This window comes from Leisingera sp. CC-HEC096 (assembly GCF_059429235.1).
This window is the reverse complement of the sequence record NZ_JCAIJS010000001.1, coordinates 113,869-169,309: the sequence shown is the minus strand read 5'-3', so window position 1 is coordinate 169,309 and position 55,441 is coordinate 113,869. Positions and strand designations below refer to the sequence as shown.

The window sequence follows — 55,441 nt, the reverse complement described above, 5'->3', positions numbered from 1 at the left end:
CGGTGGACCCAGCCCGACAGGCGGACGGTTTCACCCACGTTGGATTTGTTCAGTTCGGCGCAGGTATGGCTGCGGTAAGCGTGCATCGGTTGACCTTTCGTTATACCGGTCTTGTGCCCGGGCGGGCCGTCGTTCGGGAGATGCGCACGGAAACGGCGCGGAATTCGTCCGGGGTGGTACACAAGTTTGCGGCTCAGTTGTCAAGCAAACAGGGCCATTTCCGCCCCGGCAGAGGCCCGGTTTTTGCCGGTTCCGCCTGCTGACGGCGTCAAGGCTCCCGCCCCTTGCCCGCCCCGCCGCTGCGCGGCCCGGCGGCAAGCGTTGGGCCCGGCGCCCCGCCAGCGGCGGGGCGCCGGGGGCGTTTCGCGGCAACCGCAGCGCGCCGCAGGCGCGCTGCCGGGTCCAAGGGCAAGCGGCGCCTGGCGCCAGCCAGGCGCCGCGCGTCCGCGGGAGCGCTCCGCCGCTACACAATCCGGGCCGGGATCAGCCCGCGCAGGGAATTGCCCATGTGGAGGGCTTGCGCGTTCTGCAGGTCGTCGAGGCTAAGCACAGCTTCCACGCACCGGCCGCTTTCCAGCATCACCTGCCGCAGAACACCCGGCAGCAGGCCGCAGCTCAGCGGCGGTGTCACCATCTGCCCGTCCTGGCGGGTTACGAAAAGATTGGTGATGGTGCCCTCGCAGACCTCGCCGCGCTCGTTCAGGAACAGCAGCTCGTCCACCCCGTCAGGCAGGTTTGCCCGCGCCTCGTCGTATAGCGCGCGGCGGGTGGTCTTATGCTGCAGCCAGAGGTCCCCGGCCTCCAGCCGGGTATCCGCGATGCCCAGCCGCCATTCGGCAGGCGTGCCACCCAGCAGCGCCGTCGTCAGGTCAAGCCGGCCGTCCGCATCCAAGGTCAAGCGGCAGCGCAACGGCGCATCGCCTGCGGCTTCCGCCAGCATCACCCGCGCCTGCTCAGGATCAAACGGAATCCCGAAAACCCCAGCGCTGCGCCCCATCCGGGCCAGATGCAGCGGCAGATGCCGGAACCCCTCGCCCGGGTGCCAGCCCAGCGTTTCGATCAGGCGGAAAGCGGGATCGTTCTGGAGGGCGTCACGCGGGCGAACCGGGCTTTCCATAGCGCTTCCTCATATTCCGATTCCGCGGTGCTGTCCCAGACCACGCCGCCGCCCACGTTGAGCGTCGCGCGGCCCGCTTCCAGCATCAGCGTGCGGATGGCAACGTTGAACTCCGACGATCCGTCCGGCGCCGCCCAGCCGATGGTGCCGCAGTAGATGTCACGCGGCCAGGGTTCCAGCTCCGCCAGGATCTCCATCGACCGGATCTTGGGTGCGCCGGTGATGGAGCCGCAGGGGAACAATGCGGCAAAAATCTCTGCCAGCCCCGCATCGGGCCGCAGCTTCGCCCGCACCAGCGACACCATCTGATGCACGGTGGCATAGCTTTCGACCGCAAACAGCTCCGGCACATGCACCGAGCCGGTCTGCGCCACCCGGCTGATGTCGTTGCGCAGCAGATCGACGATCATCAGGTTCTCGGCGCGGTTCTTCTCATCCTGGCGCAGGAAGTCGCGGCGGCGGGCGTCCTCCACCGGATCGTCGCTGCGCGGTTGGGTGCCCTTCATCGGGCGGGTCTCGATGACGCCATCCGCACCGGTGCGGAAGAACAGCTCCGGCGAGCGCGACAGCAGGTCCGGCAGGCCGTCCTGCTGGACCAGCGCGCCGTGGCCCACAGCCTGCCGGGCCTGCAGCGCGGCATAGAGCTCCTCAGTGGTGCCATAGGCCGCGGCGTCAATCGGGAAGGTCAGGTTGGCCTGATAGATGTCGCCCTTGCCGATATTGCGGTTCACCTCGGTGAAGGCCTCGGCGTAGCGCTCATAGCTCCATCGGGGCGTGATGCTTTCCAATCCTGCATCGCCCGGCGGAACGCCGGGCAGCGCCCGTCCGCCCACCTGGGCGGGCGCTATCGCTTCCGCCCGCGGCCGGGCGCCGCCCTCAGTGGCAAACTGGGACGGCTCCGCATAAACCCCAAAGCAGATCAGCGGCAGCCGCCGCCCTTCGGGCATCCGCCCGGCCAGCTTCGTCTCCAGCGCATAGCCCAGCTCATAAGAGGCATAGCCCGCCAGCCAATGCCCGGCATCGCGCGCCGCATCCAGCGCGCCCAGTGCAGCGGGCACCTCTTCCGGGCCGTCCGCGCGGATCACGCGCAGCGGCTGGTCGAAACACGTGCCGGCCCCCTTGGGCCCCTGATCAAAGCGAATCCGCACCGCAATTGACTCCCCGAGGTCTTGGCCCCCACATATATCTGTTCGCTATGCGAACAAAAGGGGCGGATGCGGCATTTTCAAATCCGTTTCCGATCCCCCTTGAACCTTTCGGCGCGGTCCCTATAACGCAGGACAATTTGGGCGCACGATGGCGCCCCTGATTCAAAGCTGCCCGCGCGTCAACCAAAGGAATATGGCCATGCCCAAAAGAACCGACATCCAGTCGATCATGATCATCGGAGCCGGTCCGATCGTCATCGGGCAGGCCTGCGAGTTTGACTACTCCGGCGCCCAGGCCTGTAAAGCGCTGCGCGAAGAGGGCTACCGGGTGATCCTGGTCAACTCCAACCCGGCCACCATCATGACCGACCCGGGCCTGGCCGACGCCACCTATATCGAGCCGATCACCCCCGAAGTGGTTGCCAAGATCATCGAGAAAGAACGCCCCGACGCGCTGCTGCCGACCATGGGCGGGCAGACCGGCCTCAACACCTCGCTGGCGCTGGAAGAGATGGGCGTGCTGGAGAAATTCGGCGTTGAGATGATCGGCGCCAAGCGCGACGCCATTGAGATGGCCGAAGACCGCAAGCTGTTCCGGGAAGCGATGGACCGCCTGGGCATTGAGAACCCCAAGGCCACCATCGTCACTGCGCCCAAGCGGGAAAACGGCACCGCCGACCTGGAGGAAGGCGTCCGCATCGCACTGGAAGCGCTGGATGAAATCGGCCTGCCCGCGATCATCCGCCCCGCCTTCACCCTCGGCGGCACCGGCGGCGGCGTGGCGTACAACCGCGACGACTACATCCACTTCTGCCGCTCCGGCATGGATGCCTCGCCTGTGAACCAGATCCTGGTCGACGAGAGCCTGCTGGGCTGGAAGGAATACGAGATGGAAGTGGTCCGCGACAAGGCGGACAACGCGATCATCGTCTGCTCCATCGAAAACGTCGATCCGATGGGCGTCCACACCGGCGACTCGATCACCGTGGCCCCGGCGCTGACGCTGACCGACAAAGAATACCAGATCATGCGCACCCACTCGATCAACGTGCTGCGCGAGATCGGCGTGGAAACCGGCGGCTCCAACGTGCAATGGGCGGTGAACCCCGCCGACGGCCGCATGGTGGTGATCGAGATGAACCCGCGCGTCAGCCGCTCCTCCGCGCTGGCCTCAAAGGCGACCGGCTTCCCGATTGCCAAGATCGCGGCCAAGCTGGCGGTCGGCTACACGCTGGACGAGCTGGACAACGACATCACCAAGGTGACGCCCGCGTCGTTCGAGCCGACCATCGACTATGTTGTCACCAAGATCCCGAAATTCGCATTCGAGAAATTCCCGGGTTCCGAACCCTACCTGACCACCGCGATGAAATCGGTGGGTGAGGCGATGGCCATCGGCCGCACCATCCATGAATCGCTGCAAAAGGCGCTGGCCTCGATGGAATCGGGCCTCACCGGGTTTGACGAGGTGATGATCGACGGCGTCGGCGCCGGCCCGTGGGAACCCGCAGGCGACACCGCCGCGGTGATCAAGGCCATCGGCCAGCAAACCCCCGACCGGATGCGCACTATCGCCCAGGCGATGCGCCACGGCCTGTCTGATGACGAAATCCACGCGGTCACCAAGTTCGACCCCTGGTTCCTGGCCCGCATCCGCGAAATCGTCGAGGCCGAGGCTGAAATCCGCGAAAGCGGCCTGCCGTCTGATGAGGCCGGCCTGCGCGCGCTGAAAATGCTGGGCTTCACCGACGCCCGCCTCGCCAAGCTGACCGGCCAGAAAGAAGCTGACGTCCGCAAGGCCCGCCGCGCGGCCGGCGTCAACGCCGTGTTCAAGCGGATCGACACCTGCGCCGCCGAATTCGAGGCGCAGACCCCCTATATGTACTCGACCTACGAGACCCCGGCATTTGGCGACGTCGAATGCGAGGCGCGCCCCTCGGACAAGAAGAAAGTCGTCATCCTCGGCGGCGGCCCCAACCGGATCGGCCAGGGGATCGAGTTCGACTACTGCTGCTGCCACGCCTGCTTTGCGCTGACCGACGCGGGTTATGAAACCATCATGATCAACTGCAACCCGGAAACGGTGTCGACCGACTATGACACTTCGGACCGGCTGTATTTCGAACCGCTGACGTTCGAGCACGTGATGGAGATCCTGCGGGTCGAGCAGGACAACGGCACCCTGCACGGCGTCATCGTGCAGTTCGGCGGCCAGACCCCGCTGAAACTGGCGAACGCGCTGGAAGAGGAAGGCATCCCGATCCTGGGCACCTCCCCCGACGCCATCGACCTGGCCGAAGACCGCGAGCGCTTCCAGGCGCTGGTCAACAAGCTGGGCCTCAAGCAGCCCAAGAACGGCATCGCTTCCACCGACGAGCAGGCGCTGGAAATCGCAGGCGAAATCGGCTTCCCGCTTGTGATCCGCCCGTCCTATGTTCTGGGCGGCCGGGCGATGGAAATCGTCCGCGACATGGACCAGCTCAAGCGCTACATCGCCGAGGCGGTGGTGGTTTCCGGCGACAGCCCGGTTCTGCTGGACAGCTACCTGGCCGGCGCGGTGGAGCTGGACGTCGACGCACTATGCGACGGCAAGGACGTGCACGTCACCGGCATCATGCAGCACATCGAGGAAGCCGGTGTGCACTCCGGCGACTCTGCCTGCTCGCTGCCGCCCTACTCGCTTGAGAAGGACATGATCGAGCAGATCAAGGTCCAGACCAACGCCCTGGCGCTGGCGCTGAACGTGGTAGGCCTGATGAACGTCCAGTTCGCGATCAAGGACGGTGAGATCTACCTCATCGAGGTGAACCCGCGCGCCTCGCGCACCGTGCCGTTTGTCGCCAAGGCCACCGACAGCGCCATCGCCTCCATCGCCGCCCGCGTGATGGCAGGTGAGCCGTTGTCGAACTTCCCGCTGCGCCCGCCCTACGGACCGGACGCAGGCTATGACGTCAACACCCCGATCGCCGATCCGATGACCCTGGCCGACCCGGACATGCCCTGGTTCTCGGTCAAGGAAGCGGTGCTGCCGTTCGCCCGCTTCCCGGGCGTCGACACCATCCTCGGCCCGGAAATGCGCTCCACCGGCGAAGTCATGGGCTGGGACCGCTCCTTTGCCCGCGCCTTCCTCAAGGCGCAGATGGGCGCCGGCATGGTGCTGCCGTCCAAGGGCCGCGCCTTCATCTCGATCAAGGACGCCGACAAGGGCCAACTGATGCTGGAAGCGGCGCAGATCCTTGTGGAACAGGGCTTTACTCTGGTCGCAACCCGCGGCACCCAGACCTGGCTCGAAGACCAGGGCGTGGCCTGCGAGCTGGTGAACAAGGTCTATGAGGGCCGCCCGCACGTGGTCGACATGCTCAAGGACGGCGACGTCCAGCTGCTGATGAACACCACCGAGGGCGCGCAAGCTGTTGAGGACAGCAAGGAAATGCGCTCCGTCGCGCTCTATGACAAGATCCCCTATTTCACCACCGCGGCCGGCGCCAACGCGGCTGCCCGCGCGATCAAGGCCCAGGCCGAAGGGGACGTCGAGGTAAAGAGTCTGCAGGGCTGAGCAAGGCCCGACGGCTTATAAGACGAACACAGCAAAGCCCCGGGAACTCCCGGGGCTTTTTCTTGCGGCGCGGGTCTGGGAAGTTCACCCCGCCTGACGCATCAGCCTTTGCAGCGAGTGGTCCAGCGGGGCTGCCAGCGACACGCCTTTGCCGCCCAGCTGCGCCTTGGAGGAAATCACTGAGACCAGCCGCGGCGCACGGCCAGGGCGTGTCTGCAGCACCGGCGAGCCGGACGCCCCGAGACCAACCCGGCACGAGGTGATCAGCGAGCTTTGGCGTGCCACCAGCACCTGGCAGGCGGTCTGCAGCCGGGGCGATCTGGCGTTGCGGTGGGAATAGGACATCACGTCCACCCGTTCCCCCCGCTCCGGAGCGCCGGCCAGCGCCAGCGGGCGCACCACATCGGCGCTGATCGGCCGCTCCAGCCGCAGCACGGCAATATCGGTGCTGGTCTGGAACTGCCCGGTCCGCCCATGCTGGTATCCCGCGTGGATCGCCACCTTGGATACTCTGCGCGCGGCCTTCGACTGGCGGCCGTTGAGGCCCGCCTCAAACTCGACGCTCCGCGGATTGACCGCGCGGCCGGTGCGGATGTCGTACATGCAATGCGCAGCGGTCAGCACCATGTCCGGAGCAATCAGGCTCGCTGTGCACATGCTTCGCCCGCCGATGTTCAACCGGCCCACCGCCTCCCATCCGGGGACGGACTGCACCGGCGCCCGCTGCCCGTCTGCGGCGGCAGCTCCGGCACCAAAACTCATCAATACAGCGGCGGCAATTCCTAGAAATCGTCTCATGACCCACTCCATTTTCCCACACCGGCATGGTGCGTGAGTCCTGAGGCTTGAATGCGGCTTGCTGCGGTGCCGCGCGGGCAGAAACATGGGCAGAATGCGACAGGATTAACAGAAGGTTAAAACCCGCCCCGCGTGCATCGGCCACGGTGGGGAAACCCCTTATTTTCTTAACACCCCTCTCCGGTTTTCCTAAAATGCAGGTCAAATCACTGGAAAACCTTATGGTTTTCGTTAGGAAGACAGGCGGCAATTTCCCCTGATTTCGCGGGAAAACTGCGTTTAGCGGTAACTTCGCGGCCCAAATGCGGCACAAATGAGCCTTAACAAATGCCTAAATCCAAGGTCCGGCGCGGCCCGAGTCTTTAACAGCACAGCGCGCCGTGCCGGCAGCGCAATCCGCGCGTGTTCCCGCTTGTGAGAGACGTCGGCACTTGCCGCGGTTGCAGCGGCAGGGCAGTGTTCGCGGCAACTGTAATACACATAGAAGGAGCCCCCGGATGCGGCTACCCCTGCTTGTCACTGCGCTGCTGATGCTCGCCGCCTGCGATGTCCCGCTGATACCGCTGATCTGACACGCAATAAGCCCCGGCAGCAGCGCCGGGGCTTCTTTTTGACTTGGGGCCAATCCTGCCAGGGTTACTTCTGCGACACGCGCTTGTGCACCTCTTCGGCGCTTTCCACCCGTTCCGAGTAGCGGTCGACCAGATAGTCCTTGCGCCCCCGCACCAGCCAGGTGAATTTCACCAGCTCCTCCATCACGTCCACCAGACGGCGGTAGTACGGGCCTTCCGGCAGCCGCCCGCCCTCGCTGAATTCCAGCCAGGCCTTGGGGATCGAACTTTGGTTCGGGATCGTCACCATCCGCATCCAGCGGCCGAGGATGCGCATCTGATTGACCGCGTTGAAGCTTTGCGATCCGCCCGAGACCTGCATCACCGCCAGCGTCTTGCCTTGCGTGGTGCGGATGCCCCCCTGCAGCGACAGCGGCAGCCAGTCGATCTGCAGCTTCATGATGCCGGTCATCGCGCCGTGGCGCTCCGGGCTGGACCAGACCATACCCTCGGACCAGACCGCCAGATCGCGCAGCTCAGCCACCTTGGGATGCTCCGCCGCGCCCGCATCATCGGGCAAAGGCAGGCCGGAGGGGTCAAAGATCCGCGTCTCGCAGCCCAAGGCCTGCAGCACCCGCGCCGCCTCCTCCGCCGCCTTGCGGGAATAGCTCACCTCGCGCAGGCTGCCATACAGCAGCAGGATGCGCGGCGGATGGCGCGGATCGCCGGGCGCGGCCAGCGCGTCCACGTCAATCGGGTGCAATTCCCCTGCCGCAACCGCAGGCAGGCCGCTCAGATCAGGCGTGTCAGGCACTTTCTTCTTCCAGGTGCAGTTTCATGTCCAGCAGCACCTGCTGCAAAAGCACGGTTTCCCGCAAGAGCCGCTTGGCCTCATTGACGGTGATGATGCCGTCCTCGATCGCCGCCTGGTATTCGCTCATCAGCTGGGCAAACCGCTGGCTCAGCGCGATCACATCCGCATTCACCCCGCCGCTGCGGCCGGTCTCCTCGGCGGAGCCGTTGCCGTTGTAGGACAGCGTGATGTTCTTCAGGTCCGCCAGCGCAGAGGTCACATGCGGATAAGACGCCGCGCCTTCCAGCTTGGCCACCGCATCCACCGGCATGAACCGGTCCGTATGTTCGGCATTGTCCGAGTAATACCGTCCCAGCGTCGCCTTGGACTTGCCGGTAATCTGGCAGGCCGCTTCGATGCCGACATCCTTCACCAGCGCTTCGGTGTGCTTCTTCAGATACGTTCCGATTTCAGCCATATACATCCTACCTGGCTTGCCTGCCGCCCCCATGGGGAACGAACCGGTTAATTTCCCATTCCTGAGTTGTAGAGGAATTGCGATACCTTATCCATCCCTCAGGTTTTCAGGGATTTAGCGAGTGACATGGTGCGATTGGCATCTGTTGTCCGGTGCGAAGCGGGACGGGTGAGTGACGTCCCGCGGTAAGGGTAATTGGTCTGCCCGGAACTTGCGCCTTCCGGGGCTATTGGCGTTGGCCGTTACACGGGGTTTTGTTCCACCCCGGCCATGCCAGCCCCGGGGGGCCATCCCAGCTGATGCCGCTCTGCCGCTGCCGCGGAAAAACCTGCGCGAATCCGGTTTTCCCTCCGCCCCTGTGCGGGTAAACCCGCCGCCATGGCCAAGCTCTATTTCAATTACTCCACCATGAACGCGGGCAAGTCGACGGTGCTGCTGCAAGCCTCGCATAACTACCGCGAAAACCGCATGGACACCTACCTGCTGACAGCCCAGCTGGATGACCGGGCCGGCGCGGGCAGAATCGCCTCCCGCATCGGCATCGGCGAAGAGGCCGACATGTTCTCGGCCGGTGACGACCTGTACCAGCGCATCGAACAGCGTCTGGCCCGCGGCACGGTGGCGGCCATTTTCGTGGACGAGGCGCAATTCCTGGAGCCGGAGCAGGTCTGGCAGCTGGCCCGCGTTGTCGATGACCTGCGGGTGCCGGTGCTGGCTTACGGTCTGCGGGTGGATTTCCAGGGCAACCTGTTCCCCGGCTCCGCCACCCTGCTGGCGCTGGCGGACGAGATGCGCGAGGTGCGCACCATCTGCCACTGCGGCAAGAAGGCCACAATGGTGGTCCGCCAGGACGATCATGGCCGTGTCATGACCGAGGGCGACCAGGTACAGATCGGCGGCAACGAGACCTATGTCTCGCTGTGCCGCCGCCACTGGCGCGAGGCCGTCGGCAGCCGCTAGAGCACCACCGGTGCGGAACCCGGCCGGCACCGTCTGCGTTTTCCTCCTGTGCAACCTTTACTACAGGAGATCGTCATGACCGCACGGGATCCGCTCGCAGGCAAGCTGCGCTTTCACATGGCCAGCCTGGCAGGCGCCTGCATCGCAGGCGCCCTGATCATCGCTTCTTTCACCCTTGGCTACTACTCCTGGCAGTCCATTGCCGTCTGTGTCGCCGTCGCCGCCGTAACGGCCTGGCCCGCAGGCGCCTGGATGACCCGCAAGATCAAGAAGGACGACCCCGCCTGGGATCACCGCCGCGACGAGCCCCGCGATGATCCCAAGGACAGCTGACCGCCCGCGTCAGACCTGGTTCGGCAGCGCCTCTCCAGCCAAGTAAGCCGCGACATTATCCAGCGCCATATGGCCCATGTTGCTGCGCACTTCTTCTGTGGCGGTGCCCAGATGCGGCAGCAGGGTGGCGTTGTCCAGATCAATCAGCGCCTGCGGCACCTTCGGCTCGAACTCATAGACGTCCAGACCCGCCCCGCCGATGCGGCGGTTCTGCAGCGCCTCAATCAGCGCCGCCTCCTCCACCACTTCGCCGCGGGCAATGTTGATCAGATGCGCATGGGGCTGCATCGCGTTCAGCACCTCGGCATTGATCAGGTGATAGGTCTCCGCTCCGCCCGGAACCGCCACCACCAGGAAATCCACCTGCCCCGCCATCGCTGTCAGGCTTTCAGCGCGGTCGGCCGGGAAATCCAGATCCTTGGCGGAGCGCGCCACATAGGACACATCCATGCCGAACCCGAAGTGGCAGCGCCGCGCAATCGCCTGGCCGATGCGGCCCATGCCGGCGATGCCAACGCGTTTGCCGGTGGCGTGCAGCCCCAGCATCTGGGTCGGGTGCCAGCCCTCCCAACCGCCCTTGCGAAGCATTCGCTCGCCTTCCGAGGCACGGCGCGCCGACATCAGGATCAGCGTCATCGCTATATCGGCGGTGGCATCGGTCACCGCGCCCGGCGTGTTGGTCACCTCGACACCCGCGGCACGCGCGGCCTCCACGTCGATATGGTTGTAGCCGACCCCGAAGTTGGCCAAGAGCTTGCAGCGGGGCGTGCCCGCCTTGGCAAAGATCTCCGCCGTGAACTTGTCGCCCAGCGTCGGCACGACAATGTCGAACTCCTGCAGTGCGCGCAGCATCTCCGCCTCGCTCATCACCGCGTTGGTCTCACGGATTTCCAGATCGGCAAAGGCCTCCCGCGCCCGTGCCGTGACCGCTGCCGTCATCGGCCGCGCAATCCAGATTTTCATCTCAGTGCATCCTCCCGCCCAGCGGGACCTTTCCGTCGGGGCCCGCCAGGAATATCTCTCCGTTTTCATCCGGCAGGCCCAGAACCAGGATCTCTGACATGAACGTGCCGATCTGCCGCGGCGGGAAGTTTACGACGGCCAGAACCTGCTTGCCCACCAGCGTTTCCGGCATGTAATGCGCCGTAATCTGCGCTGAGCTCTTTTTTACGCCGATTTCGCCCCCGAAATCGACCCACAGCTTGATTGCCGGCTTGCGCGCCTCGGGAAACGGCTCCGCTCGGACCACTTCTCCGACGCGGACGTCGACCTTCAGGAAGTCGTCAAAAGTAATCTCAGCCACGCGACAGCTCCTGTGACCGCTCCGTTGCCGCCGCAACGGCGCGTTTCAGCAGCGGCGGGAAGCCGTCCCGCTCATCCATCAGCACTTCCAAGGCCGCCTGCGTGGTGCCATTGGGGCTGGTCACGTTGATGCGCAGCTGGCTGGGGCTTTCCTCAGCCGCCTCGGCCAGCGCACCGGCGCCGCCCACGGTTGCCTTGGCCAGTTTCATCGCCAGCTCCGCCGGCAGCCCCTGCGCCTCACCCGCGGCAGCCAGCGTCTCGATCAGGTGGAACACATAGGCCGGACCGGAGCCGCTGACGCCGGTCACCGCATCCATCTGGCCTTCGTTGTCCAGCCGCACGGTCTGGCCCACGGCCTGCAGCAGTCCTTCGGCCCGTTCCAAGTCCTTGGGCGCGGCGTGGGCATTGCCGATGATCGCGGTGATACCGCGGCCCACCGCGGCCGGCGTGTTCGGCATCGCCCGCACAATCGGGGTTTCGGCCCCCAGAATGTCCTGGAACGTTGCAATCGAGGTGCCCGCCGCCACCGAAATGAACAGCGTCTGGCCGTTGCCATAGCTTTGCAGCGTCGGCAGTGCCTCGCCCATCATCTGCGGCTTCACCGCAATCAGCACGATGCCCGGCGCCTTGGGCAGCTCCGCATTCAGGTGAACGCCGGTCCCCTTCAGCCAGTCCGAGGGGTTCGGCTCAATCACCCAGACCGAGGATGCGGGCAGACCGCCCTCCAGCCAGCCGGCCAGCATCGCCGATCCCATCTTGCCGCAGCCCAGCAGCACCAGCCCGCGCGCAGCGATTTCCTGCATATCCATCTTTCGCCCCTCCCCTAAATCTCAGGTTCAGGGAAAGGTTTACGCCCGCCCGTAAGCCTCTGCAATGGCGACCTGCATCGCCTCCTGCGGGCTGCGCTTGCCCCAGACCGCCAGTTGGATCGCCGGATAGTAGCGTTCCGCGTTGGCCACGGCTGCGTTCAGCATCGCGTCGATCTGCTGCGGGCTGGCCATCTGGCCGCCGGACAGCATCAGCCCATAACGGAACAGCATCAGCTTGTGATCCGCCCAATAGGTAAAGGAGCCTTCCCAGCACTGATCGTTCATCTGGTTGATCAGCTCATAGAGCCGCGGCAGCTCCGCCTCCGGCGGCTCCATCTCAAAGCTGCAGACCAGCCGCAGGCATTCCTCATAGCCCGACCAGGCCAGTGTCAGCGAATAGGTGCGCCACTGCCCTTCCACCGACATCGCGATCTGGTCATCGCCAACCCGGTCAAAGTCCCAGTCGTGGTGCGACGCCAGGGTCTCGACGATGTCGATGGGATGGATGTCTTCTTCCAGGTGAAGCTCGGATAGTGCCATGATGCCACCTCTCTATTTTGCCCGGCTTACGGGGCACAGAGGCGCCCAATAGCCAGGTTTTTGTGCTACGGGCCGGGGAGGCATCCCCGCTCCCATACTAAATATGGTGGGGCTGATTTCATAATCTGGCAACCCTTTATTTGGGGATATCTGCGATAACTTGTGGACGAACTATCCACAGCCCCCAAAATGCCGGCATTTTGCAGAGGGGTGCACTAAACGAGCGGGGCGCCAGAAAAGCCCCATATATTGCGTGGCCGTCAACCGCCTGCCGTGTCGCCGGCCACCGCCGGCAGCGCCGTACAGGCTGGCCCGCGGCGCAGCCTTCCAGCCGCAAGCCCGCAGGCCAGCCTGCTTCTCTCAGCGGAAGGCGGGACCGTGGGCCCAGACGGTCAGCGACCGGCGCGTGCCGCGGGTGACCGGCGTCACCTGGTGCAGCAGGAAGCTGGGAAACACCGTGCAGCTGCCCTGCACCCGGCTGGCGGCTACCACATGGGCGCCCGGCATGATTTCCAGTTCGCCGCCATCATAGGATCCCGGCTTGCTCAGCTGCACCACCAGGGTCAGCTTGCGCTTGCCCGCCACCGGCCCGTCTCCGATGTCGGAATGCCAGGTGAAATGACCGTTTTCCTCTCCCGCATAGCTGGCCACCTGCGGGCTTTCGGCAAATTCGCGCAGATCAAAGTTGAACTGCTCCCGGTTGGCCCGGCGCACCACAGAAATCAGCCGGTCCATCACCCATCCGGTGCCCGGCACGTCATCCAGCCACACCACGCTGGCCCGGCGCAGGTTGTGGTCGCGGGTCTGCCCCACCAGCCGCGCCTCGCTGTCCGGCTCCGCTTCTACTTTCCGTAAAATCTCCGCGCATTCCTGCGTGCTGAACGCATTGGGCACCGAATAGACCGCAACCATGCCACACTCCTCTTCAAGCAGCAGAGGCAGCATGTACTGGACAACACCTCCAGCGCTGGACGGTTTTCGACCCGGCGGGCAGAAAGCGACCTGAATATTTGCACGGCAGCCATGCACAGGACGCAAAACAAAGCCCGCCGCAGATCGCTCAGCGGCGGGCTTCAATTCAGCGCGGGGCGGACAGCCTGCCCCGGCCCAGGGCTCAGGCCTTGTCTTTCGCCTCCAGCGCGTCCAGCCGCGCCTTCAGCGCCTCGTTTTCCTCGCGCGCCTTCTGGGCCATCGCGCGCACCGCGTCGAACTCCTCGCGGGTCACGAAATCACGGTCGGCCAGCCAGCGGTCAATCATGCCTTTCAGCGCCGTGTCCGCCTCGTCCTTGGCGCCCTGGGCCACGCCCATCGCATTGGTCATCAGCTGCGAAATATCGTCCAGGATCTTGTTGCGGGTCTGCATGTTCTTCTCCGTCTCAAGGTTGTCCCCTATATGGGCAAGCAAAGCCGCGGCGGCAAGCCGTTGACTTCCCATAACCCGCAAAGGCATTCAGTCGCACATGCAGGCCTTGATCCAATTCCCCGACCTCTCGCCCGAGATTTTCTCGATCTCCCTCGGCTCGTTCGAGTTCGCCCTGCGCTGGTACGCGCTGGCCTATATCGCTGGCATCGTCATTGCCTGGCGCCTGGCGGTGGCCGCGCTGCGCCGCCCGGCGCTGTGGCCCGCCAGCCAGCCGCCGATGCGCCCCGAACAGGTCGAGGATCTGCTGACCTGGATCATTCTCGGGGTGATCCTGGGCGGGCGCCTGGGGTTCGTGCTGTTCTACCAGCCGGCCTATTACCTGGCGAACCCTGCGGAGATCCTGAAGATCTGGCAGGGCGGCATGGCCTTTCACGGCGGCCTGATCGGCGTGGTGCTGGCGACGCTGATCTTTGCCGCGCGGCACAATATCCCGAAACTGCAGATCTCCGATCTGGTCGCCCACACGGTGCCGCCGGGGCTGCTGCTGGGGCGGCTTGCGAATTTCATCAATGCTGAGCTGTGGGGCCGCCCGACGGACCTGCCCTGGGGTGTCGCCTTCCCCGGCCAGGCGGCGCAGGACTGCGGCCAGGCGCTGGGTGAGCTTTGCGCCCGCCACCCCTCCCAGCTCTATGAAGCCATTCTGGAGGGGCTGATCCTCGGCGCCGTGCTGCTGTACCTCGCCTGGCGCCGGGGCGCCTTTCACACCCCGGGACGCCTCTTGGGCGTGTTCCTGGCGGGCTATGGCCTCGCCCGGTTCATCGTCGAATTCTTCCGCCAGCCGGACGCGCAGTTCGTCACCCCCGGCAACCCGCTGGGGCTGGCCTGGCACACCGGGGGCATCGGCCTGACGCAAGGCCAGGCGCTGTCGCTGCCGATGATCGCGATCGGGCTCTACTTCCTGATCCGCGCCCGGCAATCCGCCCGGAGCCCGGCATGAGCCTGATGGATCACCTCACCGCCCGCATCAGGGAGGACGGCCCCATCTCGGTGGCGGACTACATGTCGGAGTGCCTGCTGCACCCGCAATTCGGCTATTACACCACCCGAGACCCGCTGGGGGTTCAGGGCGATTTCACCACCGCGCCGGAAATCAGCCAGATGTTCGGCGAACTGCTGGGCCTCGCCCTGGCCCAGGCCTGGCTCGATCAGGGATCGCCTGCCCCCTTCACGCTGGCGGAACCCGGCCCCGGCCGCGGCACCCTGATGGCGGACCTGCTGCGCGCCACCCGCGGCGTGCCGGGGTTTCATGCGGCGATGGAAATCCGCCTGATCGAGGCCTCGCCCGCCTTGCGTGCGGCGCAAGCCAAGGCGCTTGAGGGCTATGCCCTGGAATGGCTGGACAGTGTTACAGACCTGCCGGACCAGCCCCTGTTCCTGGTGGCAAACGAGTTCTTCGACGCCCTGCCCATCCGCCAGTTTGTCCGCAGCGGCGGGCACTGGAGCGAAAAACGCATCGGCCTCAGGGACGGCGCGCTCAGCTTCGGCCTTGAGGCCCCCGCGCCGCAGCCCGCGCTGGACCACCGGCTGGAAGATACGCAAGACGGCGATGTGGTCGAACTGTGCGAGGCCGCCGGCCCCGTCACCGCCGCCATCGCCGCGCGAATCGCCTCCCGCGGCGGCGCGGCGCTGATCGTGGATTACGGCGACTGGCGGGCGCTCGGGGACACCCTTCAAGCCCTGCGCGCGCATGAACCTGCCGATCCGCTGCAAACGCCGGGCAAGGCCGACCTTACCGCCCATGTGGACTTTGAAGCGCTGGCCATGGCCGCAAAAACCAATGGTTGCGGCTTCACCCGCCTCACCCCCCAAGGGGTATTCCTCGAACGGCTCGGCATCACCGGCCGCGCCCGCGCCCTCGCCGCGCCGCTGCAGGGCGAAGGTCTGGAAACCCTGATCGCCGCACATCGGCGGTTGACGCACCCGGAGGAAATGGGAAACCTGTTCAAAGTGCTCGGTCTCTACCCTTCGCAGGCCGCCCCTCCGCCAGGATTGAACCCATGACGCTTGAAATTCTGACGTCCGAACTGCTTGGCCCGGTGCGGCACGGGTTTTTCACCCGCAGGGGCGGTGCGTCTTCCGGCATATACAAGGGCCTCAACTGCGGGCTGGGTTCGACCGATCAGCGCGAGGCGGTGCAGATCAACCGCAACCGCGTCGCAGCCGCGATGGAGGTCCCGGCAGAGCATCTGAGCGCGGTGCACCAGGTCCACAGCGCAGATGTGGCCGTTATCACCGAACCCTCGCAGGACCGCCCGCGCGCCGATGCGATGGTCACCAATGTGCCGGGCCTGGCGCTGTCGATTCTGACCGCCGACTGCCAGCCGGTGCTGTTTTCCGACCCCGAAGCGGGGGTTATCGGCGCCGCCCATGCGGGCTGGCGCGGCACCCTCGACGGGGTGCTGGAAGCCACTCTGGACGCCATGGAATCCCTCGGCGCCCGGCGCGAAAACACCGCCGCGGTGATCGGCCCGACCATCTCCCAGCGCGCCTATGAAGTCGGCCCGGAGTTCTTTGACGACTTCATGATGCAGGACGACGCCTACGCCCGTTTCTTTGCCAACGGCGAGGGCGGCCGCTACCTGTTCGACCTGCCGGGCCTGGGCCTGCACAAACTGCGCGAGGCCGGCGCCGGCGCCGCGGAATGGACCCGCCACTGCACCTATTCCGATGCGGAGAAATTCTTTTCCTACCGCCGCGCGACCCACGCGAAAGAGGCCGACTACGGCCGCCTGATCTCCTGCATCCGGCTTTAAGCGCCCGTTAACCCGGCGAATTGTGGCGGATTTTAAGAAATTCCGCCGCAATTGCTGTCTTCCGCCGGGTAAGCCGCGCTCAAAGGGCAGAATTTTCCGTGCCAAATCAGCCGCCTAACCGTGCCCACCCTGCCCGCCTGCCAGTCCCAGGCGCGGACGCTCATGCAGTGAAAATGCCCCGGGCTGGTCATATTCGCGGCGCAAAGATTACCCATAACGAGGTCAGAACAACACAAAACAGCCGCCGCTCCGCAGAAGGGCGGCGCTGCCGGGCGAAGGACAGACCGACCATGAAAATGAACAAGCGTTTCATTGCCTCCATCATCCGCACCGCCAAGAGCGAAACCGTGACCCTGCCCTGGGCTGCTGCACGCCAGCCTGCCGGCCAGGCGCCCAAGCGGAAACTGAGTTAACGCCGGGGACGGGTGCCCGCGCGGCGGTCAGCACTGGTGCAGCTGCGCCAGCCCGTTGCCGCCGCCCGGGCACCCAACCGGACTGGCAAAGGCCGGACCGGTCTTGACGCTTCATTAGCAGAATCGCCTTAGCACCATCCCGGCCTGCCGCTGGGTCCCGCCCGCAGCGGCAAAGGGCCGGCCGTTAACCAGTTTGCTTCAGATTCTTTGACAATTCGAATTAAATCCCGCCTTTTGGGCACATATAGATCGTTCAAGCGCGTCTGTGTTGCCGGTGGGGGCCGATGCAAACGGGCAGTTTGAAAGGAGAGGTCCGCAAATGACCATCCCCCATTCGCTGCAGAGGGCTGCAGCCAATGCCGTCGAAGCCAATGCCTTCCTGCAGGACCCGGCAGTCCTGCGCGCGGCCAACAAACCGCAGCTGCGGCGGTTCGAGGTCAGCAGCCTGCTGCCAAGCGGTGCCATCTCGGAAACCCGCCACATCGCCCCGGCGCTGCCGCTGTTCGAGGACGCCTTCTGCGCGTTTTCGCGCGGCTCGCTGGTCGAAACCAGCGCTGGCCCGGTGGCGGTCGAGGATCTGCTGCCCGGCGACGAGCTGCTGACCAGCGGCGGCGGCAGCCAGCCGCTGGTCTGGATCGGCCGCACCAGCTTGCTGCCGGCCCGGCCCGGCAGCCGCGGCCGCAGCCACCGCCTCACCAGCTTCATGGCCGACAGCCTGGGCCTGCAGAAACCGGCCTCCAGCCTGATCGCCGGCCCCGCCGCCCGGCTGCTGCGCACACCGCCGCACATGCAGAGCAGCGGCAAGGGCCCGCTGCTGACCCCCGTTGCCGAGTTCCAGGACGGCATGAGCATTTTTGAAACCGCGCCGCCGACACCGGTGGACATGTACCACCTGTGCCTGCCCCGCCATGCGGTGATCATTGCCGGCGGGCTGGAGTTTGAAACCTACCACCCCGGCCCGGATGCGCTGAAGCTGGCAAGCTATGCGATCAAGACTTTGTTCCTGAACCTGTTTGCCCATGCCGACAGCATCCAGGACTTCGGTCCGCTGGCGTATCCGCGTGCCGACAGCCAAGGCCCCGCCGCCAGCGGCACGCTGCTGTAGGCGCCATCCGGCGGACCCGGCACTTGCATACGGCAGGAGGCACGGCCCGGCACCGCCGGACCGGCCCGCCGGCCGCCGCAGTGGCAAGGGTCAGTTCATGCCGCGCACATAACGCACCAGCTGGCTGGCGTTGAACTGCTCTTCGTCGATGATGCTTTTCATCAGGTCGCCGATCGAGACGATCCCGGCCAGCTGCGCGCCCTTCAGGACCGGCAGGTGCCGGACATGCTTTTCAACCATCAGCGCCATGCAGGCTTCGGCGCTCTGCCCCGGTTCGACGCTGGTGAAATCCGTTGCCATAACATCGGCAAGCGGCGTCTTCGGAGAGGTCTTGCCCGCCAGAAAGACTTTGCGGGTATAGTGCCGCTCGGTGAAAATCCCGGCCAGCCTGCCGCCGGACATCACCAGAACCGACCCCACGTCCTCCTCCGCCATCAGCTTCAGGGCATCGACCACCATGGCCTCCGGCGGAAGCGTGTGCAGCCTCTTGTCCTTGCCATCAAGTATTTGCTGAACAGTTGCCATCGTTACACCTCCAGTCGGCGGAACAACGACCGGGTCAAACCGACATACCGGCATGCCCCGCCCTTTCAGCATCCGGCGTTTCCGCCGCCGCGTCGATGATTTGGATCAAGAAACAGTGACTTGGATCAAGAACGGTGCACCGCACCTCGGATGCGGCGCCGCAGGGCCGACGCTGGCTCAGGCCTCGCGGGCCAGCCGCTCCTCCAGCACCTCGAACGGCACGCCCGGCTCATCCTTGGCGCCGCGGATCACCAGCGAAGTCTTGACGCTGGCCACATTCGGCGTGGTCAGCAGATCGGCGGTCAGAAAGCTTTGAAAGGTGCTGAGATCCGGGGAGACGCATTTCAGGATGAAATCCACCTCGCCGTTCAGCATGTGGCACTCGCGCACCAGCGGCCAGCTGCGGCATTTCTCCTCAAAGGCGCTCAGCTCCACCTCGGCCTGGCTCTCCAGCCCCACCATGGCAAAGACCTGCACCTCGAATCCCAGCTCGCGCGCGTTCACATCCGCATGATAGCCGTGGATCAGCCCGGCCTCCTCCAGCGCCCGAACCCGGCGCAGGCAGGGCGGTGCCGAAATGCCGACCCGCTTGGCCAGCTCGACGTTGGTCATCCGCCCATCGGCCTGAAGCTCCGACAAAATCTTGCGATCAATCGGATCTAGACGGGTTGTGACCATGCCGGAAACTCCTGTGAATTTTGCGTTTCTTATAGCACCGCCACTGGGCCGCGCAATAATGTTTCATCGCCGCGCAATATTCTTTGCACTCCGAAGGTGCAAGCCGCAATCCCGGGCGGCTTCCGCAAATCTGCATCCCGCGGCATGCAAAGGCTGGGGGGTTTAAGCCAGCGGGTCCTGCCGCTATATGCATTTCCTGACGGCGGCAAGCCCGCCATGCTGCTTACGTAAGGGACGAACATGAGCGAGACGCGCCACACCAAGGTTCTGATCATCGGCTCCGGGCCTGCCGGCTACACTGCAGGGGTCTATGCCTCCCGCGCCATGCTGGAACCGATCCTGGTTCAGGGCATCGAGCCCGGCGGCCAGCTGACCACCACCACCGAGGTCGAGAACTGGCCCGGCGACACCGAGGTGCAAGGCCCCGACCTGATGGTGCGGATGCAGGAGCACGCCAAGGCGATGGGCACCGAAATCATCGGCGACATCATCACCTCGCTCGACACCTCCTCCCGCCCGTTTGTGGCCAAGGGCGACAGCGGCACCACCTACACCGCTGATGCGGTGATCCTGGCGACCGGCGCCCGCGCCAAATGGCTGGGCCTGGAATCGGAAGAGAAGTTCAAGGGCTTCGGCGTCTCCGCTTGCGCCACCTGCGACGGCTTCTTCTACCGCGGCCAGGAGATCGTGGTGATCGGCGGCGGCAACACCGCCGTGGAAGAGGCGCTGTTCCTCACCAACTTCGCCTCCAAGGTGACCCTGATCCACCGCCGCGACGAGCTTCGCGCCGAAAAGATCCTGCAGGACCGCCTGCTCAAGAACGACAAGATCGAGACCCTGTGGTTCCACACCCTCGAAGAGGTTGTCGGCACCGACAACCCGCTGGGGGTCGAGGGCGTCGTGGTCAAGAACGTGCAGACCGGCGAGCTGAAGGAAATCCCCTGCAAGGGCGTCTTTGTCGCCATTGGCCACGCCCCGGCGACCGAGCTGGTCAAGGACGTGCTGGAGCTGCACAACGGCGGCTACGTCAAGGTGAAGCCCGGCTCCACCGAGACCTCGATCCCCGGCATCTATGCCGCGGGCGACCTGACCGACCACAAGTACCGCCAGGCGGTGACCTCGGCCGGCATGGGCTGCATGGCGGCACTGGACGCCGAACGCTTCCTGGCAGAGCAGGACTAAAAAATTCACAGGGCTTCCCGGTTTTGCCGGGGGCCCTGACACCGCCCGCAGCCGGGGCTTCTGCCTGCTTCCCGGCACGCCTTCGCGGCTTTCGCGCGCTCCGCAGACCGCAATAGAATCTGCCAGCCCTGCGCGCGCCTTACATGTTCAGGTTCAGCCGGCAGGCGCACTGCGCCGGAGTCGAACGCGCCTCGCCTGCCTCTGCGTAAAAATTGCGCAACCCTATGATTAAAATAGACTTATCAGCGCGGCCACCTTCGGCAGGCAATTGCTAAAATGCGGCTTACTTCCCGCGGCACCTTAACCCGGCGTTAGCGGTTGAGGCGCGAAACCTACTGAAAAACACCGCAACCAAATCCTTTTCTGCCGGGGGCTTTATGGCTATTCGCACCTTAAGCGCGTTCAACGCGAACGCATTCACTGTGGATGGCAGCTCCCCCTACATGTCCTCGGGCAGCTCGATCATCAACAACTCCGACACGCCCGTCGGCACGGTGTTCACCTACGATTCCAGCTACCCCATCGAACAGGTCACCCTGGAGGACACCGCAGGCAGCGCCGACATCATGGAGGATGACAAGGAATGGGGCCACAAGATCATTGATGGCGGCTCCATGGTGGCCAGCGGCACCCCGGTGGAGGCCGAATCGCACCACTACGTGCAGGAGGTCGATGCATACGGAACCCCGTTCGGCCCGGTCATCACCATCACGGTATTCTCGCAGAACGGCTACACCTCCGATGTCTGGGGCTTCTCGACCGACACGCCGCTGAAGGATGGCGCCCGCTACGAGAAAATCTCCGGCAGCAACTACGGGTCTTCGGAATACTCCAGCTTTGTGCCCTGCTTCGTCTCCGGCACCACGATCTGCACCGATCAGGGCCTGCGCCCGGTGGAGCGGCTGCGCCCCGGCGACATGGTGCTGACCCGGGACAACGGGTTCCAGCCGGTGCTCTGGGCCGGCATCCGCCAGGTCGGGCGCAGCTGGATGCAGGCCTGCCCGCACCTGCAGCCGGTGCGGATCGCCGCCAACGCCTTTGGCCCCGGCCAGCCCTCGCAGGATCTGTGGGTATCGCCGCAGCACCGGCTGCTGCTCAAGGGCGCAAACTGCCAGATGCTGTTCGGCGAGCCGGAGGTGTTCGCCGCCGCCAGCCACCTGCAGGCGCATCCCAATGTCAGCCAGCCGCAGGTGGACCGCACCACTTACGTCCACCTGCTGTTCAGCCGCCATCAGGCGGTGTTTTCCAACGGCATGTGGACCGAGAGCTTCCAGCCGGGCGCCCGCGCCCTGGGCAAGGACGCAGGCGCCACCCGGCAGGAAATCCTGGAGCTGTTCCCGGATCTGGCCCGCGATGCGGGCAGCAGCTACCCGGCCGCCCGCATGGTTCTGAAACAAAACGAAAGCCGCCTGCTGGCCGCACTGCCGCACGCCTGACCCGCCTGCCGCCTTGACCGGCGCGCGCGCGGCCCGCAGTCTGCCCCGGACACCCCAAAGCAGGAGGACCGGATTGGCGAGCGCGCTCTGGCAGGGCAACTGGATCACCCGCACCCGGATCATCACCGGCCTGGTGCTGTTCACCTATGTCTTCTTTCATTTCATCAATATCGGCCTGGGGCTGCTGTCCCCGGTCTGGATGGAGGAGTTCCAGGACGCCCGCCAGCTGATCACCCGCAGCTTTCCCGGCGGGCTCATCCTCTACGCCTCCCTGATCCTGCACGCCGGTCTGGCGCTGTGGAACCTGGCCCGCCGCCGCAGCCTCAGGATGCGGCCCGGCGAGGCGCTGCAAACCCTGCTGGGCTTTCTGATCCCGCTGCAATTGCTCAGCCATCTGCTTTTCACCCGCTATTCGCATGAAATCCACGGCGTCAACGACGAGATGGCCTATGTGATCGTGCTGATGTGGGCCTCGCCGGAGGCCTGGCAGCAAAGCGCGCTCTTGCTGGCGGTCTGGATCCACGGCTGCATCGGCCTGCATTACTGGCTGCGCCTGACCCGCTGGTGGCGGCAGCTCATCCCCTGGATGGCGGGGCTGGCCGTGTTCATCCCCGGCTTCGCCCTGGCCGGCTTCCTGACCGAGGGCCGCCGCATCCATGGCCTGTTCGTGGAGGGCAGCCAGCGCCCGGCGCTGATGGAAGACTTCAACTGGCCCAGCCGCGAGGTCTTTGCCGAGCTGTTCCAGACGGACAACCGCTGGTTCGCCGCATTCCTGATCCTGCTCGCCCTGGCAGCGGCGGCGCATGTTATCAACCGGCTGCTGCGGCGGCGCCGGGCGGTGCGCATCCGCTATGCCTTCGGCCCCGAGATCCGCGCCGAACGCGGCCTGACCCTGCTGGAGATGTCCCAGGCAAATGGCGTCCACCACACCTCTCTCTGCGGCGGCAAGGGGCGCTGCACCACCTGCCGGGTTGTGGTGGAGGAAGGCAGCGAGGCGCTGCCGCCGCCCGCCCCGCCCGAGGCCCGCAGCCTGGCCGCGGTCAAGGCGCCTGCCAATATGCGCCTGGCCTGCCAGATCCGGCCTGAGACGCCGCTTACCGTCACCCGCATGTTCCGCCCCGACGGGCGCAAGGGGCGCGCCCATGCCAGCCAGGGCAGCGAGCAGCAGCTCGCCGTCCTGTTCCTCGACATGCGCGGCTTCACCGCCCGTACCTCCGGCCAGCTGCCCTATGACGTTGTGTTCCTGCTCAACCGGTTCTTCGACGCCATCGTCCCCGCCATCATCGCGGCAGGCGGCACCGTCGACAAATACCTCGGCGACGGCCTGCTGGCGCTGTTCGAGGCCCCAAGCCCGGCCCGTTCCGCCCAGGCCGCGCTGGACGCCGCCGCCGCCATCGGCACCGCGCTGCAGGACTTCAACGCCCGGCTGGCAGCGGATGGCGAGCCGCAGATCCGAATCGGCATCGGTGTCCACTTGGGTCAGCTGGTGCTGGGCGAGATCGGCAGCGCCGGCCATGCCCCGCGCACCATCATCGGCGGCAGCGTCAACACCGCCAGCCGCCTGGAAGCCAAGACCAAGGAGCTGGGAATCGAATTGCTGGTTTCCGCCCGCGTGCTGCAGGCCGCAGGCTATGCGCCGGACCGGTTTGCCCTGCAGGAGTTCCAGCTCAGAGGCGTCTCCGCGCCGCTGGCCGCTCTGCCGGTGGAACACGCGGCCGCCCTGCCCCGCCTGCTTGGCAAGGAACAGGGTTGAGCCTGCCGCCCGCCAGCGGGAACACCTGTTTGCGGCCCCGCAGCTGCCCTGGACGATACCGTCCGCCAGACACGCCGCCGGGGAATATTCTGCCGCACACACGGATGCGTTGCACCAAAACAACTTGGCAAAAAATCGCCAATCCGGCCTAAATTGCGCTTTGCTTCCCGGCCGAACCATGCAATGCGTTCACGCGTGAACACACTTTTAACCCGTTGAGCCTACTGCTGCCCGCCGTGACCGACATTGCGACAATATCCACCCCGGACGAGGAAGACCTGCTCTTCCGCCTCCTGCGCCAGCTCGATACGGCGCCGGATGCGTCGCAGCGTGTGACCGCTGCGGCGCTGGGGATTTCGCTCGGGCGGCTGAACACCCAGCTTCGGCTGGCGGCAGAGGGCGGCCTGATCACCGTCAGCGCCCGCCCCGGCCCCGACAAACGGCAGCGGTTCGCCTATTCGCTCACCACCCGGGGCGCTGCGGAAAAAGTGCGCCTCACCGATCGTTTCCTCGCCCGCAAGCTCGCAGAATACAACGCGCTGCATGCGGAACTCACCGGCTCCGCAAGCGGCCTTCCCCCTCTCAAACACAGGACCCATCCGATGCAAAGCAACCTGGCTCCCATCCCTGAGCTTTATGTCTCCTACGAAAGCGCGCAGAAACTGAAGGTCGAAGCAGCCGACCTGGTCAGCTGGGACCTGACCCCGCGCCAGATCTGCGACCTGGAACTGCTGATGAACGGCGGTTTCAACCCGCTCAAGGGCTTCCTGTCCGAGGCCGACTATGACGGCGTTGTCGAAAACATGCGCCTGGCGGACGGCACCCTGTGGCCGATGCCGATCACCCTGGATGTGTCCGAAGACTTCGCCGCCAAGCTGGAAGCGGGCCAGGACATCGCGCTGCGCGACCAGGAAGGCGTGATCCTCGCCACCATGACCGTCACCGACAACTGGGTGCCGAACAAGGCGCGCGAAGCGGAGAAGGTCTTTGGCGCCGATGACGACGCTCACCCGGCGGTGAACTACCTGCACAACACCGCGGGCAAGGTCTACCTGGGCGGTCCCGTGACCGGCATCCAGCAGCCCGTCCACTATGACTTCCGCGGCCGCCGCGACACCCCGAACGAGCTGCGCGCCTACTTCCGCAAGCTGGGCTGGAACAAGGTCGTGGCCTTCCAGACCCGCAACCCGCTGCACCGCGCCCACCAGGAGCTGACCTTCCGCGCCGCGCGCGAAGCCCAGGCCAACCTGCTGATCCACCCGGTTGTCGGCATGACCAAGCCGGGCGACGTCGACCACTTCACCCGTGTGCGCTGCTATGAGGCGGTTCTGGACAAATACCCGGCAGCCACCACCACCATGTCGCTGCTGAACCTGGCGATGCGCATGGCCGGCCCGCGCGAGGCGGTCTGGCACGGCCTGATCCGCAAGAACCACGGCTGCACCCACTTCATCGTCGGCCGCGACCACGCGGGCCCCGGCAAGAACTCCGCAGGCGAAGACTTCTACGGCCCCTACGACGCGCAGGAGCTGTTCCGCGCCTATGAAGAGGAAATCGGCCTGAAAATGGTGGACTTCAAGCACATGGTCTATGTGCAAGAGCGCGCCCAGTACGAGCCGAACGACGAAATCGCGGACCGCGACAACGTCACCATCCTCAACATCTCGGGCACCGAACTGCGCCGCCGCCTGGCCGAGGGCCTGGAAATCCCGGAATGGTTCTCCTTCCCCGAGGTGGTCGCCGAGCTGCGCAAGACCAAGCCGCCGCGCGCCGAGCAGGGCTTCACCGTGTTCTTCACCGGCTTCTCCGGCTCCGGCAAATCCACCATCGCCAACGCGCTGATGGTCAAGCTGATGGAAATGGGCGGCCGCCCCGTGACCCTGCTGGACGGCGACATCGTTCGTAAGAACCTGTCGAGCGAGCTGGGCTTCTCGAAAGAGCACCGTGACCTCAACATCCGCCGCATCGGCTATGTCGCGTCGGAGATCACCAAGAACGGCGGTATCGCCATCTGCGCCCCGATCGCGCCCTACGCCACCACCCGCCGCGCCGTGCGCGAGGACATCGAACAGTTCGGCGCCTTTGTCGAAGTGCACGTTGCCACCTCGATCGAGGAATGCGAGCGCCGCGACCGCAAGGGCCTGTATAAACTGGCCCGCGAAGGCAAGATCAAAGAGTTCACCGGCATCTCCGACCCCTACGACGTGCCGCAGAACCCGGAACTGTCGGTCGAGACCGAGAACGTCGACGTCGACAACTGCGCCCACCAGGTGCTGCTCAAGCTGGAAAGCATGGGCCTGATCAAAGCCTGAGCCTGACAGCAGCGAGATATTGGAACGGCCCGCCATTCGGCGGGCCGTTTTCCGTTCAGTGCCTCAAGGCCCCTGAACCGGTGCAGCGCCCCATTCTTTGCCGTGGTCAAAAAGGCAACGGTCCCCCGCTGATGCGCACGGCCCTGCGCCGGAACGCTTTCCGCGTCGGCGGAAATCCGCTAATCCTGTGGCAAATATATAGAATTACAGGCGGATTTCAGGTGCGAGCAGTTTCTCTTTGGATCGGTGAAGAGCTGCCTTTGCTGACACAGCTGGCCCTCCTGTCCTGGCAGCGCCACACCTGCGGCGTGGATCTCTACGTTCCCGACCCCGCCTGCCCGCCCCTTGGCGTGCCGCCCGGCGTCTGCCTGAAACCGGCAGGGGAGATCCTGCCGCTGGACACGCTGGAGCGCCTGAAACCTTTGATCCGCACCCGGTACAGCCCGCGCCAGGAACGGCTCAGCTACTCCGACATCTTCCGGATCGCGCTTCAGAAACAGGGCCTTGGGTTCTGGCTCGATACCGACGTCATCCTGTTCCAGGACTTCCAGCCGGACCCGGATCAAGCCTGGTTCGCCTTCGACGGCGCTTCAACCGTGGGCTATTCCGCGCTGTACTTTCCGCCGGACGATCCCTTCGTCTGCGATTTCCTCAAGGTGCTGGACCACCCGGACCTCTGGCCGGACTGGCTGGGCTTCAAGCGGCGGGTGGTCAAGCCCGCGCTGCTGCGCGCGCTCGGCCGCAAGTTCCGCGCAACCGACCTCGGCATGACCGTCTACGGCAACGAGGCAATGGTGCGGATTCTCAAGCGGCAGAACCGGTTCGGGGAGGCCAAGCCAATGAAATCAATGTACTATCTCCCCGGCGCCAGCTGCGATTTTTATGACCCGGCGCACACGGCCTCATTGCTGGGGCAGCCCGATATCATCGGCCTGCACGTGCATCAGAAAGGCCCCTCCACTCAGCCGCCCCGCAGCGGCAGCGCGTTTGACCTGACGCTGCGCGAATACGGGCTGGCGGCGGCAGAACCCGCCTGACGCCGCCGCCTGCACTCACAAGGCCGCTGGCAGGTCCACCGTGCCGCGCATCAGCACGAACCCTTCACCCGCAACGCGCACACCCTCAATCGCCTCCGCACTGCCAACGCGGACCACCCGCGCCTGGCCGGGGCGGCCCAGGCCGTGGCCCTGCTCCGCCGTGAATTCCGTCTTCTCCATCAGGCCGTGATGCCACAGATAAGACGCCATCGCCCCGGTGGCGGACCCGGTGAACGGATCCTCCGGCGGGCTGGGCGGCGCCATCAGCAGGCGCGAGAATGTGTCGCCCGCCTCCGTCGCCCCCTCCAGCGTCACCAGGAACGGCTCCATCATGTCGATGCCATCGGCCCCCAGCGATTGGCCCAAGGCCGCCAGCGCCTCCAGATTCAGCTTTGCTGCCTCCAGCGCCGCCCGGTCGCGCAGCAAGGTGACGCAGAACGGCAGCCCGGTGGAGACCTTCTGCGGCTGCCCCACGATCGCCTCAACCGGCAGGCTCACCGCCTCTGCCACCAGCCCGGGATCGGCAAAGGGGCCGAACTCCGGCGCCACTTGCGTCATTTCGATCAGACCGCCGTCCAGCCTGACCGGCACGATCCCCGCCCCGGTTTCCAGCGTGATGCTGTCACCCTCAATCAGCCCGCGGTCCCGCATCGCCGCCACCGTGGCAACGGTCGGGTGGCCGGCAAAGGGGATCTCGCGGCTGGCCAGGAAATAACGCACCTTCACGTCCGCCACCTCCGACGGGCCGGTGAAGGTGCATTCCACCAGCGAGGTCTCCCGCACGTAAGCCGTGCAGACCGCCTCCGGCAGATCCGCGCCGCCATGCACCACTGCACAGCCGTTGCCGCCGAAAGCATGGGCAGAGAACGCATCCACCCAGTCGAAGTCATAGCGTGCCATTGCCGCCCCCCGGTTTCAGAAAATCAAAAAGGCGGGCCCCTGCCCGCCTTTCGCATCTTGAAAGCCTGTTAGCGGAAGTCAATCCGCTGGCCTTACACTTGGACGCCCGCTGGACTTAGTGCACGGGCACCGGCGTCATGTCGTTCTGGCGCGCCAGCACAAAGGCCAGGCTGCGGTCCGCCACCAGCGCCAGCTGGCCGCCCTCGGCATCGTGCACCGCATAAAGCTGCTCGCGGCCGCCCGCGTTCTGCTGCACGTCCGCGGGAAGATCTGCCACCGCGACCGCCTTCACATAGACGGTCCGGTCAGCGCCTTGTTTGAAGTCAAACGGTGTATGCATAGCTCTTACCCCTTCTTGATGTTGATCGTCTGGACAACGGTTTCCGGCCGCGAGCGGGTCAGATCCACATGCAGCAGCCCGTTTTCCATCACCGCCTCGCCCACTTCGACGCCATCGGCCAGCACGAACATGCGCTGGAACTGGCGCGCCGCGATGCCGCGGTGCAGGAATACCCGCCCTTCGCTGTCGTCGCGCTGGCGGCCGCGGATCACCAGCTGCCGGTCCTCGACGGTGATCGCGAGGTCCTCCTCGGCGAAACCGGCCACGGCCAGGGTGATGCGGTAGGAAAAATCGGAAGTCTGTTCGATATTATACGGCGGATAGCCCTCGTTGCCCGATTTTGCCGAGCGTTCGAGGAGGCGTTCCAGCTGCTCGAACCCCAGCATATGCGGGTAGGAGCCCAAGGTAAGTTTCGACACTTTAATCGTCCTTTATGCCAAAGCGACGGATGCTTACGGCCCCTCACACGGCAGCCGCCTGCGAAAGAATATGGGAAGTTCCTGCTGGTTTCACAAGAGCATGTGCTCATAGGTCTAGCGGAAAAGCCGTTAACGAAGTATCTTCAGCCTCACTTCATTCATCAGCTTTGCAGAGTCGCCCATGAATGCACCCACAGATGTGTCGATGAAGACGGATGAGGTCCTCAAGGTTGAGCTGGAGGTTTTCCGCAGGCAGCACCGCGATCTGGACGAAGCGATTTCCGCGCTGGAAGAGCGCGGCACCGCCGACCAGCTGACCATCCGCCGTCTGAAGAAACAAAAGCTCATCCTCAAGGACAAGATCGCCTTGATCGAAGACCGGCTGACCCCGGACATTATCGCCTGACGCCGCGCCGGCCGGACCGGCCGCGCACAGTGCCTGTTGCCCGGAGCCCAAGCTGCCCGGGATCCCGCTGCAGAACGCAGCATTTTTTCCAAAAGCCAAGCTCTCCCGCCCCCTGGCGGTGCAGCCGGGCTGCCCAGCCTGGCGTTGGGCAAGGCAGCGCGCCTGAAGGCGCGCTGCGGTCCCGCCCGCCTGCCCCGCTGCCGGCTGGCGTTCCGGCCCGGATTATCCGCCTTAACGGATGGTCAAACAGCCATGAACCCGCTAGGAGCAGCCCGATTGTCTCCGGCGGTTTCACCGCGAAGCCTTCGGAAACAAGCCTCTGAACAAAAAACGAGCGAGACAATGACCGCTGCGAGGGAACAGATCCCGGCGCCTGAGACGCAGGCTGCTGATTACAACTTCACACCGAAACAAGCGCTGATCGGCGCCCAGATGCTGTTTGTCGCCTTTGGCGCGCTGGTGCTGGTGCCGCTGCTGACCGGCCTCGACCCCAGCGTGGCGCTGTTCACTGCGGGGCTTGGCACGCTGATCTTCCAGATCGTGACCCGCGGCCAGGTGCCGGTGTTCCTGGCGTCGTCTTTCGCCTTCATCGCGCCGATCATCTACAGCGTGCAGACCTGGGGCATGGCCGCCACCACCGGCGGCCTCGCTGCGGCGGGCCTGCTCTATGTGGCGCTCAGCTTCGCCATCCGCGCCTTTGGCTCCGGCTTCCTGCACCGGCTGCTGCCGCCGGTGGTGGTCGGCCCCGTGATCATGGTGATCGGCTTGTCGCTGGCGCCGGTTGCGGTCAACATGGCCACCGGCCTGGCAGGCGACACCCAGGTTATGCCGCGCGACACCGCGCTGCTGCTCGCCGCCATCTCGCTCGGCACCACGATGCTGACCGCCATCCTCGGCCGCGGCATCATGCGCATCGTGCCGATCCTGGCCGGTGTCGCCGCAGGCTATATCGCGGCCCTGATCCTCGGCGCTGTGACCGGCGAAACCCTGGTCAGCACCGCCGCCGTCGCGGACGCCCCCTGGTTCAAGGTCCCCGGCTTTGTCGCGCCGGAATTCAACCTGGCCGCCATCCTGTTCATCCTGCCGGTCGCCATCGCCCCCGCGATTGAGCATTTCGGCGACATCCTGGCGATCTCCAACGTGACCAAGCGCGACTACATGGAGAAGCCCGGCATCCAGAACACCATGCTGGGCGACGGCCTCGCCACCGCCGCCGCGGGCCTCTTGGGCGGGCCGCCCAACACCACCTATTCCGAGGTGACCGGCGCCGTGACCCTCACCCGCGCCTTCAACCCGGCGATCATGACCTGGGCGGCGCTGTTCGCGATTGCGCTATCCTTTGTCGGCAAGCTCTCGGGCGCTCTGTCCACCATCCCGATGCCGGTGATGGGCGGGATCATGATCCTGCTCTTCGGCATGGTCACCGTGGTCGGCCTGTCGGTTCTGGCCAAACTGGGCGAGGCGCTGACCGAGGCCCGCAACATGGTGATCATCTCCACCGTTCTGATCATCGGCCTCGGCGGCCTGACACTGCAATTCGGCGAAGGCTTCACCCTGGCAGGCATCGGCCTCTCCGGCGTTGCGGGCCTGCTGCTGAACCTGATCCTGCCGAAACAGCGGGACTGATCCTGCGCTGCGCCCGCCTGCTCCGGCGGGCGCAGCCCTCCGCGGCCCAACCTGTGGCCCCTCCCCGGAAATGACGATAAAACCGTTGCGTGCACTCAATTGTCGGGTGCGTGTCAGGGTCCTGTCGTGGCCAAATTTCCCGGCCCGGTTAGACCGTCCGCATGTGAACAGCAGGATTGCTCAAAGTGATTGTCAGAAAGCTACGCCTCGAAAAAGGCTTGTCGCAAGAGCAGCTCGCCGGCATGGCCGGGATCAGCACCCGCACGCTGCAGCGGATCGAACGCGGCGCCAAGGCAAGCCCGGAAACCCTGAAATGCATTGCCGCTGTTCTGGAAACGGAATTCTCCAGCCTTCGAAGGGAACAGGACATGCAGACCACCCCAGCAGCAGCCGCGCCGGAACCGAGTGAAGAAAAACAGGACGCCATGCGGTATGCGCGCGACATCCGGGCCTTCTACACTCATGCCATCCAATACGCCGTGGTGATGGCCGCGCTGCTGATCCTGAATCTCCTGACCAGCCCCGGGCACTTCTGGGTTGTCTGGCCCGCTCTCGGCTGGGGCATCGGCCTCGCGATACACGGGTTCAGCGTCTTCGAAGTGATCGGCCTATTTGGCCAGGATTGGGAAGACCGCCAGATCGCACGGCGCCTGAAGTCCCGCCGCAACCGGGGATAGCGCCCGGCCAGCCCTTCTGCCGGCCATAAGAAGCGCCCGCGCCGCGCGCCCGCGCGGCGCCACGCCCAACCGCGGGGGCGGTGCAGCTCCGCTGCATCCCCGCGCGGGCGGGAGCCCCCCTGCGGCATAGCGCCAGCCCCCGGAAAACAGGGCAAATCCACCCGTATTCCCATCCAACCCGCATTGCGTAAAACCCAGGTTTCCCTATAGTGCGCGCTCCACAAGCCGCGACAGGAGCCACCAGCCATGGCCGACATCAAAGTGGGCATCATCATGGGCAGCCAATCCGACTGGCCCACCATGAAGGAAGCCGCCAATATCCTCGATGAACTGGGCGTTGAATACGAGGCCAGGATCGTCTCTGCCCACCGCACCCCGGACCGGCTGTGGAGCTACGGAAAATCCGCAGCGGACCGCGGCCTGCAGGTGATCATCGCAGGCGCCGGCGGTGCGGCCCACCTGCCCGGCATGGTCGCCTCCAAGACCCGCGTGCCGGTGGTCGGCGTGCCGGTCCAGACCCGGGCCCTATCCGGTGTCGACTCGCTTTATTCCATCGTGCAGATGCCCAAGGGCTTCCCCGTCGCCACCATGGCGATCGGCGCCGCCGGCGCCGCCAACGCGGGCCTGATGGCCGCGGGCATCCTGGCGCTGCAGGACGCGGACCTCGCCCAGCGCCTCAACGACTGGCGCGACGCCCTCTCCGCCTCCATCCCCGAGGAACCCTCCGATGACTGACGTGCTCGCACCCGGTTCCACCATCGGCATCCTCGGCGGCGGCCAGCTCGGCCGGATGCTCTCGGTTGCGGCCTCCCGCCTCGGCTTCAAGACCCATATCTTTGAACCTGGCGCCAACCCGCCCGCAGGCCATGTCGCCGACCAGGTGACCACCGCAGGCTACGAGGATGCGGAGGCACTGGCCGCCTTCGCCGCCTCCGTCGACGTCATCACCTATGAGTTCGAGAACATCCCGACCTCCGCGCTGGATCTCCTGGAATCGCAAAAACCGATCCGCCCGGGCCGCGAGGCGCTGCGGATCAGCCAGGACCGGCTGACGGAAAAGACCTTCCTGCAGGACCTCGGCCTGCAAACAGCCCCCTTCGCCGACATCACTGACCAGGCCAGCCTCGACGCCGCCCTGGCAGAGATCGGCGCCCCGTCGATCCTGAAAACCCGCCGCTTCGGTTATGACGGCAAGGGCCAGGCCCGCATCAAGGCGGCTGAGGACGCAGGCGAAGCGCTCGCCGCCATGGCCGGCGCGCCCTCGATCCTCGAAGGCTTCGTCAATTTCACCCACGAGGTCTCCGTGATCGCTGCCCGCGGCACGACGGGTGAGATCGCCTGTTTCGACCCAGGCGAAAACGTTCACCGCGACGGCATCCTGCACACCACCACCGTGCCTACCAAGCTGACCACCGGGCAGCGCATGGACGCGGTGCTTATGGCCGGCAAGATCCTGAACGCGCTGGAGTATGTCGGCGTCCTCGGCGTCGAACTCTTCGTCACGCCGCAGGGCCTGATCGTCAACGAGATCGCCCCGCGCGTCCACAATTCCGGCCACTGGACCCAGAACGGCTGCACCGTCGACCAGTTCGAACAGCACATCCGCGCGGTGGCCGGCTGGCCGCTCGGCGACGGCCAGCGCCACTCCGACGTGGTGATGGAAAACCTGATCGGCGGCGACGTGGAGCGCTTGCCCGAATTGGCCAAGGAAGCCGATTGCGCCATCCACCTCTACGGCAAGGCCGAGGCCAAACCGGGCCGCAAGATGGGCCATGTGAACCGGGTGCAAAAGCCGCAAGGCTAAGGCTGGGGGCACCGCCCCCGGACAAGCCCCCAACTTGGGGCTCTGCCCCAAACCCCGGGATATTTCCGGCAAGAGGAAGTCACGCAAGGTGAAACCGGCCCCGCCGGTTTCACGCGCCGCAAAGAGGGCCATCCGGCCTGATGCGCGGCGCTTCCCCCTCAGGCTATGAAACGGCCCGCAATCTCCCCCGACATATAGCTGACCCGCCCGCCGGCAATTGTCGCAGCGACCCGCTGGGTTGCCTTGTCCAGCACCAGAATGTCGGCGCGCTTGCCGGTCTCCAATGTCCCGCGGTCGGTCAGCCCCAACAGCTGCGCAGGCCCGTGTGAGACCAGCCGCCAGGCTCCCTCCAGATCCAGCAGGCCGGAGCGCTCCAGCATCAAGGCCGCGCGGCGCGGACTGGGATAGTGGTAGTCAGAGGCCAGCGCATCGCACAGCCCCATGGCGATCAGCTCCACAGCCGAGGCATTGCCCTTGTGCGAGCCGCCCCGCACCACGTTGGGCGAACCCAGGATCACCGGATCTCCGGCGCCCCGCGCGGCCTCCGCCGCCTCAAGTGTCTCGGGAAACTCGGCAATCCGCGCCCCGCGCTCGCGCCAGACGGCACGGTCCTCAGCGGTCTGGTCGTCATGGCTGCCAAGGCGCACATCCAGCGCCGCCAGTTCGCGGCACAGCGCATCCAGCCTGCCCGGCACCTCATCCCGGCGCGCGTGCATGTCCTTCAGCATCTGCCAGTGCACTTCCGGGTTGCGCCCCGCCTTCAGCGCCTGACCGGTCAGCCGCGGCGGCTTCTTGCCCGCCGCCAGCCGCTCATGCGGCAGGTGGTCGTTGAACACCACATAGGGCACCTGCCACTGCGCCACCTTGGCGGCGAGTGCGGCATACTCCTCCAGCATGTGAATCTCGAACCGCAGCTGCGGCAGCAGATCGGTCACGAGCGACCCGCGCACCGCTTTGATGCCCTCGAACACCTGCGCCGCAAACTCCGGCCCGCGCAGGCCGCCCTCCCAGGAGTAGAACTGCGCCAGCACCGCAGAGGTGATGCCGTTGGCGGCCAGCTCCGCCTCGGCCGCCACCACGCCCTCGGCCATCTGCTTCATCGCCCCGCGGCGCGGTGCCAGATGGCGCTCGAACCCGTCGCCATGCGCGTCCACGATCCCCGGCAGCACCAGATAGCCGGACAAATCCACGGCTCGCCCGGCAGGCGCATCCGCCACCAGCCCGCCCGCGATCGCAATCTCACCGCCGCGCTGCAGCCCGCCGGGGCGCAGCACATCACCGCCCTGCAGGGTCAGTTCCAACGTCATTCTTCCGCCTCTTCACAGCCGCCATTCAGCTGGCAAGCCTCGCTGATAATCTCTTCCACCGCCGCCAGCCAGGTGAGCGAAGGCTCAAACCGCCCTTCCTCCAGGAAGTGCAGAGTCTGCGCCATCACCTGCGGGTTGTTCATCATGTAGGTATGGGTCACCGGCAGGGTCAGATGCGCGGCCATTCCGTCAACCTTGGTGCTCTCGACCGAAACCTTGCCGTCATCCGCACCCGGGATCAGCGAGGAGAACACCGGGTTCAGCGTCTCATTCCCGGCAATCACCCCCAGTTCGAACGCCACCGGCGGCAGGCGCCTTGGCAGGCTCTCCGCCCCGGTGCCCAGCTGCAGGCCGGCGGGACCGTTCAACAGGCCGAACACCTCCCAGTCCCCCAGCTCATCCACCAGCTCGCTGCCCTGGTTGGGCGGCCCCATCATCACCACCCGGCCCAGGTTTGCAGGGCTGTTTCCCTGCAGCCAGTGGCGCAGCAGGATCCCCCCCATCGAGTGGCTGACCACATGGGTTTGCTGCGCCCCGCAGGCTGCAAAAGCCTTCGGCAGGGTTTCCTCTGCCAGCACCTGAATGGTCTCCTCCGTCGAGGCATAGCCGGGCCGCACCACATCATACCCGCGCGACTGCAGCACCTCCTCCATCACCGCAAAAGACGTCTCGGAGCGCGCCAGCCCGTGCAGCAGGATCACGCAATCGGCTGCCGCAGGCAGCGGCAGCAGCGCCGCAGCCGCGGCAAGCAAAGGTTTGGTAAACTCACGCATGACGCCCAGATAAGCGCAAGCGGCGGCACAGGGAAGACCTTGCGGCTACTTGGCGGCCTGTTCGGCTGCCTGCGCCTTGCGCGCGGGCGCCCGCCGCACCACCAGCGCGATGCCGCCCAGCACCGCAACGGAGCCGAAAACCAGCCGCAGCCCGATCGCCTCCCCCAGCAGAACGGCCCCTGCAACAATTGCAATCACCGGCACGCTCAGCTGCACCGTTGCGGCCACCGCAGGCAGGATCTGCGGCAGCAGCCGGTACCACAGCGCATAGCCCATGCCAGAGGTCACCGCCCCCGACACAACCGCCAGCACCGCGCCGTAAAGGCTCACCGTGCTGCCGCCCAGCCACAGGGCAACGGGCAGAAACATCGCCGTGGACCACAGGAAATTCACCGCCGTGGCTGCCAGCGGCTGCACCGCCCCGCGGCCCAGGATGCTGTAGATCCCCCAGCCCAGCCCCGCCGCCGCCATCAACAGCGACGCGCCAAGGGGCGCCGTGCCGGAGCCATCGGGCCAGACCACATAAGCCAGCCCCAGAAAGGCCAGAACCGCGCCCGCCACCTGGCCGCCGCTGACCGGATTGCCCCGCAGCGCGCCCCACAGGAACATCGACACCTGCACCACCCCGAACAGCACCAGCGCGCCAAGGCCCGCATCAAGCTGCTGATAGGCAAGCGAAAACCCGGCGATATAAAGCGTCAGCGCCGCCCCGCCCCCCAGGCTCGCCCGCAGGTCCTGCCGCACCGCCTGCCCCTGCGCCAGGCACAGAACGACCAGCATCGCCGCGCCGGAGGCCAGCCGCAGCAGGCCAAAGCTGCCCGCATCCATATACCCGCCCCCGATGGCCAGCCGGCTGAGGATGGAGTTCGCGGCAAAGGCGATCATGGTCAGGGAGACAAGAAGAAACAGGCGCATACGGAACCGCTACCGCGCAAACCCCGCGCGGGCCAGTGATAAATTCGTGTTAGCTCTTGATCCCCAACTGAACATTTGCCGCCGCCAAACTACTTTAGCCCTTGAACACATTTTCCCGATGCCAACGGAGGTATGACCTGTGTGGTTTGAATGCCGGGTTCACAGGTTCGATCAAACGCCGGTCAGGCAGCAACAAACGATCCAGTGTCGCCCCATCCACCGCCTTTTTCGCAACAAGCACCTCATTGTCATCGCTGATCGACAGCAGCCCCCGGTCGAACATCCAATGCACGGTGCCGGACAAGGCCAGCCCGTTGCGCACCGTATCCGGGCCGCACTCGGAAACCGGAACGATATGCGCGGCCTCCACCTCCGGCCGCCCGCCGCCATTGCGCAACTCCAGCCCCGACATGGAACAGCGGCCGCCATAAGCATGCTTGACCTGCCTGGCAAAACTGCGGTCCCGAAAGGCCCGCTGAGACAGCAGCATCTCGCGCGGCTGATCCTCGGGTTCGAAGGGGGACTGCGCCTCGGCAAAACCAGGCTTTGCGGTGAAATCTCCGGTTCGCGGAATGGCATTCGGCTCTTCTCGCGCCGCCAGACCGGCGTTGATAATTCGCGCAAAATCCGCATCAGAGATCAGCCGGACTGCACTGGTGTTGCTGCCGCGCGACCTGGGCAAACCAGTTTCATACGGCCCCTGACCCTCCACCCATCGGGGAACAAAGTTCTCAAAAGACAGTTCACTGCCTGTGTCTAGCAAAGCATAAGCCAGTGCAGGATCTTTGGGATCATCCTGCACCTGAAGCACACGCTGAACAGCATGGTAGCCTTTACCGCCGCCGCGTCTGCCTTCATAGAAAATGACCCAGTCGCCGACGGTCTGCTCAACCCGGCTCAGGTAGTGTTTTTTGGGAAAATGATACGCTTTGCCCGGTTGGTCATCATAACCAGAATGCGAAGACTGAATGAAAACCGCTTTGACCATGGCAGTGACTTTAGGCCGTTGTTTCGAAAACGAAAAGAGGGGAGAGGACCCCCCCCCGCATTCACCTATGCCTAAATACTCCCGCCGGAGGCAGGCCCGCACCGCGGGCCTTCTGCACCCTCCGAAACGGAAAGGGGCCGCCCGAAGGCAGCCCCAAAGTCATCCGGATGGATGGCTGATGCTTACATCATGCCGCCCATGCCGCCCATGCCGCCCATGTCGGGCATGCCGCCGCCGGCGCCTGCGCCTTCTTTGGCGGGCTTGTCGGCAACCATGGCTTCGGTGGTGATCAGCAGACCAGCAACCGAGGATGCGTCTTCCAGAGCGGTACGGGTCACTTTGGCCGGGTCGATCACGCCGAAGGAGAACATGTCGCCATATTCACCGGTCTGCGCGTTGTAGCCGAATGCGCTGTCCACGGATTCGCGGATCTTGCCGGCAACCACGGCACCGTCGACGCCTGCGTTCTCGGCGATCTGGCGCAGCGGCGCCTCGATGGCCTTGCGGACGATGTTGATGCCTGCGTTCTGGTCGGCGTTGGCGCCTTCCAGGCCTTCCAGGCCCTTGCCGGCCTGCACCAGGGCAACACCGCCGCCGACGATCACGCCTTCCTGCACGGCTGCGCGGGTCGCGTTCAGAGCGTCGTCCACACGGTCCTTGCGCTCTTTCACTTCCACTTCGGTCATGCCGCCGACGCGGATCACGGCAACACCGCCTGCCAGTTTGGCAACGCGTTCCTGCAGCTTCTCGCGGTCGTAGTCAGAGGTGGTTTCCTCGATCTGGGTGCGGATCTGGGCAACACGTGCTTCGATCTCGGCCTTCTCGCCGGCGCCGTCGACGATGGTGGTTTCGTCTTTGGTGATGGTGACTTTCTTGGCGGTGCCCAGCATGTCCATGGTCACGGACTCGAGCTTCATGCCCAGATCTTCGGAGATCACCTGGCCGCCGGTCAGGATCGCGATGTCCTGCAGCATGGCCTTGCGGCGGTCGCCGAAGCCCGGTGCCTTGACGGCTGCGATTTTCAGGCCGCCGCGCAGCTTGTTGACAACCAGGGTTGCCAGCGCTTCGCCTTCGACGTCCTCAGCAATGATCAGCAGCGGCTTCTGCGACTGGATCACCTGCTCCAGCAGCGGAACCATCGGCTGCAGCGAAGACAGTTTCTTCTCGTGCAGCAGGATCATGCAGTCTTCCAGATCCGCGACCATCTTGTCGGGGTTGGTGACGAAGTAGGGCGACAGGTAGCCGCGGTCGAACTGCATGCCCTCGACCACGTCGGTCTCGGTTTCCATGCCTTTGTTCTCTTCGACGGTGATGACGCCTTCGTTGCCGACTTTCTGCATCGCGTCAGCGATCTGGCGGCCGATTTCAGCTTCGCCGTTGGCGGAGATGGTGCCAACCTGCGCAACCTCGTCGGAGTCTTTCACTTCGCGGGCCATGTCCTTGATGCCCTGCACGACTTTGGCGGTTGCCAGGTCGATGCCGCGCTTCAGGTCCATCGGGTTCAGGCCGGCAGCAACCTGCTTCAGGCCTTCTTTGACGATCGCCTGGGCCAGAACGGTTGCGGTGGTGGTGCCGTCGCCGGCTTCATCGTTGGTGCGGGAAGCAACTTCCTTCACCATCTGGGCGCCCATGTTCTCGAACTTGTCTTCCAGTTCGATTTCCTTCGCCACGGACACACCGTCCTTGGTGATGCGCGGTGCGCCGAAGGATTTGTCCAGAACCACGTTGCGGCCTTTCGGGCCCAGGGTCACTTTCACGGCGTCAGCCAGAATGTTGACGCCTTTCAGCATGCGGTTGCGGGCATCGGTGTCGAATTTGACGTCCTTAGCAGCCATTTTTCACTCTCCTAGAGAAATTCTGTGTGTTTCAGCGATCAGGGATCAGAGAAGCCGGACGGCTTACTCGATGATGCCCATGATGTCGCTTTCCTTCATCATCAGCAGCTCTTCGCCGTCGACGGTCACTTCGGTGCCGGACCACTTGCCGAACATGATGCGGTCGCCAGCGGACACGGCCATCTCGATCAGCTCGCCGCTGTCCTTGCGGGCGCCTGCGCCGCAAGCAACCACAACGCCTTCGCTCGGCTTTTCCTTGGCGGAATCGGGGATGATCAGGCCGCCCGCGGTTTTTTCTTCGCTTTCGGTGCGGCGCACCAGCACGCGGTCATGAAGCGGTTTCAATGCCATCTTTGCAGCTCCTTGAAAGGCTCAAAGGTTGTTATCTGTTGGACCTCCGCCTCCCCGGCGGGGCCGTTATCACTCACACGGGGTGAGTGCTAACGACGGGGAAGCTAGGAATGCCCCCGCATGTTGTCAACATGGAATCAGCAAAAAAATGAGGGCGCCGGAGCGCCCTCTGTTCTGCCTTTTTCGCGGCCTTATGCGGCCTTGTCTTTCAGGTGCGGAAAGCTGTCCTTAAAGCGGCCGAACTTGTGCGCGCCGCAGGTGACCGGTTCATAGCGCGCCGGGTTTTCCGCACTGACGCAACTGTCCAGCGGCTGGAACACCGCGTCCGCATCCGCATCAATGAAAAACGGGATAGAATAGCGTTCCCGGCCCGAAGCATTCACCACCCGGTGCAGGTTGGCCAGATACAGATCATTAGTCAGCCGCTGAATCAGATCGCCGATGTTGATGACAAAAGTTCCGGCAACGGGCGGCCCCTCGACCCATTGGCCGTCGCGGTTCATCACCTGCAAACCGCCCACATCATCCTGCGCCAGGATGGTCAGGCTGCCGTAATCCGTATGGGCGCCGATCCCCATCACGCTCTCATCAATTCGGCCCTCCTGCGGCGGGTAATGCAGCAGCCGCTGGATGGTGATCGGGTTCTGCATCCTGGGCTGAAAGAAATCCGCCTCCAGATCCAGGCTGACCGCAATCGCCCGCATCAGCCGCTGCGCCAGGCCCTTCATCTCCTGATGATAGCCATAGACCGCGCGTTGAAATTCCGGCTGCGCCGCGGGCCACAGGTTGGGGCCAAAGAACGGCGCATCCCCGGCCGGGCCTTCCGGCCCGATGTCGAAACATTCCTTCAGGTCCTTGGTCTTCGCGGGGTCGGTGTTCTCGCCGAAAATCTCGATATAGCCGCGCAGGGCAAGGCCCGATTTGGAGATATGCAGGTCCATCTTGTCCTGCAGCGGCAGGTCAAAGAACGCCCGGGTCTCATCAAAGGCGCCGTTCACAACCGCCTCCGGCACCCCGTGGTTCTTCACGTAGAAGAAGCCAACGTTGGTCAGCGCCCAGCGGATTTCCTTGGCCACCTCAAACAGGCTGCCGCCCGTGTTCAGCGCGCTGACGTCGATCACCGGGATCTTGTCGAAGGAAACCCGCTGCGCCCGCAGCCGGTCCTGAAGCCGGTCGATGTCCTGATCTGCCATTGCTCTCTCCCCTTGTGCAAAGCTGCGCCCGTCATCGGCGCAGACCGGCTCTTGCTCAACAGGGAAAAAATGCAACTCACATGAGTTGAATTAAACCGAGCTTCGGAAACTGATATGAAAATAAGCCGCATAGGCAACCGAACACATTAGATTGGAGAAAGCCAAGCTTACAGCTTCACTCCCCCTCCCAGCTTTCCGCCCAATGCACCAGGCCTGCGCGGCCCGCCTCGGTCAGCTGATAAATGCCGGTTTCCACCCGTTCGAACCAGCCATAGTGGTTCCTGGCCATCAACTGGGTGGCGCGGGCCACGCCGGTGGCCTTGGCGACCTCACTGCCCTTGCAGGCGCCGGTTCCGGCCAGATGCGCGGCGCAGGCCAGCGCGTCCTGGCGGTAGGCGGTGACAATGCCGTGCCGGGTGGCGCCGCCCGCGTTGGGGTCGCCGCGCAAGGCCTGGAACTCGCGCAGCAGCCGTGCCTGTTTCTTCTTGGACTTGCGCGGCGCATATGGCCCGGGATCGCAATGCACCTCCGCCCGGCCGTCCGCCAGCACCGTGATGAGGCCCAGACCCAGCCGCCGGCACATCGCCAGATTGTCCTTCAGCATCCGCCGCGCCTGCCGCCCCTTGGGTCGCGGCACCGCGATATAGACATGGTCGGTGATGGCCAGACGGGCCACCGCCTGGTGAAACAGCGACAGCGAAAACTTCAGCTTCAGCTCGACAATCACCGGCGGCTCCGCACCGCGGACCGCCACCACATCGGCGGCCCCCACTTCGCCCTTGACCGCGTAGCCCTGCCCTTCCAGCAGCGCCTTCACCGGCGCATAAAGCTGATCTTCCCGTTCCATGCCCCATGACTGGCATCAAGCGCCGCCCTTGGCAATCCGCCGCCCGAATTTGCGCCCCGGCGCCGGGTTTGCCATTGCCGCGCCCCCTGCTCCGCCCTAGGGTCAAATGCTCAGGCCACAGTTCCGGAACCCCGGGGAAAGGGCGCTTGATGAAACGGATTGCACTTGCCTTGGCCCTGGCGCTGCAGGCCACTGCCGGCTTTGCCGCCTGCCGCGGCATCGACTACCGCGACCACCTGCCGCCCGCCACCGAAGCGCGGCTGGAGCGCGAAATGGCCGCCACCCCGTTTTCCCGCGGCAATCATTGGGTCGCGACCAAGGGCAACCGCACCATCCACGTGATCGGCACCATGCATGGTGGCGATTCCCGCATGGCGCGGGTGATGCGCAACCTGCGCCCGGCGCTGGCCTCGGCCCAGGCCATTTACCTGGAGACAGTGCAGGCCGAAATGGGCGACGTTGACGCCATGCCCGCCGCCCTCGCCCGCAGCTTTTTGCTGCCGCAGGGGCAGGAGCTGCGGCACCTGCTGGGTAAGGAGGCCTGGCAGCATTTCGAGCTGACGGCGCGGGTTTCCGGCGCCAATGTGGAAACCATGAACCGGATGCAGCCCTGGGCGATTTCCATGTTCCTGGTGCAAAGCGGCTGCCGCCCCTATGGCTTCGGCCTGAAGCGCGGCCTGGACGACCGGATCTCGGATTTTGCCAGCCGCAAACGCATCCCCATCGGCGCGCTGGAAACCCCGGCGCAGGCGCTGACGGCCATCGCCAGCCTGCCGCTGCGCGATCAGGCGCGGATGCTGGAACTGGAACTGGAGCTGGTGCAATCGGACAAACCTGAGGATGCCACCCCGGTCGAAGCCTATTTCGACCAAAGCGTCTGGTCCGCCTTCGTGCTCGCGCCATGGATCAGCGCCCAGTACAGCAGCTTCTCCGGCGCCGAGACCGCGCGGCTGTGGCGCCAGTACAATGACCGCCTGCTGGACCAGCGCAACAAACGCTGGATGAAGGTGATCCTGGCTGCCCGGCAGGAGCGGATCGTGGTTGCGGTCGGCGCGGCCCATTTGCCTGGCAGGAACGGCGTGCTGAACCTGTTGAATGCCAAGGGCTTCAGCCTCAGCCGCGCCCCGTGGTAGGGGTGGGGCGCATCCATTTCCGCCACCCGTTTCAGGACCTGTCTTTCATGCGGCTTTTCCTCTCCGTTCTCTTCCTGCTGCTGCCCGCCGCGCTGTGGGCCGCATGCACCGGCACCGATCTGCGCACCACCCTTCCGGCGGACGATCTGGCCCGCCTGCAGGCACGGACCGCGGCGGCCCCCTTTGCCGAAGGCAACCACTGGATTGCCCGCCGCGGCGCCCGCACTGTTCACGTGATCGGCACCCTGCACATCAACGACCCGCGGATGGACCGGATCACCAGCGCTCTGGCCCCGGTGGTCCGCCAGGCCGATCTCTTGCTGATGGAGGCCAGCCCTGCCGACAAGGCCGCGTTTGAAAATGAACTCGGCCGCACCCCGTCGCTGATGCTGATCACCGAAGGCCCGACGCTGATCGACCGCCTGCCGCAGGAGGAGTGGGAGAGCCTCTCCGCCAAGGCCCGCGCGCACGGGGTCGCGCCCTGGATGGCCGCCAAGATGCGGCCCTGGTTCCTGGCCCTGTCGATGGCGGTTCCGCCCTGTGTGCTGCGGCAGCCGGAGTTCAAGAACGGCCTCGACCTGCGCCTGGCCGCCGCTGCCGAAAAGGCCGGCGTGCCAATCCGGTCGCTGGAAGACCCGATGTCCGTGATCCGGATGCTGGACGGCGACCCGCTGGAGGAACAGGTCCGCCAGTTGCGCGCCTTTACCGCTCTGCTGGGCGGCGGCCAGGACAATTTCTTCACCATCGCTGAGGCCTATTTCGACCAGCAGGCGCTGCACGCCCTGTACCTGAGCGAGCAGGAGTTTCTGGAGAGCGGCGCCCTGACGCAGGAAGAGCGGGAGGCCATGTGGACCGACGCGATGCAAGAGCTGCTGGACCAGCGCAACCAGGCCTGGATCCCGGTGATTGAAGCGGCTGAGGACGGCGTGATCGTGGTGGCCGCAGGCGCGCTGCACCTGCCGGGGGAGAACGGCGTGCTGAACCTGCTGCAGCAGCAGGGCTATAGCCTCGAACGCGCGCCCTTCTGAGCACATCGCCGCATTGCAGCAGCAGCGGGGTGACAAGCGTGCGCGCCGGTCCTATAAGGCGCGCAAATCTCCCCTTTACTGACCTCATGAGTGAACAGGACAGCCCCATGACCATTCAAGTTTTCGGCCATAAATCCCCCGACACCGACTCCACCGGCTCCCCGATCGTCTGGGCCTGGTACCTGAACGAGGTAAAAGGCGTTGCCGCCGAGCCCAAGCTGCTGGGCGAGCCGAACACCGAAGCGGCCTTCATGCTGCAGCGCTGGGGCCTGGATAAGCCCGCGATCATCGAAGACGTGGCTGATGACGCGGCTGTTGTGATTGTCGACACCAACAACCCGGCCGAGCTGCCCGCCAACATCAACGGCGCCGACGTGCAGGCGATCATCGACCACCACAAGCTGGTCGGCGGCCTGGAAACCAAAGGCCCGATCGACATCACCATCCGCCCGCTGGCCTGCACCGCCACCATCATGCACGACCTCATGGGCGACGATGCCGCCAAGATGCCCGAGGCGGTCAAGGGCGCGGCGCTGACCTGCATCCTGTCCGACACCCTGGAATTCCGCTCGCCGACCACCACCGCGCATGACAAGGCCGTGGCCGAGAAGCTGGCTGCCGACCTGGGCATCAATATCGCCGACTACGCGGCTGAGATGTTTGCTGCCAAGTCCGACGTCTCCTCCTTCTCCGATGCCGAACTGCTGCGCATGGACTCCAAGGAATATGAGGTCGACGGCACCAAGTTCCGCGTCTCCGTGCTGGAAACCACCGCGCCGGCCGTGGTGCTGGACCGCAAGGCGTCGCTGATGGACACCATGACCACCGTCGCGTCTGAGGACGGCGTCGATCAGGTGCTGCTGTTCGTGGTCGACATCCTGAACGAGGAAGCCACCCTGCTGGTGCCGAACGACCTGGTCAAGACCGTGGCAAGCAAGTCCTTCGGCGCCGATGCCTCTGGCGACACCGTGGTGCTGCCGGGCATCATGTCCCGCAAGAAACAGATCATTCCGAACCTGAAAGTGTAATCCGCTTCAGGTTTGCAGAACCGCAAAAGGCGCCCCGCGGGGCGCCTTTTTTCGTGGCGGGATGCTGTGGCGGCCTGTGTCCGCGGGCTTGGAGCCCCCTGTCTTTGCTGATCATGCGGAGACCGCGGTGCGGCGCCCAGCAGGCATCTGCGCGCTTGTTCCGGTTCGGGTTCCGGCCCCCAAAAAAAAGCAAAGCCGCTTCCGGCGAAGCTGCCTTGATCCGCTTGGCTGGCCGGAGTGCCCGGACAGAAGCATCAACGGCCATCTTGACACCCTGAGTCCGCACCAACCCGCTGAAACGGCGTTAGGAAATCCAGCAAACGGTGCCGTGGGCAAAGGCATCTGGCTGGCGCCGCCAATCACCGGCCGGCTTTGCCCCCCGGCGTACCTGACGCCCCTCGCTCGCAAAGGCCGCCGTTACTCACTACACGCGTGCGCCTGCCAGACACCGCGGCCCCGCCAGCTGGCCGGACCGCGCAACAATGTTGCCCAACCGCCGGCCCCGCGCCAATCTATCGATATTGATAGGGTTGGAATTCTGCCAGGATGGAGTGCGGCCCGGCCCGGCCGCGCCGCGGGACCGTCCCGGTCAGGCCGAACGCGGCAGGGCTGCGCCACCCCGGTCCGGCCAGGCTTCGCTGCCGTCGTTGAAATCCTCCCAGGCGGCATCAGCGAGCGGCTCTCCTTCCGCCTCAGCCACGGGCCGGGGCGGCTGCGCCGGCACCGGAGCCGCGCGTGTCTCTGCGGCTGCGGCCTCCACGGCGTTCCCGCCGCCGCGCAGGACAAACTGGCGCACCAGCCGGTTGAGCCCCACGGTCTCGGCATTCATCGCGCGGATGGCAGAGCCGGCCTGGACGACCATGGACGCATTCTGCTGGGTCACCTGATCCAGCTGGGACACACCCGAATTGATCTCATTCAGCCCCTGCGCCTGCTCGCCGGATTCGCTGGAGATGCCGGACACCAGCTCGGCGATGGTGCCGACCTGGCTGACAACCCCGGTCAGCGCCTGGCCGGCGCCATCCACCTTGCGCACACCGTCTTCCACATGGGAGGTGCTGGCACTGATCAGGGTCTTGATTTCATTGGCCGCCTCCGAAGAGCGCTGCGCCAGCGCCCGCACCTCCGAGGCCACCACGGCAAAGCCGCGCCCGACCTCGCCGGCCCGGGCCGCCTCGACCCCGGCATTGAGCGCCAGCAGGTTGGTCTGGAAGGCGATGTCGTCGATCACGCCGATGATTTGCGAAATCTGATGCGAGGACTGCTCGATCTCGTTCATTGCGGCAATGGCGCCTTCGACCACTTCGCCGCTGCGCTCCACCTCCTTGCGGGCGGTGTTCACCACGTCCTGCACCTGCTGGGCGTTGTGCGCCGAGGAGTTGACGCTGGCGGTCATCTGCTCCAGCGCGGCGGCGGTTTCCTCCAGCGTCGCTGCCTGGCTTTCGGTGCGCGACGACAGATCGTCCGACGCGGCTTGGATTTCAGCCGATTGCTGCTGAATGCGGGCGCCGGCCTGAACCACGTCGGACATCAGCTCATTCAGCTTGTCGACGGTTTCATTGTAATTCACGCGCAAAGCGTCGTAATCGCTATTGAATTTCTCACCGATCCGGTCGCTCAGGTCGCCATTGGACAGCCGCTGGAGACCGCTGCGCAAGCGCTCGATCACCTGCTCGCTTTCCTCGCGCAGCGCGTTCTGTTCTTCCAGAGCGTCGATCACCCGGGCCGACACCCTATCAATGTCCTTGGCGATTTCGCCGAAATCGTCGCTCCGCATCCTGTCGGAAACCCTGATGCCGAATTCACCCTCGGCCACTTCCTGAAGGGCATCGCGCAGCCGCCCGACCGGGCGCACGATGTTGAGCATCATTTTGCGGGCATTGTAGATTGACAGGAGGATCAGGGCAGCGGAGACCGCGAGCAGCGAATAGAGCAGCATCATGTCATGGGCGCGGGCGGACACGGCTGTCGCGCGCGCGTTGCTGACGATCCTGTCCCCAAGCGGGCCGAGGACGGCCCCAAGCTGCTCAGACTGCAGCTGGAAGGACGCCAACGCCGCATCCAGCCCGGCGCCGCCGCTGAGCGCGGCATCCGTGGTCCCGCCGGCCGAAAGCAGAAACTGGTCCACTTGCGGCAGTGCCGTTTCCAGCAGGCCGCGCACATCGTCTTCCAGATCCATGGCCTGAAGCGCCGACAGCTCCTGACGGAAGACCGCATCTCTCTCTGCCACTTCGGCCCGTGCGTCTGCCCTTGCCGTTTGCGCGCCATCCCGCCCGGCCAGTACGGCGGCAAACACCGAAGCCTCCACCGCGTCATGCATCATGTCTGCCCGCAGCACATGACGGGAGGCCTGCGTCGCGCTGATCTGCCGTTCCAGTTCCAGCTCGCTTTGCCAGAGGCTGTAAACCGCGAAGGAGGACAGAATCAAAATCGCGGCGACCGAAATGATACCGGAGATAAGAAACCGGGACTTCATGGACATCGTACGGAACATGGGCAACACACCTTAGAGCTGATTGTGGCGCCTATTATTTCCGCTTAGATTTAACCACTCCTGAAGCCGCAGAGGCCCTGACACGTTTTTGCGCGCTTTTTTTGGTGCCGCGCCCGCCGCCGCTGCACTGGCCTTCGCCAGGAGGCTCTGCCATAGGTGAGACCAAAGGACCTTTGCGCGAAAGTAGACCCCATGACCCAGATCATTACCTCCCTTTCCGAAGTCTCCAGCCGTTACAAGGCACTGTTTGTCGACCTTTGGGGCTGCGTGCACAACGGGATCACTGCCTTTCCGGACGCGGTGGCGGCGCTTCAGGCGTACCGGGCGCAGGGCGGTATTGTGGTGCTGGTCACCAATTCGCCGAAACCGCGCGCGGGCGTGGCGGCGCAGCTGGGGCAGTTCAACGTGCCGGACGACGCCTATGACACCATCTCGACCTCCGGCGATTCCGCGCGGGCGGCGATGTTCACCGGGGCGGTCGGCAACAAGGTGTATTTCATGGGTGAATGGGAACGCGACGCTGGCTTTTTCGAGCCGCTGCATGTGATCCACAACCCGGTGGAGATCACCCGGGTGCCGCTGAAGGAAGCCGAGGGCATCGTCTGCTGCGGCCCGTTCGACCCGCATGCGGACCCGGCGGTGAACCGGCCCGATTTCCTTTATGCCAAGCAGATGGGGATGAAACTGCTGTGCGCCAACCCCGATATCGTGGTCGACCGCGGCGAGACGCGGGAGTGGTGCGCGGGCGCGCTGGCGCGGCTTTATACCGAGATGGGCGGCGAGAGCCTGTATTTCGGCAAGCCGCACCCGCCGATCTATGATCTGGCGCGCCGCCGGCTGGCGGAGCTGGGCCATGACATTCAGGATGCGGAGATCCTGGCGATCGGCGACGGGCCGCACACCGATATTGCCGGTGCCATGGGGGAAGGCATCGATTCCCTGTTCATCACCGGCGGCCTTGCGGCCAGAGAGACAAAAACATCGGTCCAGCCGGACCCCGAAGCGCTGGAGGCCTATTTGCAGAAGGAACAGTCCGGCCCGACCTATGCCATTGGTTTCCTGCGGTAAAACGCCCCTGCCGGCCAGCAGCCCCCGGGTATCCGACAGACCTGACCGACCAGACCCCGCCGCAACAGGCGGGGTTTTCTTTTGCCAAACCCTCTTGATTTTCTGCAACTGCAAAGTAATAAAGTTGCGCAAGCGGGCAATGGAGCGCGCAATTATTTCATCGGCACCTGAGGCCAGACAGGTGAACGGAGGATCGAATGTTGGACAACATGCCGCGCGGAACCATCTGCATCGAAGACATCGAGATGGGAATGGTGCGTTACCTGCGCAAAACCATCACCGATGAGGACATCCGGATGTTTGCCGATGTCTCCACCGACCATAACCCGGTGCATATGGATGACGATTATGCCCGCGACACGATCTTTGAGGGCCGGATCGCGCATGGGATGCTGACGGCGGGGCTGATCTCTGCGGTGATCGGCGAGCAGCTGCCCGGCCATGGCACCATCTACATGAGCCAGTCGCTGAAGTTCCTGGCCCCGGTGCGTCCCGGCGACATGGTGCTGGCAGAGGTCGAGGTGACCGACATCGTGATCGACAAGCGCCGGGTGAAACTGGACTGCCGCTGCATGGTCGACGGCAAGAAGGTACTGGTGGGCGAGGCCATGGTGATGGCGCCGTCGCGCAAGTTCGACTGAGGCGGCTGCCGGCCGCACGCCTTCAATTTCCAGCAGTTTCAGCCGCCCGGGGCCTGTGCCCTTGGCGGTTTTGCTTTGCCGGTCTGTTTCGTTCATTTCGTTCAGTTCTGCGCTGTGTCCCAATTAAGGGGGCGGCGCCGCCGGGTGGAGGTGGACAGACCCCTCGGGGCCTGCTCGGACAAGCTCGCTTGGACGACCCCCTTTTTATCAGGGCCGGTCTCCGGGTGTTGCGCAGGCAACCGCACAGATGCCTGCGCCTCGTATCATGGCCCCGCGCGCGGGACCATGGCTGGGGGGATCGCGATCGTTTGGCAGGATGGCAGAGGGCCATGAGGATTGCGTGAAGGGGGCGTGCGGTGGAAATGCAACGGGCCAAGGCTCAACCACCCCTGTCAGGATCGGGTTGCGCGTGTTTTGCGGTTGCGGCGTCCCGCGCGCCTGGCGGGGCTGGTTTTGAGTTGCACCCGGAAAGTGATAGCAAGGGAGCCGGTCCTGGTTTTTCAGCTATGAAACACACTGGAGCAAACGATGGTCGAACGAACAGCAACATGCAGATGCGGCCAGCTGACCGCAACCTGCAGAGGCGAGCCGGTCCGGGTCTCGGTATGCCACTGCCTTGAGTGCCAAAGACGCTCCGGCAGCGTCTTTGCCGCTCAGGCCCGTTGGCCGGATGCCGATGTGACGGTCCGCGGAAAGTTCGCAATTTGGGAGCGCGTTGCCGACAGCGGCCACAAGGCAACTTACAAGTTTTGCCCGAACTGCGGTTCGACACTGGCATTTGTAATCGAAGGCTGGCCGGGGGTCATTGCAGTTCCTGTTGGCGCATTTGCAGACCCTCAGTTCCCCGCACCGCTGTTTTCGGTTTATGAGCACCGGAAGCATTCCTGGGTGGAAATTGCAGGCGGGGACGTTGAGCACTCAGCCGATCCAAGCATCGCTTTCACGCAAGGCAAACTGCCCGGCAGCAAGGACTGACGGGCTGTATCTGAAACGACCGCCTGCAGGCACATACCGGCCTTATGTTGCGCGCCGCCGGGCAGCGCTGGCGCTGTTCCCTGACAGAGCCGTCCCTGCTCTCTTCCTTCCCCCGCCACTGGCCGCTTGAACCGCCGCGCGGGTGCGGGTACGGATGCGCCATGCGTATCGTCAGAGATTTTGAATTCGTCGAAGACCAGGACCGGGGCGCCACTGTTGCCATCGGCAACTTCGACGGCGTGCATCTGGGCCATCAGTCGGTGATCGAACTGGCCCGCGAGGCCGCTCCCGGGGCGCCCTTGGGGGTGATGACGTTTGAGCCGCATCCGCGCGAGTTTTTTGCGCCCGATGCCCCGCCCTTCCGCCTGATGCGGGCCGAGACCCGCGCTCACCGGCTGGAGAAGCTGGGGGTGGAGCGGCTGTATGAGCTGAACTTCAACACCGCGCTGTCGAGCCTGACGCCGGAGGAATTTGCCCGCGACGTGATCGCCGAAGGGCTGGGTCTGGCGCATGTGGTGGTGGGTGCCGATTTCTGTTTCGGCAAGGGCCGGGCCGGCAATGCCCAAGACCTGCAGCGGTTTGGCGCGCAATACGGGTTTGGCGTCACCATTGCGCCCTTGATGGAATATTCCGAGCACGCGGTGTCCTCCACCGCGATCCGCAACGCGCTGAGCGAGGGGCGGCCTGCGGATGCCAAGGAGATGCTGGGCCACTGGCACCGGATCGAAGGCGTGGTGATCGGCGGCGAGCAGCGCGGGCGGGAGCTGGGCTTCCCCACCGCCAACATGTCAATCGAGGGGCTGCACCAGCCGCGCTTTGGCGTCTATGCGGTGCTGGTCGATGTCTTGGACGGCCCGCATCAGGGCAGCTATCACGGCGCGGCCTCCATCGGGGTCAGGCCGATGTTCGGCGGCGTGGTCCCGAATATCGAGACCTTCCTGTTCGATTTCTCAGGCGACCTTTACGGGGCGACGCTGTCGGTCGGGCTGGTGGAATTCCTGCGGCCTGAGCTGAAGTTCGACGGGCTGGACGCGCTGACCGCCCAGATGGACGCGGATTGCGCCCAGGCGCGCGAAATCCTGGCAGCGCTATGAGACGGGGCAAGGACGTGATCGACCGCTCCGGCCTGGGCGCGCGCTTCTGGGAGAAGAAGCCGCTGGCAAAGCTCAGCCAGAAGGAATGGGAAGCGCTGTGCGACGGCTGCGGCAAGTGCTGCCTGAACAAGCTGGAGGATGAGGACAGCGGCGAGGTGGCGCTGACCCGGGTGGCCTGCCGCCTGCTGGACGACAGCACCTGCCGCTGCGCGCAGTATCCGATCCGGCATCAGTTCGTGCCGGAATGCATCGTGCTGAAGCCGGACAACCTGGACACCCACGCCTATTGGATGCCGGAAACCTGCGCCTACCGGCTGCTGTGGCAGGGCAAGCCGCTGCCGGAATGGCACCCCTTGCTGACCGGCACCCCGGAAAGCGTGCATGAGGCAGGGGTTTCGGTGCGCGGCTGGACGGTGTCGGAATTCGAGATCGCCGAAGAAGAGTGGGAAGACCACATCATCGACGAGCCCCTGGGCTGAGCAACTGCCGCCGGGCGGGCGGATCGCGTTCAATTTGACGCGCATCCAACGCAACCTTCGGTTGCAAAATTCCGCACCCAGGCCGAAACTGCTGCCAGCCGGTTACGGCTGCCGCCTGTCCGGGCGGCGGCTGAAAGACCGGAGCAATCAAAGGGGCAGCAGAAAATGCCGTTTGAGCATGGCACCTATTTCACCGCCGCGGACGAGCGCAAGGCCAGGGCCTTTCTGGCCGGCCAGGGCCTGAGCCCGCGGCAGGAAGCGGAGATTCGCGCCTGGCACCGCTCCAGGCTGAGCGCGCAGCTGTCGCTGTGGTCCTCGGCCGCGGCGGCGGCGGGTATAGCGCTGGGGTATTTCCTGGCCGGGGTGTTCTGACGTTCCGGCGGGCCGGCCATTCGCGGCTTGGCAGCGGCGCGGGGCTGGACTAGGTCTGGATGCGGACAGCCGCAACAGAGCAAGGACCCAGCCCGATGCATTTCGCCTCCGACAACTCCGGCCCGGTGCCGCAGCAGATCCTTGACGCCCTGGCCGCAGCCAACCGGGGCTATGCCATGGGCTATGGCGCCGATGCTGAAATGGCCGAGGTGACGGCGCGGATCCGGGAGATTTTCGAGGTGCCGGAGGCGGCGGTCTATCTGGTCGCCACCGGCACTGCGGCCAATGTGCTGGCGCTGTCGACGCTGGCGCAGCCGTGGCAGACGGTGTTCTGCACCAAGCCTGCCCATATCAACATGGATGAATGCAACGCGCCGGAGTTCTACAGCGGCGGTGCCAAGCTGACGCTGGTCACAGATGCGGACAAGATGACGTCTGAGGCTTTGCGCGCCGCCATCGAGGGCGAGGAGACCCGCGGTGTGCATGGGCCGCAGCGGGGGCCGGTGTCGCTGACGCAAGTCACGGAGTTCGGCACCGTTTACAGCCTGACGGAGCTGCAATCGGTCTGTGCGGCAGCCAAGGAATACGGGCTGCCGGTGCATATGGACGGCGCGCGGTTCACCAATGCGCTGGTGTCGCTGGGCTGCACGCCGGCGGAGATGACCTGGAAGGCGGGCGTGGATGCGGTGTCCTTCGGCGGCACCAAGAACGGCTGCCTGGGGGTGGAGGCGGTGATCTTCTTTGATCCCGAACACGCGCAGGAGTTCGAGTACCGCCGCAAGCGCGGGGCGCATCTGTTTTCCAAGCACCGCTACCTGTCGGCGCAGATGCTCGCCTATCTGAACGATGATCTGTGGCTGAAAAACGCCCGCGCGGCCAATTCCAAGGCGGCGCTGCTGGCCGAGGGTCTGGAGGCGGCGGGTGCCCATTTCACCCATCCGGCGCAGGCCAACATGATCTTTGCCGCCCTGCCCCGCGGGAAGCATCAGGAACTGTTCGCCGCAGGCGCCATCTATCACCTGTGGGACGGTTTGCTGCAGGGGCCGGAGAATGAGCTGGTCACAGCCCGGTTTGTCTGCGACTGGTCGGTTCCGGAAGAGGATATCCGGGCGTTCCTGTCGTTGCTTTAAAGTGCGGCCGGGCCGCGGTTACTGACGGCCCTGCGCCCAGAGCAGCGCGTCTTCCAGCCGGTCGTCGCCCCAGAAGATCTCCTTGCCCACCGCAAAGCTGGGCGCGCCGAAGATGCCAAGGTCCATTGCTTCGTCTGTCGCTTTGGCCAGCATCCGGACGGTTTCCTCTGACTGCGCCGCCTCCAGCACACGGGCCGGATCCTGGCCTGCGGCCTCCAGGCTGGCGCTGAGGTTCGGGTCCTCGCCCGCGGGCTGGCCCGCCTCGAACCAGCAGCGGTAGGCGGCCTGGGTATAGGCCTCCCCCCAGCCCTCCGCCGCGCCGAGCGCCGCGACCTGGTTGGCCAGCACCAGCTCCGGCAGCGGATAGGGCGCCGGCAGCCGCACATGGAAGCCATAGCGCTGCGCGCGGCGTTCGACATCGCGCCACATATAGGCGGTCTTTTCCGGCTTGTCCTTGAAGGGGATGTTGTTCTGCACCGTCATCACGTGGCGCACGTTGAACGGGCGCCAGCGGACCGCAACGCCGGCCTCGGCCGCCGCGTCCGCGATCCGCATCACGGTCAAGTAGGTGTAGGTGCTGCCGATCGAATACCAGAAATCAAGTCCGGGCATGTGACCCTCCCGCCAATGAACCAACTGCCTGCCAGTCTAGGGTCAGTGCCGTCAGAATCAAACGCCCGGGGCCAGGGAGCGGACCCTGGCGGTTCAGAACTTGCCGTTGTCGTTCTTCCATGCGCTGCGCGGCGGGATGGTCTCGACCGTGTCCCAATGCTCCGCGATCTTGCCGTCGGCGATACGGTACAGGTCGTAGAAACTGGTGTGCGTGCCGTTCAGATGACCCTCGCTGGCGCAGAGAGCGAAGTTGCCTTCCGCCAGTGTCCGGTGGAGCCGCTGGTACCGGATCGCGGGCGTGCCGTCGCGCGTGGCCGCCAGAGCCTCCTGCAGGGCGGGCAAACCGTCCGCCAGGTCCGGGCTGTGCTGGATAAGATCCGCGCGGACATAGTCCGGCAAAAGGTCCAGCCGCCGACCGATCAGCACCTGCTCGGTGAAGCGGCGCGCGAGGGTCCGGTTCTCCTCGGTCTTGTCCAGATCCGTGATCTCCGTGGTGCCGTCCTGCATCCCCCGGCCGGAGGGGTTGGGGCCGCGCAGGGCTTGGATGTTGTCCCAATGCTCCACCGCCTGGCCGTCCTCAAACCGGAACACCTCGAAGGCTGCGCGCAGGGAGGAGAAATCGTACTCGATATGGGCAAAGGCGAAATCGCCGTCTTCGAACACCCGTTTGAAACGCACCTTGGGGGAGGTCTTGGCGAGGCGGGCAAACAGCTCGGCCAGCCCCTCGCTGCCCTCGTGGGTCTGGGGGTTGTGCTGGATGTACTTGTCCTCATTGACCACAGCGGCAGCCGCGGGGTCGCCGGTCTCGAGGCCCTTGAGGAGCGTTTTCAACAGGTCCTTTTTCGATGCCATCGGTGCGTCCTCCGCCGCTGCAGCCCGTGCTGGCCCTATCCTGCCTTGCCTGCAGCGGCGGCGCAAAGGCTCAGGCCCGCTGCCAGAACCCGCGCAAGAGTTCAGCCGTCTCTGCCGGATGCGTCACCGGCAGCATGTGGCCTGCGCCGGGCACCGATACGGCGCGGGCATTGCCCAAGCGGCGGGTGAGGCCCTGGGCGATCTCTGCCATCACCGGCGGGCTGTCCGATCCGGTGACCAGCAGTGCAGGCATCGTGACCGGATCCAGCGCCCCCGGCGCCAGGGTGCCGTTCTCATCCAGGTAGAGCGTGCCGTGGCTGGCGGGGATCACCGGCATTGCGCGCATCATCGCAGCGCGCAGCTGCTCCGGCAGGTCAGGCCACTTCGGCTCACCCGGCCCCCACAGGCGGTTGAACAGCCGGGTCGTCAGCTCCAGATCGCCGGCGGCCCAGGCCACGTCGATGGGCTGGCTGTCCGCTTCCACCGCGGCCAGCACGTCCGGGGCATCGGACTTGGCGACGGCAAACAGCACCGGCTCGATCAAAGTCAGGCTGCGCACCAGATGCGGCTTGGCCATCGCCATGCGCAGGGCGACAGTGGCCCCGAAGGAATGGCCGACCAGGTCCACCGGGTCCGTCAGCAGCGCAAGGCCCGCCTTCACGTTCAGAAGCTGGTAGTTGCCCTGCCCGTCCCAATCCGGGCTGCGGCCGTGACTGAGCATGTCATAGGCGGTGAGGGTGATTTCCTCCGCCATCACTTCTGCCAGGCCGCGCCAGGCGCCGGAATGGGCCAGCGAGCAATGCACCGCCAAAACCTGCCGCGGCCCCTGCCCGAAGCTGCGCGAGAAGATACCGTCCAGCTGATCGGTCACGCCGCCGCCTCCGCCAGATGTGCGTCCAGATCCTCCAGCCGGTCCTGGCCCCAGAACCGGGCGCCGTCTGCCGTCACCCAGAACGGCGCGCCGAACACGCCGGCATTGACCGCATCCTCGAGGTTTTGCGCATAGGTCTCCGCGCCGGCCAGGAGCCCGCTGCCGGCAAGCGCAGGGTCGAAGCCGGCGCCGTCGAGGCAGGCGCGGATCACCGCGTCGTCTGCGATGTCCTTCTCCTCTGCCCAGCAGGCACGCAGGATGGAATGAACCAGCTGCCCCAT

General features: G+C 65.2%; 58 protein-coding genes (2 of these 58 running past the window's edge). 28 read left to right on the top strand and 30 right to left on the bottom strand.

The genetic code is table 11. The features are described 5' to 3' along the window. The 3 genes from aspS to AC5STI_RS00775 all read right to left on the bottom strand — a co-directional run. Positions 1–86 carry the 5' end (the start) of an aspartate--tRNA ligase gene (aspS, locus tag AC5STI_RS00785; RefSeq protein WP_495445235.1) on the bottom strand. Its footprint begins 1,693 nt before the window's first position, so the window shows 86 of its 1,779 coding nt (coding positions 1–86); the start codon lies at positions 84–86; its stop codon lies beyond the left edge, outside the window. Positions 87–463: 377 nt separating this feature from the next. After that, the gene (locus tag AC5STI_RS00780) at positions 464–1,117 is read right to left on the bottom strand and encodes an aminotransferase class IV family protein (RefSeq protein WP_495445234.1); all 654 of its coding nucleotides are present in this window, start codon (positions 1,115–1,117) and stop codon (positions 464–466) included. Then, entirely contained in the window at positions 1,060–2,265 is a 1,206-nt protein-coding gene (locus AC5STI_RS00775; RefSeq protein WP_495445233.1) for an aminodeoxychorismate synthase component I, read from the bottom strand. The genes AC5STI_RS00780 and AC5STI_RS00775 overlap by 58 nt, the downstream gene beginning before the upstream one ends. A gap of 199 nt (positions 2,266–2,464) precedes the next feature. Here AC5STI_RS00775 and carB point away from each other — a divergent pair, with 199 nt between their 5' ends. Beyond that, complete coding sequence (carB, locus tag AC5STI_RS00770) at positions 2,465–5,821, top strand: carbamoyl-phosphate synthase large subunit (protein WP_495445232.1); 3,357 nt, start codon at positions 2,465–2,467, stop codon at positions 5,819–5,821. An 84-nt stretch (positions 5,822–5,905) separates the two neighbouring features. Here the strand turns inward: carB and AC5STI_RS00765 are convergent, their stop codons facing one another. From AC5STI_RS00765 to AC5STI_RS00755, 3 genes are all read right to left on the bottom strand, one after another. Further along, on the bottom strand, positions 5,906–6,619 hold the full coding sequence (locus tag AC5STI_RS00765) for a trypsin-like serine peptidase (protein ID WP_495445231.1): 714 nt from the start codon (positions 6,617–6,619) through the stop codon (positions 5,906–5,908). 636 nt (positions 6,620–7,255) lie between these two features. Beyond that, the gene (gene arsH / locus AC5STI_RS00760) at positions 7,256–7,984 is read right to left on the bottom strand and encodes an arsenical resistance protein ArsH (RefSeq protein WP_495445230.1); all 729 of its coding nucleotides are present in this window, start codon (positions 7,982–7,984) and stop codon (positions 7,256–7,258) included. Beyond that, entirely contained in the window at positions 7,977–8,441 is a 465-nt protein-coding gene (locus AC5STI_RS00755; protein ID WP_475050699.1) for a hypothetical protein, read from the bottom strand. The genes arsH and AC5STI_RS00755 overlap by 8 nt, the downstream gene beginning before the upstream one ends. Before the next feature lie 378 nt (positions 8,442–8,819). On the opposite strand from AC5STI_RS00755, the gene AC5STI_RS00750 reads away from it, so the two are divergent. Together AC5STI_RS00750 and AC5STI_RS00745 are read left to right on the top strand one after the other, a co-directional pair. Further along, positions 8,820–9,401 carry a thymidine kinase gene (locus AC5STI_RS00750; RefSeq protein WP_495445229.1) on the top strand — a complete coding sequence of 194 codons (582 nt, stop codon included), beginning with the start codon at positions 8,820–8,822 and terminating at the stop codon, positions 9,399–9,401. Positions 9,402–9,476: 75 nt separating this feature from the next. After that, a complete protein-coding gene (locus AC5STI_RS00745; RefSeq protein WP_495445228.1) occupies positions 9,477–9,734 on the top strand; it encodes a hypothetical protein in 258 nt (85 codons plus the stop codon). Positions 9,735–9,743: 9 nt separating this feature from the next. Here AC5STI_RS00745 and AC5STI_RS00740 read toward each other — a convergent pair whose 3' ends face one another. The 6 genes from AC5STI_RS00740 to AC5STI_RS00715 all read right to left on the bottom strand — a co-directional run bounded on the left by AC5STI_RS00740 (position 9,744) and on the right by AC5STI_RS00715 (position 13,748). Beyond that, positions 9,744–10,697, bottom strand: coding sequence for a 2-hydroxyacid dehydrogenase (locus tag AC5STI_RS00740; protein WP_495445227.1), 954 nt, complete (start codon positions 10,695–10,697; stop codon positions 9,744–9,746). Position 10,698: 1 nt separating this feature from the next. Continuing rightward, positions 10,699–11,037 carry a tRNA-binding protein gene (locus tag AC5STI_RS00735; protein WP_475050693.1) on the bottom strand — a complete coding sequence of 113 codons (339 nt, stop codon included), beginning with the start codon at positions 11,035–11,037 and terminating at the stop codon, positions 10,699–10,701. Beyond that, entirely contained in the window at positions 11,030–11,845 is an 816-nt protein-coding gene (proC, locus tag AC5STI_RS00730; protein WP_495445226.1) for a pyrroline-5-carboxylate reductase, read from the bottom strand. Before proC ends, AC5STI_RS00735 begins: the two co-directional genes overlap by 8 nt. A gap of 39 nt (positions 11,846–11,884) precedes the next feature. After that, positions 11,885–12,385 (bottom strand): type III secretion system chaperone family protein, encoded by a 501-nt coding sequence (locus AC5STI_RS00725; protein WP_027234835.1) that lies wholly within the window; start codon positions 12,383–12,385, stop codon positions 11,885–11,887. A gap of 360 nt (positions 12,386–12,745) precedes the next feature. Beyond that, on the bottom strand, positions 12,746–13,297 hold the full coding sequence (locus AC5STI_RS00720) for a 2OG-Fe(II) oxygenase (RefSeq protein WP_475050689.1): 552 nt from the start codon (positions 13,295–13,297) through the stop codon (positions 12,746–12,748). A gap of 202 nt (positions 13,298–13,499) precedes the next feature. Continuing rightward, entirely contained in the window at positions 13,500–13,748 is a 249-nt protein-coding gene (locus AC5STI_RS00715) for an accessory factor UbiK family protein (RefSeq protein ID WP_421054680.1), read from the bottom strand. A 97-nt stretch (positions 13,749–13,845) separates the two neighbouring features. On the opposite strand from AC5STI_RS00715, the gene lgt reads away from it, so the two are divergent. The 5 genes from lgt to AC5STI_RS00690 all read left to right on the top strand — a co-directional run bounded on the left by lgt (position 13,846) and on the right by AC5STI_RS00690 (position 18,079). Further along, positions 13,846–14,745, top strand: a complete 900-nt coding sequence (lgt, locus tag AC5STI_RS00710) for a prolipoprotein diacylglyceryl transferase (RefSeq protein ID WP_495445225.1) — start codon at positions 13,846–13,848, stop codon at positions 14,743–14,745. After that, a complete protein-coding gene (locus AC5STI_RS00705) occupies positions 14,742–15,809 on the top strand; it encodes a class I SAM-dependent methyltransferase (RefSeq protein WP_495445224.1) in 1,068 nt (355 codons plus the stop codon). Before lgt ends, AC5STI_RS00705 begins: the two co-directional genes overlap by 4 nt. After that, positions 15,806–16,561 carry a peptidoglycan editing factor PgeF gene (gene pgeF / locus AC5STI_RS00700; protein WP_475050680.1) on the top strand — a complete coding sequence of 252 codons (756 nt, stop codon included), beginning with the start codon at positions 15,806–15,808 and terminating at the stop codon, positions 16,559–16,561. Before AC5STI_RS00705 ends, pgeF begins: the two co-directional genes overlap by 4 nt. A 290-nt stretch (positions 16,562–16,851) precedes the next feature. Beyond that, on the top strand, positions 16,852–16,974 hold the full coding sequence (locus AC5STI_RS00695) for a hypothetical protein (RefSeq protein WP_490398175.1): 123 nt from the start codon (positions 16,852–16,854) through the stop codon (positions 16,972–16,974). A gap of 319 nt (positions 16,975–17,293) precedes the next feature. Next, positions 17,294–18,079, top strand: coding sequence for a Hint domain-containing protein (locus AC5STI_RS00690; RefSeq protein WP_490398176.1), 786 nt, complete (start codon positions 17,294–17,296; stop codon positions 18,077–18,079). A gap of 90 nt (positions 18,080–18,169) precedes the next feature. Here AC5STI_RS00690 and AC5STI_RS00685 read toward each other — a convergent pair whose 3' ends face one another. Beyond that, positions 18,170–18,604, bottom strand: a complete 435-nt coding sequence (locus AC5STI_RS00685; protein ID WP_495445223.1) for a CBS domain-containing protein — start codon at positions 18,602–18,604, stop codon at positions 18,170–18,172. A gap of 177 nt (positions 18,605–18,781) precedes the next feature. Beyond that, a complete protein-coding gene (locus AC5STI_RS00680) occupies positions 18,782–19,282 on the bottom strand; it encodes an Lrp/AsnC family transcriptional regulator (protein WP_475050671.1) in 501 nt (166 codons plus the stop codon). Positions 19,283–19,522: 240 nt separating this feature from the next. Between AC5STI_RS00680 and trxB the strand changes: the two genes are divergently transcribed. The 5 genes from trxB to AC5STI_RS00655 all read left to right on the top strand — a co-directional run bounded on the left by trxB (position 19,523) and on the right by AC5STI_RS00655 (position 27,002). Next, positions 19,523–20,464, top strand: a complete 942-nt coding sequence (trxB, locus tag AC5STI_RS00675) for a thioredoxin-disulfide reductase (RefSeq protein WP_475050668.1) — start codon at positions 19,523–19,525, stop codon at positions 20,462–20,464. Between the two features lie 377 nt (positions 20,465–20,841). Further along, a complete protein-coding gene (locus tag AC5STI_RS00670) occupies positions 20,842–21,900 on the top strand; it encodes a Hint domain-containing protein (RefSeq protein ID WP_495445222.1) in 1,059 nt (352 codons plus the stop codon). A gap of 73 nt (positions 21,901–21,973) precedes the next feature. Beyond that, positions 21,974–23,653: an adenylate/guanylate cyclase domain-containing protein gene (locus AC5STI_RS00665; RefSeq protein ID WP_495445221.1), complete on the top strand. Its 1,680-nt coding sequence runs from the start codon at positions 21,974–21,976 to the stop codon at positions 23,651–23,653. A 236-nt stretch (positions 23,654–23,889) separates the two neighbouring features. Then, positions 23,890–25,965, top strand: coding sequence for a bifunctional sulfate adenylyltransferase/adenylylsulfate kinase (locus AC5STI_RS00660; RefSeq protein WP_495445220.1), 2,076 nt, complete (start codon positions 23,890–23,892; stop codon positions 25,963–25,965). Positions 25,966–26,186: 221 nt separating this feature from the next. Then, positions 26,187–27,002, top strand: coding sequence for a hypothetical protein (locus tag AC5STI_RS00655; RefSeq protein WP_495445219.1), 816 nt, complete (start codon positions 26,187–26,189; stop codon positions 27,000–27,002). Positions 27,003–27,017: 15 nt separating this feature from the next. On the opposite strand, the gene AC5STI_RS00650 is transcribed toward AC5STI_RS00655, so the two are convergent. The 3 genes from AC5STI_RS00650 to AC5STI_RS00640 form a co-directional block, all read right to left on the bottom strand. Beyond that, on the bottom strand, positions 27,018–27,902 hold the full coding sequence (locus tag AC5STI_RS00650) for a PhzF family phenazine biosynthesis protein (protein WP_495445218.1): 885 nt from the start codon (positions 27,900–27,902) through the stop codon (positions 27,018–27,020). Positions 27,903–28,017: 115 nt separating this feature from the next. Beyond that, positions 28,018–28,242, bottom strand: a complete 225-nt coding sequence (locus tag AC5STI_RS00645; RefSeq protein ID WP_475050655.1) for a DUF1150 family protein — start codon at positions 28,240–28,242, stop codon at positions 28,018–28,020. A gap of 5 nt (positions 28,243–28,247) precedes the next feature. Then, positions 28,248–28,661, bottom strand: a complete 414-nt coding sequence (locus tag AC5STI_RS00640) for an Hsp20 family protein (RefSeq protein ID WP_027244437.1) — start codon at positions 28,659–28,661, stop codon at positions 28,248–28,250. Positions 28,662–28,842: 181 nt separating this feature from the next. On the opposite strand from AC5STI_RS00640, the gene AC5STI_RS00635 reads away from it, so the two are divergent. The 5 genes from AC5STI_RS00635 to AC5STI_RS00615 all read left to right on the top strand — a co-directional run bounded on the left by AC5STI_RS00635 (position 28,843) and on the right by AC5STI_RS00615 (position 33,174). Further along, entirely contained in the window at positions 28,843–29,067 is a 225-nt protein-coding gene (locus AC5STI_RS00635) for a YdcH family protein (RefSeq protein ID WP_174148795.1), read from the top strand. 342 nt (positions 29,068–29,409) lie between these two features. After that, positions 29,410–30,693 (top strand): uracil-xanthine permease family protein, encoded by a 1,284-nt coding sequence (locus tag AC5STI_RS00630; protein WP_495445217.1) that lies wholly within the window; start codon positions 29,410–29,412, stop codon positions 30,691–30,693. Between the two features lie 185 nt (positions 30,694–30,878). Further along, the gene (locus AC5STI_RS00625; RefSeq protein WP_495445216.1) at positions 30,879–31,370 is read left to right on the top strand and encodes a 2TM domain-containing protein; all 492 of its coding nucleotides are present in this window, start codon (positions 30,879–30,881) and stop codon (positions 31,368–31,370) included. Between the two features lie 246 nt (positions 31,371–31,616). Further along, positions 31,617–32,105 (top strand): 5-(carboxyamino)imidazole ribonucleotide mutase, encoded by a 489-nt coding sequence (purE, locus tag AC5STI_RS00620; RefSeq protein ID WP_495445215.1) that lies wholly within the window; start codon positions 31,617–31,619, stop codon positions 32,103–32,105. Further along, entirely contained in the window at positions 32,098–33,174 is a 1,077-nt protein-coding gene (locus AC5STI_RS00615) for a 5-(carboxyamino)imidazole ribonucleotide synthase (protein WP_495445214.1), read from the top strand. The genes purE and AC5STI_RS00615 overlap by 8 nt, the downstream gene beginning before the upstream one ends. Positions 33,175–33,332: 158 nt before the next feature. On the opposite strand, the gene AC5STI_RS00610 is transcribed toward AC5STI_RS00615, so the two are convergent. The 8 genes from AC5STI_RS00610 to AC5STI_RS00575 form a co-directional block, all read right to left on the bottom strand. Further along, positions 33,333–34,481 carry an alpha-D-ribose 1-methylphosphonate 5-triphosphate diphosphatase gene (locus AC5STI_RS00610; protein ID WP_495445213.1) on the bottom strand — a complete coding sequence of 383 codons (1,149 nt, stop codon included), beginning with the start codon at positions 34,479–34,481 and terminating at the stop codon, positions 33,333–33,335. Next, a complete protein-coding gene (locus AC5STI_RS00605; RefSeq protein ID WP_495445212.1) occupies positions 34,478–35,254 on the bottom strand; it encodes an alpha/beta fold hydrolase in 777 nt (258 codons plus the stop codon). Before AC5STI_RS00605 ends, AC5STI_RS00610 begins: the two co-directional genes overlap by 4 nt. 45 nt (positions 35,255–35,299) lie before the next feature. Then, positions 35,300–36,169 carry a DMT family transporter gene (locus tag AC5STI_RS00600; RefSeq protein WP_495445211.1) on the bottom strand — a complete coding sequence of 290 codons (870 nt, stop codon included), beginning with the start codon at positions 36,167–36,169 and terminating at the stop codon, positions 35,300–35,302. Positions 36,170–36,263: 94 nt separating this feature from the next. Beyond that, complete coding sequence (locus AC5STI_RS00595; RefSeq protein ID WP_495445210.1) at positions 36,264–37,157, bottom strand: HNH endonuclease; 894 nt, start codon at positions 37,155–37,157, stop codon at positions 36,264–36,266. A 182-nt stretch (positions 37,158–37,339) separates the two neighbouring features. Next, positions 37,340–38,992: a chaperonin GroEL gene (groL, locus tag AC5STI_RS00590; protein ID WP_495445209.1), complete on the bottom strand. Its 1,653-nt coding sequence runs from the start codon at positions 38,990–38,992 to the stop codon at positions 37,340–37,342. A gap of 63 nt (positions 38,993–39,055) precedes the next feature. Further along, positions 39,056–39,343 carry a co-chaperone GroES gene (locus AC5STI_RS00585; protein ID WP_366659158.1) on the bottom strand — a complete coding sequence of 96 codons (288 nt, stop codon included), beginning with the start codon at positions 39,341–39,343 and terminating at the stop codon, positions 39,056–39,058. A 191-nt stretch (positions 39,344–39,534) separates the two neighbouring features. Then, positions 39,535–40,536, bottom strand: coding sequence for an isopenicillin N synthase family dioxygenase (locus AC5STI_RS00580; protein ID WP_495445208.1), 1,002 nt, complete (start codon positions 40,534–40,536; stop codon positions 39,535–39,537). A 175-nt stretch (positions 40,537–40,711) separates the two neighbouring features. After that, complete coding sequence (locus AC5STI_RS00575) at positions 40,712–41,383, bottom strand: DUF2161 domain-containing phosphodiesterase (RefSeq protein WP_495445207.1); 672 nt, start codon at positions 41,381–41,383, stop codon at positions 40,712–40,714. Between the two features lie 149 nt (positions 41,384–41,532). Between AC5STI_RS00575 and AC5STI_RS00570 the strand changes: the two genes are divergently transcribed. The 3 genes from AC5STI_RS00570 (at position 41,533) to AC5STI_RS00560 (ending at position 44,572) form a co-directional block, all read left to right on the top strand. Next, entirely contained in the window at positions 41,533–42,516 is a 984-nt protein-coding gene (locus tag AC5STI_RS00570) for a TraB/GumN family protein (protein WP_495445206.1), read from the top strand. A 47-nt stretch (positions 42,517–42,563) separates the two neighbouring features. Beyond that, the gene (locus AC5STI_RS00565; RefSeq protein ID WP_495445205.1) at positions 42,564–43,544 is read left to right on the top strand and encodes a TraB/GumN family protein; all 981 of its coding nucleotides are present in this window, start codon (positions 42,564–42,566) and stop codon (positions 43,542–43,544) included. A gap of 107 nt (positions 43,545–43,651) precedes the next feature. Beyond that, positions 43,652–44,572 carry a manganese-dependent inorganic pyrophosphatase gene (locus AC5STI_RS00560; protein WP_495445204.1) on the top strand — a complete coding sequence of 307 codons (921 nt, stop codon included), beginning with the start codon at positions 43,652–43,654 and terminating at the stop codon, positions 44,570–44,572. A 589-nt stretch (positions 44,573–45,161) separates the two neighbouring features. Here the strand turns inward: AC5STI_RS00560 and AC5STI_RS00555 are convergent. Next, the gene (locus AC5STI_RS00555; protein ID WP_495445203.1) at positions 45,162–47,066 is read right to left on the bottom strand and encodes a methyl-accepting chemotaxis protein; all 1,905 of its coding nucleotides are present in this window, start codon (positions 47,064–47,066) and stop codon (positions 45,162–45,164) included. Between the two features lie 192 nt (positions 47,067–47,258). On the opposite strand from AC5STI_RS00555, the gene AC5STI_RS00550 reads away from it, so the two are divergent. The 7 genes from AC5STI_RS00550 to AC5STI_RS00520 all read left to right on the top strand — a co-directional run bounded on the left by AC5STI_RS00550 (position 47,259) and on the right by AC5STI_RS00520 (position 52,825). After that, a complete protein-coding gene (locus AC5STI_RS00550; RefSeq protein WP_495445202.1) occupies positions 47,259–48,134 on the top strand; it encodes a TIGR01459 family HAD-type hydrolase in 876 nt (291 codons plus the stop codon). A 197-nt stretch (positions 48,135–48,331) separates the two neighbouring features. Then, positions 48,332–48,775 (top strand): MaoC family dehydratase, encoded by a 444-nt coding sequence (locus tag AC5STI_RS00545; protein WP_475050615.1) that lies wholly within the window; start codon positions 48,332–48,334, stop codon positions 48,773–48,775. A gap of 528 nt (positions 48,776–49,303) precedes the next feature. Beyond that, a complete protein-coding gene (locus tag AC5STI_RS00540) occupies positions 49,304–49,750 on the top strand; it encodes a GFA family protein (RefSeq protein ID WP_495445201.1) in 447 nt (148 codons plus the stop codon). A gap of 161 nt (positions 49,751–49,911) precedes the next feature. Next, entirely contained in the window at positions 49,912–50,844 is a 933-nt protein-coding gene (locus AC5STI_RS00535; RefSeq protein WP_495445200.1) for a bifunctional riboflavin kinase/FAD synthetase, read from the top strand. Then, the gene (locus AC5STI_RS00530) at positions 50,841–51,323 is read left to right on the top strand and encodes a YcgN family cysteine cluster protein (RefSeq protein WP_475050610.1); all 483 of its coding nucleotides are present in this window, start codon (positions 50,841–50,843) and stop codon (positions 51,321–51,323) included. The genes AC5STI_RS00535 and AC5STI_RS00530 overlap by 4 nt, the downstream gene beginning before the upstream one ends. A 165-nt stretch (positions 51,324–51,488) precedes the next feature. After that, positions 51,489–51,695: a hypothetical protein gene (locus AC5STI_RS00525; protein ID WP_141890894.1), complete on the top strand. Its 207-nt coding sequence runs from the start codon at positions 51,489–51,491 to the stop codon at positions 51,693–51,695. A gap of 95 nt (positions 51,696–51,790) precedes the next feature. After that, the gene (locus AC5STI_RS00520) at positions 51,791–52,825 is read left to right on the top strand and encodes a threonine aldolase family protein (RefSeq protein WP_495445199.1); all 1,035 of its coding nucleotides are present in this window, start codon (positions 51,791–51,793) and stop codon (positions 52,823–52,825) included. An 18-nt stretch (positions 52,826–52,843) separates the two neighbouring features. Here the strand turns inward: AC5STI_RS00520 and AC5STI_RS00515 are convergent, their stop codons facing one another. The 4 genes from AC5STI_RS00515 to AC5STI_RS00500 form a co-directional block, all read right to left on the bottom strand. After that, positions 52,844–53,437, bottom strand: a complete 594-nt coding sequence (locus AC5STI_RS00515; RefSeq protein WP_495445198.1) for a 2-hydroxychromene-2-carboxylate isomerase — start codon at positions 53,435–53,437, stop codon at positions 52,844–52,846. Positions 53,438–53,530: 93 nt separating this feature from the next. Then, on the bottom strand, positions 53,531–54,289 hold the full coding sequence (locus AC5STI_RS00510; protein WP_495445197.1) for a nuclear transport factor 2 family protein: 759 nt from the start codon (positions 54,287–54,289) through the stop codon (positions 53,531–53,533). Between the two features lie 70 nt (positions 54,290–54,359). Then, positions 54,360–55,160, bottom strand: coding sequence for an alpha/beta fold hydrolase (locus AC5STI_RS00505; RefSeq protein WP_495445196.1), 801 nt, complete (start codon positions 55,158–55,160; stop codon positions 54,360–54,362). Then, on the bottom strand, positions 55,157–55,441 hold the 3' end of the coding sequence (locus AC5STI_RS00500) for a 2-hydroxychromene-2-carboxylate isomerase (RefSeq protein WP_495445195.1). The gene runs 318 nt beyond the window's last position; only the last 285 of its 603 coding nucleotides appear in the window; the start codon falls outside the window, past its right edge; it ends in the stop codon at positions 55,157–55,159. The genes AC5STI_RS00505 and AC5STI_RS00500 overlap by 4 nt, the downstream gene beginning before the upstream one ends.

Bases quoted from the DNA above. Each gene is read 5' to 3' on its own strand.
- AC5STI_RS00520 (WP_495445199.1), top strand. From the start codon at position 51,791: ATGCATTTCGCCTCCGACAACTCCGGCCCGGTGCCGCAGCAGATCCTT.
- AC5STI_RS00580 (WP_495445208.1), bottom strand. From the start codon at position 40,536: ATGGCAGATCAGGACATCGACCGGCTTCAGGACCGGCTGCGGGCGCAG.
- proC (WP_495445226.1), bottom strand. From the start codon at position 11,845: ATGGATATGCAGGAAATCGCTGCGCGCGGGCTGGTGCTGCTGGGCTGC.
- AC5STI_RS00755 (WP_475050699.1), bottom strand. From the start codon at position 8,441: ATGGCTGAAATCGGAACGTATCTGAAGAAGCACACCGAAGCGCTGGTG.
- AC5STI_RS00510 (WP_495445197.1), bottom strand. From the start codon at position 54,289: ATGGCATCGAAAAAGGACCTGTTGAAAACGCTCCTCAAGGGCCTCGAG.
- AC5STI_RS00615 (WP_495445214.1), top strand. From the start codon at position 32,098: ATGACTGACGTGCTCGCACCCGGTTCCACCATCGGCATCCTCGGCGGC.
- AC5STI_RS00525 (WP_141890894.1), top strand. From the start codon at position 51,489: ATGCCGTTTGAGCATGGCACCTATTTCACCGCCGCGGACGAGCGCAAG.
- AC5STI_RS00530 (WP_475050610.1), top strand. From the start codon at position 50,841: ATGAGACGGGGCAAGGACGTGATCGACCGCTCCGGCCTGGGCGCGCGC.
- AC5STI_RS00595 (WP_495445210.1), bottom strand. From the start codon at position 37,157: ATGGTCAAAGCGGTTTTCATTCAGTCTTCGCATTCTGGTTATGATGAC.
- AC5STI_RS00550 (WP_495445202.1), top strand. From the start codon at position 47,259: ATGACCCAGATCATTACCTCCCTTTCCGAAGTCTCCAGCCGTTACAAG.
- AC5STI_RS00765 (WP_495445231.1), bottom strand. From the start codon at position 6,619: ATGAGACGATTTCTAGGAATTGCCGCCGCTGTATTGATGAGTTTTGGT.
- trxB (WP_475050668.1), top strand. From the start codon at position 19,523: ATGAGCGAGACGCGCCACACCAAGGTTCTGATCATCGGCTCCGGGCCT.
- AC5STI_RS00610 (WP_495445213.1), bottom strand. From the start codon at position 34,481: ATGACGTTGGAACTGACCCTGCAGGGCGGTGATGTGCTGCGCCCCGGC.
- AC5STI_RS00705 (WP_495445224.1), top strand. From the start codon at position 14,742: ATGAGCCTGATGGATCACCTCACCGCCCGCATCAGGGAGGACGGCCCC.
- carB (WP_495445232.1), top strand. From the start codon at position 2,465: ATGCCCAAAAGAACCGACATCCAGTCGATCATGATCATCGGAGCCGGT.
- AC5STI_RS00565 (WP_495445205.1), top strand. From the start codon at position 42,564: ATGCGGCTTTTCCTCTCCGTTCTCTTCCTGCTGCTGCCCGCCGCGCTG.
- AC5STI_RS00750 (WP_495445229.1), top strand. From the start codon at position 8,820: ATGGCCAAGCTCTATTTCAATTACTCCACCATGAACGCGGGCAAGTCG.
- AC5STI_RS00540 (WP_495445201.1), top strand. From the start codon at position 49,304: ATGGTCGAACGAACAGCAACATGCAGATGCGGCCAGCTGACCGCAACC.
- AC5STI_RS00650 (WP_495445218.1), bottom strand. From the start codon at position 27,902: ATGGCACGCTATGACTTCGACTGGGTGGATGCGTTCTCTGCCCATGCT.
- AC5STI_RS00600 (WP_495445211.1), bottom strand. From the start codon at position 36,169: ATGCGCCTGTTTCTTCTTGTCTCCCTGACCATGATCGCCTTTGCCGCG.
- AC5STI_RS00780 (WP_495445234.1), bottom strand. From the start codon at position 1,117: ATGGAAAGCCCGGTTCGCCCGCGTGACGCCCTCCAGAACGATCCCGCT.
- AC5STI_RS00575 (WP_495445207.1), bottom strand. From the start codon at position 41,383: ATGGAACGGGAAGATCAGCTTTATGCGCCGGTGAAGGCGCTGCTGGAA.
- AC5STI_RS00680 (WP_475050671.1), bottom strand. From the start codon at position 19,282: ATGGTCACAACCCGTCTAGATCCGATTGATCGCAAGATTTTGTCGGAG.
- AC5STI_RS00695 (WP_490398175.1), top strand. From the start codon at position 16,852: ATGAAAATGAACAAGCGTTTCATTGCCTCCATCATCCGCACCGCCAAG.
- AC5STI_RS00570 (WP_495445206.1), top strand. From the start codon at position 41,533: ATGAAACGGATTGCACTTGCCTTGGCCCTGGCGCTGCAGGCCACTGCC.
- AC5STI_RS00720 (WP_475050689.1), bottom strand. From the start codon at position 13,297: ATGGTTGCGGTCTATTCGGTGCCCAATGCGTTCAGCACGCAGGAATGC.
- AC5STI_RS00645 (WP_475050655.1), bottom strand. From the start codon at position 28,242: ATGCATACACCGTTTGACTTCAAACAAGGCGCTGACCGGACCGTCTAT.
- AC5STI_RS00670 (WP_495445222.1), top strand. From the start codon at position 20,842: ATGGCTATTCGCACCTTAAGCGCGTTCAACGCGAACGCATTCACTGTG.
- AC5STI_RS00685 (WP_495445223.1), bottom strand. From the start codon at position 18,604: ATGGCAACTGTTCAGCAAATACTTGATGGCAAGGACAAGAGGCTGCAC.
- AC5STI_RS00635 (WP_174148795.1), top strand. From the start codon at position 28,843: ATGAATGCACCCACAGATGTGTCGATGAAGACGGATGAGGTCCTCAAG.
- AC5STI_RS00585 (WP_366659158.1), bottom strand. From the start codon at position 39,343: ATGGCATTGAAACCGCTTCATGACCGCGTGCTGGTGCGCCGCACCGAA.
- groL (WP_495445209.1), bottom strand. From the start codon at position 38,992: ATGGCTGCTAAGGACGTCAAATTCGACACCGATGCCCGCAACCGCATG.
- AC5STI_RS00555 (WP_495445203.1), bottom strand. From the start codon at position 47,066: ATGTTCCGTACGATGTCCATGAAGTCCCGGTTTCTTATCTCCGGTATC.
- purE (WP_495445215.1), top strand. From the start codon at position 31,617: ATGGCCGACATCAAAGTGGGCATCATCATGGGCAGCCAATCCGACTGG.
- AC5STI_RS00515 (WP_495445198.1), bottom strand. From the start codon at position 53,437: ATGCCCGGACTTGATTTCTGGTATTCGATCGGCAGCACCTACACCTAC.
- AC5STI_RS00630 (WP_495445217.1), top strand. From the start codon at position 29,410: ATGACCGCTGCGAGGGAACAGATCCCGGCGCCTGAGACGCAGGCTGCT.
- AC5STI_RS00545 (WP_475050615.1), top strand. From the start codon at position 48,332: ATGTTGGACAACATGCCGCGCGGAACCATCTGCATCGAAGACATCGAG.
- AC5STI_RS00740 (WP_495445227.1), bottom strand. From the start codon at position 10,697: ATGAAAATCTGGATTGCGCGGCCGATGACGGCAGCGGTCACGGCACGG.
- AC5STI_RS00605 (WP_495445212.1), bottom strand. From the start codon at position 35,254: ATGCGTGAGTTTACCAAACCTTTGCTTGCCGCGGCTGCGGCGCTGCTG.
- AC5STI_RS00745 (WP_495445228.1), top strand. From the start codon at position 9,477: ATGACCGCACGGGATCCGCTCGCAGGCAAGCTGCGCTTTCACATGGCC.
- AC5STI_RS00715 (WP_421054680.1), bottom strand. From the start codon at position 13,748: ATGCAGACCCGCAACAAGATCCTGGACGATATTTCGCAGCTGATGACC.
- AC5STI_RS00725 (WP_027234835.1), bottom strand. From the start codon at position 12,385: ATGGCACTATCCGAGCTTCACCTGGAAGAAGACATCCATCCCATCGAC.
- AC5STI_RS00535 (WP_495445200.1), top strand. From the start codon at position 49,912: ATGCGTATCGTCAGAGATTTTGAATTCGTCGAAGACCAGGACCGGGGC.
- pgeF (WP_475050680.1), top strand. From the start codon at position 15,806: ATGACGCTTGAAATTCTGACGTCCGAACTGCTTGGCCCGGTGCGGCAC.
- AC5STI_RS00560 (WP_495445204.1), top strand. From the start codon at position 43,652: ATGACCATTCAAGTTTTCGGCCATAAATCCCCCGACACCGACTCCACC.
- lgt (WP_495445225.1), top strand. From the start codon at position 13,846: ATGCAGGCCTTGATCCAATTCCCCGACCTCTCGCCCGAGATTTTCTCG.
- AC5STI_RS00690 (WP_490398176.1), top strand. From the start codon at position 17,294: ATGACCATCCCCCATTCGCTGCAGAGGGCTGCAGCCAATGCCGTCGAA.